Here is a 57671-nt window from a genome sequence, read left to right on the forward strand (position 1 = left end):
GATAGCTGGTTCTCCTCGAAAGCTATTTAGGTAGCGCCTCGTGTCTCACCATTGGGGGTAGAGCACTGTTTCGGCTAGGGGGTCATCCCGACTTACCAACCCGATGCAAACTCCGAATACCAATGAGTGCAATCACGGGAGACACACGGCGGGTGCTAACGTCCGTCGTGAAAAGGGAAACAACCCAGACCGTCAGCTAAGGTCCCAAAGTTATGGTTAAGTGGGAAACGATGTGGGAAGGCTTAGACAGCTAGGAGGTTGGCTTAGAAGCAGCCACCCTTTAAAGAAAGCGTAATAGCTCACTAGTCGAGTCGGCCTGCGCGGAAGATATAACGGGGCTCAAACCATACACCGAAGCTACGGATGCCACTTGTGGCATGGTAGAGGAGCGTTCTGTAAGCCGTTGAAGGGAAAGCTGTAAGGCATCCTGGAGGTATCAGAAGTGCGAATGCTGACATGAGTAACGATAAGGGGAGTGAAAAACTCCCCCGCCGGAAGACCAAGGGTTCCTATCCAATGCTAATCAGGGTAGGGTGAGTCGACCCCTAAGGCGAGGCTGAAGAGCGTAGTCGATGGGAAACAGGTTAATATTCCTGTACTTTTTGTTATTGCGACGGAGTGACGGAGAAGGCTAGGCCAGCACGGCGTTGGTTGTCCGTGTTTAAGGTTGTAGGTTTAGGACTTAGGAAAATCCGGGTCCTTTTAAGACTGAGAATTGATGACGAACCCTCTTTTGGGTGAAGTGGTTGATGCCATGCTTCCAGGAAAAACTTCTAAGCTTCAGATAACAAGAAATCGTACCCCAAACCGACACAGGTGGTCAGGTAGAGAATACCAAGGCGCTTGAGAGAACTCGGGTGAAGGAACTAGGCAAAATGGTACCGTAACTTCGGGAGAAGGTACGCCGATGTGGGTGATAGGACTTGCTCCTTAAGCTTACGTCGGTCGAAGATACTAGGTGGCTGCGACTGTTTATTAAAAACACAGCACTCTGCAAACACGAAAGTGGACGTATAGGGTGTGACGCCTGCCCGGTGCTTGAAGGTTAATTGATGGGGTTAGCTTCGGCGAAGCTCTTGATCGAAGCCCAAGTAAACGGCGGCCGTAACTATAACGGTCCTAAGGTAGCGAAATTCCTTGTCGGGTAAGTTCCGACCTGCACGAATGGCGTAACGATGGCCACACTGTCTCCACCCGAGACTCAGTGAAATTGAAATTGCGGTTAAGATGCCGTATATCCGCGGCTAGACGGAAAGACCCCGTGAACCTTTACTATAGCTTCGCAGTGGACTTTGATATTACTTGTGTAGGATAGCTGGGAGGCTTTGAAATCTGGACGCCAGTTCAGATGGAGCCAATCTTGAAATACCAGCCTGGTACTATTGAGGTTCTAACTCAGGTCCCTTATCGGGATCGAGGACATTGTGTGGTGGGTAGTTTGACTGGGGCGGTCTCCTCCTAAAGAGTAACGGAGGAGTACGAAGGTGCGCTCAGCATGGTCGGAAATCATGCATCGAGTATAAAGGCATAAGCGCGCTTGACTGCGAGACAGACACGTCGAGCAGGTACGAAAGTAGGTCTTAGTGATCCGGTGGTTCTGTATGGAAGGGCCATCGCTCAACGGATAAAAGGTACTCCGGGGATAACAGGCTGATACCGCCCAAGAGTTCACATCGACGGCGGTGTTTGGCACCTCGATGTCGGCTCATCACATCCTGGGGCTGAAGCCGGTCCCAAGGGTATGGCTGTTCGCCATTTAAAGTGGTACGCGAGCTGGGTTTAGAACGTCGTGAGACAGTTCGGTCCCTATCTGCCGTGGACGTTTGAGATTTGAGAAGAGTTGCTCCTAGTACGAGAGGACCGGAGTGAACGAACCTCTGGTGTTCGGGTTGTCATGCCAATGGCATTGCCCGGTAGCTATGTTCGGACAGGATAACCGCTGAAAGCATCTAAGCGGGAAGCCCCCTTCAAGATGAGATCTCACTGGGGCCTTGAGCCCCCTGAAGAGCCGTTCAAGACCAGGACGTTGATAGGCTGGGTGTGTAAGCGTTGTGAGGCGTTGAGCTAACCAGTACTAATTGCTCGTGAGGCTTGACCATATAACGCCAAAAGCGTTTGGGAAGCTGATAAAGAAAGATACCGACTGAAAAGTCACACGGATTGGAGCTTGTACAGCTCATCTCAAAGCAACACCGTTACAGGATTCTAATGACGCTTGAACTAACAAACCGTTAAGTTCAATCGTTAGAGCAACCAGTTTTGCTTGGCGACCATAGCGAGATGGAACCACCCGATCCCTTACCGAACTCGGAAGTGAAACGTCTTAGCGCCAATGGTAGTGTGGGGATTCCCCATGCGAGAGTAGGTCATCGCCAAGCTTCAAATAAGAGACAGCCCCGATCATTAGTTTGATCGGGGCTTTTTCGTTTTTGAGTGTTTTGGAGATTTTGGAGATGTTGTTTGCCAGCACAAGAGTTAACTGTTGGCGCCCTTTTAAGCAACTGATGCCTTCTTGCACTATTAGCGAGTACGCTATCCTTTGATGGCTTCTGCCAAGCGCTGCTGCGTGAAAGGATTGTATTTAGATGGGTTGTTTGCTTCAGGCATAAAAAAACGCACCGAAGTGCGTTTGGTTGTGCGTTGTTCTGTTTATACGCGAGTGACTTTGTAAACTGCTTTGAGAGCTTTGAGCTTACGCATGACCTTGGCAAGGTGTATCCGGTCCTTAACGGTTAGGTCGATGTGTACGGTGTTCAGAGCGTCATCCGTTTCGGTAATATCTATCTTCAATACGTTGGCGCTAGCCCCGGAGGCCGTTGTTGCTAGGGTGGCGATGAGTCCGCGTTCAGGCTCAACCTTGAGGTCGAGGTTAACGATAAACTCATCATCGATGCTATTTGACCATTCGAGATAGACACATTTCTCTGCATCATCCTTCATAAAAGCAATATTGCGGCAGTCGGTACGATGTATGACTAAACCGCGGCCCGTACTGATATGCCCCGTGATGCTGTCGCCTGGGATAGGGCCGCAGCAGCGTGCATAGTGTAAGACCATGCCTTCGGTGCCGCGTATGGCAAGCGTTGCTTTGCCGGCTTCTGGTGCCTCCTGAGGATCACTTTCCTGGAGTTCGACAGGTCGTAGGCGGCGGGCAACCACATAAGCCATCCGGTTGCCCATACCAATATCTTCAAGTAGTTCATCCAGAGAGCTTAGCTCGGCTTCATTTAAGAGGCTGGCAAGCGCTAGCGGATCAATATCATCTAGTGTGGACCCGTAATTGGATAGGAACTGAGTTAATAGACGTCGGCCAAGCTCGATTGATTCGCCACGGTGCTGCACTTTAATAAAGTGTCTAATGGCAGAGCGGGCTTTGCCGGTAATAACAAAGTTTAACCACGCCATATTGGGCTGGGCACTTGGAGTGGTAATAATCTCAACGGTCTGGCCGCTATGTAACGGTTGGGAGAGCGGCGCTAAATGTCGGTTGATGCGACAAGAGACACAGGAGTTGCCGATATCGGTATGTACGGCATAGGCGAAATCAACGGCGGTCGCGCCCTGTGGTAACTCAAAGATGCGCCCTTTAGGTGAGAATACATAGACTTCATCAGGGAATAGATCCGTTTTGACGGTTTCGATAAACTCCATGGAGTTACCGGCCCGTTTTTGCATCTCTAGTAGTCCTTGCACCCATTTTCGTGCCCGGTTATAGCCATCTATTGCTGAACTTGAGTCGCCATAAATTTTGTAATGACTATGCTCGGCAATACCCTGGCTAGCAACGGCATCCATCTCTTTGGTGCGGATCTGGACTTCAATGGTGATGTCTCGAGTACCAAATAGGTCGCTGTGCAGTGATTGATAGCCATTGGCTTTAGGAATGGCGACATAATCTTTAAAACGTCCGGGGACGGGTTTGTATAGGTTATGCACGATACCCAGAGCGCGATAACAGTCATCTACGGATTCGGTCACAATACGAAAGGCAAATACGTCCATGATTTCGGAAAAGGATTTACCTTTGGTTTTCATCTTGGTGTAGATGCTATAAAGGTGCTTTTCTCGGCCGGATACCGCGCCTGGTAGACCTTCTTGTTTCAGTCGGTTGCGTATGGCTTCTTCGATAGAGCTAATGACATATTTGCGCTGTCCACGTGCTTGTACCACGGCGCGGCGAATATATTTAGCTCGCATCGGGTAGTAGGACTGAAAGGCAAGGTCTTCGAGTTCGAGTTGTAGGTCGCGCATGCCTAAGCGGGCGGCAACTGGGGCATAGATATCGAGGGTTTCTTTGGCGATGCGCCGCTGTTTTTCTGGTGGCATAGCACCTAAGGTGCGCATGTTATGTAGTCGGTCGGCGAGTTTTACCAGAATCACTCTGATATCAACTGCCATTGCTAAGACCATTTTCTGGAAGTTTTCAGCCTGTGCTTCTGCGCGGGTTTCAAACTCTAGATGGGTTAGTTTACTAACGCCGTCAACAATATCGGTTACGACTTGGCCAAATTGACCTTCGAGACCATCGCGGGATACGGCTGTGTCTTCAATTACATCATGGAGCATGGCAGCCATCAGACTTTGATGGTCCATATGCATGCCGGCTAGAATGGAAGCGACAGCTAGGGGGTGGGTAACGTAGGGTTCGCCACTTTTACGACGCTGCCCGTCATGGGCTTGTTCGGCATAATAGTATGCACGCCTAACCAGCTTGATCTGTTGCAGATCAAGATATCCGGTCAGGCGGTCAGAAAGCGCATCAACAGTTGGCATCAATTACTCCTATGCCTCTAACGTAATCTGGATTTCCAGACTACAAAACAACAGAAACTATAGTGATGATGCCTTATTTGGAAGGATTGAAAAAGGGTTAATCTTCTTCGCGTTCATCCAAGATGCTAACGTCGATATGTTGTTCGGCGATTTCGCGCAGGGCAACAACGGTTGGTTTGTCGTTTTCCCACTCTACTTTAGGGTCTTTGCCGCCCGTTGCAATCTGGCGAGCACGCTTAGACGCGATCATTACCAGTTCAAAACGGTTGTCTACATGTTCCAGGCAATCTTCAACAGTTACGCGTGCCATTTACGACCTCGGTTATATGATTCAGTCACTCAGGTCAATTATAAGACCTGATTTGGATAGCCGGTCAGTCTACCTTAGCTAGGCTATTCTGACAATAGCTCAGCCAGTATTTCAGTATGCTTTTGTTGCTGAGGGGCTCGTTTTAGGCGCTGAGCGGCAAAAATGCTTTGCAGCTGTTCGAGGGTGGCATCAAAGTCATCGTTGATCAGTAGGTACTCATACTCAGCGTAATGACTCATTTCACTCAGCGCTTCGGACATTCGGTGGTTGATAACCTCTTCAGAATCAGTGCCCCGCCCTGTTAAGCGTTTGCGAAGTTCGGTAGTCGAAGGTGGCAGAATAAAGACAGAGGTACAGCTTGGCATCTGTTTACGTATCTGTTGAGCGCCTTGCCAGTCAATTTCGAGGATTACGTCGACACCTTGCTGCAGCTGTTCTTCAACCCAGAGGCGTGAGGTGCCATATTTGTTGGTAAAGACATCGGCGTATTCGAGAAACTGACCTTTTCCAATCATGCTGTCGAAAGTCGTCATCGAGACGAAATTATAGTCTTGGCCGTCAATTTCTCCGGCACGCATGGCACGAGTGGTATGGGATACCGATACACGAACCTGTTTGTCCTGTGCCAGCAGGGCTTTTACCAGACTGGTTTTACCAGCACCAGAGGGTGCTGAGATAACATACAGGGTTCCTAGCTGTGTCATAAGTTGCTTCGCTTCTTCGGGCTGTCAGATTACCGTTACTCACGGCATAAATTTGAGGGGGGATTATAGCGCTTTCAATGGCATTAGAGTATTACCCGAAATGAGTGCCTTAATTACGTGAAGCTAGCGATAGCCGGGGTGGGTTTTAGCCGGGTAGCTTTAACGGGGTCTGTTTGTGAGGTTTAGCCGGTCTAGACGTTGGTTGTCTGTACCGGCTGTTGAGCGGGTTGGAGGCTAATGGATTATTCTAGCGCAAACCAGCACTGACCAAATTCCTGATGGAGATTAGCAAAGCTGAGCTGTAGCTCATTTAGATAGTCGCTTAATGATTCATCCAGATCGTGATTATCTTCGGCTAAGAGGGCGGTTAGTTTTTCTAGTTCGGCGATATCACAGACCGGCAGCAGACTGACCGCAGCCTGAATCTGTTCGGCACAGAAGCTAATGGAGCGCGGAAAGTGTTTATCATGGAGCAAGAAATCACAGACTTTGGTGCCTTCAACGGTGACTCGCATCGTCCGCCGATAATTCATCGCGCCATCGCAGGAGCGCAGTACGTTACCCCAAATAATCTGAGAGGGGTCGATATCTTGCTCGATATCGGTGGTGCTCAGTTGTGCGGTAATGCCGGCATCCAGTATTCGGCTGGCCATATCTGCACGCTCGAGGTTGCGTCCAAGGCGGATAAACTGCCAAGCGGCATCCTTACTCATATTGTCCGCTAACAGACCGTTGATCTGCTGACAGCCTTTAATAACGGTATCGAGAAATCCATGCCGGTTGGTACGGTTGATGCCATCACGAATATGCTCGGCAACATACATGCACAGTTCGTTAATCAGCTCCCATAGAGGCAGCGGCAATACATCCCGACTGGTGCGAACGTTTTCCCGTGCCATCTGTAAGCTAGAAGCCATGGAATTGGGATTTGTGCTGTCAGCAAGCAGTAACTTGACGACATTCTTCTCATCTTGGACGGTGTAGCGTGCGTTAAATACATCTTCAGATGAGTTGATGACTACCAAGTTGAACCAGCTGATATTGATGGTGCGGGGTAGATCAAAAAGTAGATTATCGTAAACACCAACCATTCGGGCTGTATTTTCAGCCCGTTCGATATAGCGGGAGAACCAGTACATCCGTTCAGCAACTTTTGAGAGCATTAGTCTTTCTCCTCAACTATCCAGGTGTCCTTGCTGCCGCCGCCCTGAGACGAGTTAACCACGAGTGAACCTTTCTTCATGGCTACCCGGGTCAGGCCGCCGGTGGTGACATAGAGTTTTTTGCCCTGCAGAATAAAGGGGCGTAGATCGAGGTGGCGAGGTTCGGGGGTAGAACCCACCAAGGTTGGTGCGGTTGATAGGCTAAGCGTCGGTTGACCGATATAGTTACGCGGTGATTTGGTGATGAGCTCAGCAAAGTGTTCCTGTTCTTTCTTGGTCGAGTGAGGCCCTACCAGCATGCCGTAGCCGCCGGATTCGTTGGCGGGTTTAACGACTAACTTATCGAGGTTATCCAGTACATACTGGCGTTGTTCAGGGTCAGAGCAGAGGTAGGTTTCGACATTTGGCAGTAATGGTTCTTCCTTCAGGTAGTAACGAATGATATCCGGTACATAAGCATATACGACCTTATCATCCGCTACGCCGGCGCCTGGTGCATTGGCGAGGGCGACATTACCCGCTTTCCACGCGCGCATTAAGCCGGGCACCCCGAGCATTGAATCTTCTCTAAAGGCTTCGGGGTCAAGAAACTCATCATCAATGCGGCGATAAATAACATCGACCCGCTCGAGTCCACTGATGGTTTTCATATAGACACAATCATCATCTTCGACGATCAAATCGCTGCCTTCAACCAGTTCGGCACCCATCTGTTGTGCTAGAAAGGCGTGCTCAAAATAGGCGGAGTTAAAGATCCCTGGGGTGAGGACGACAATCTCCGGTTGGGCTATATCTCGCGGGGAGAGTGATGCCAGCATATCGAATAGATGAGCGGGATAATTATTGACCGGCAGAATGGAGTCTTCGGAGAATAGCTCGGGCAATACTCGCTTCGTGATCTCCCGGTTTTCAATCATATAAGAGACACCAGAGGGCACGCGAAGGTTATCTTCTAGTACGTAGAACTGGCCATCTAGGTCGCGGACGAGATCGGTACCGCAGATATTTGCCCAAACACCATGGGGAGGCGTTGCTCCGACACATTCTGGACGAAAGTTTTTCGATTTCAGAACAATCTCGGCGGGGATGATGCCGTCTTTGATAATATGTTGATCGTGATATAGATCGTTAATAAACATATTCAGCGCTTTTAGACGCTGCTTTAGGCCTTTGGCTGTTTGTGCCCAGTGGGAGGCCGAAATGGTGCGTGGAATGATGTCAAAAGGCCAAGCGCGGTCGATATTGCCCTCTTCTGTATAGACGGTAAAACTCACCCCCATCTCTTGGATGGTGGATTCCGCCATCTTCTTGCGTTTATTGATCTCAGCTGTACTCATAGAGCCAAGGTAGTTTACCAGCCGGGTCGCAGGTTCTCTTGGAACTCGGTCATCTGCGATTAGTTCATCATAAAAGTTGCCGGTGGAATACTCAGTCCAGTCGATACTCATGTAGATACCCTCGGTTCCATGAACCCTGTTGCACTGTTCTTGTGCGGCCTTGTAAGGCTAAGTTAACCATGCCATATAACTGTGCAATATAGCATTAAAAATTATACGAAATGATTGAAAACACATTGTTTAATAGATTTAGCAATATATAGGCCATATGGCTTGCAGGCTTTAGTTAAGATACTTAAAACCGATCGATTCGACGGGCCTGCATGTCTAATCATAAGGTTCCGCCCGGCGCTTTTGGTTGCTATCGATGTCAATTGTCATCCAGCCAGTCTAGGTCACAACAGAAAACTTTCCATTGATCATCGACTTTAAATGCTTGTGATAGGGTGATGCACATCTGTGAATCGGCAACTGAAAGGTAGGGATCGCTGATAATGGTGATGCCGGGTTGCTCGATGGCGAGGTGATAATAGGGGCGGTGGGACCAGTTACCTTTGTCGCCACATAAAAGCGGGGCAAAGCGGAGTTCAATGCGTTGCCTAGGATGGAATATATTGAGCACCCCTTGAGTCTGATAGCCTGATTCATCTAATAAGTAGCAGCGAACCGCTTGAGGAGTGCAGAATATCTGGTTACTGCTTTGTTGTAGGTCTTGGTGGGCACGAAAGTTATCGAGGGCCGATTGAAACAGGGGATGTACCGGGTGGAGGTTGTTCGCTTTCGTGAGTGATTGCTGAGTACGTAGGCTTTGCTGTCGTTGCAATAATTGGTCAAAAATAGCTGACGCCTGATTGTTGGCCGGTAATTGAGGCGCTGGATGGGCAAAGTAAAAGCCCTGCAGCATATCCGCATTGGCGGCAATTGCGATGCATGCCTCTTGCTCTGTTTCGACCCCTTCAACGATGACTAAGCTGCCGGCTTGATGGAGTAGTGTGATGATACCGGACAGAATACGTTCCGCTCGTTTACTCTGAGCGGCTGCATGTATGAGGTTGCGATCCAGCTTGACGATATCAGGTTCTAGTTGCCAGATACGATCAAAGTTTGAATGTCCTGCGCCAAAGTCATCGATCGCAACGAGGCAGTTAAGTTGATGTAAGTGATCAATATAGTGTTTTAGAGCCCCGTGGTCTTGAACTTCTGTTTCAAGAATTTCAACGACTAGGCGATGAGGGGGCAAGCCGCACTGGGTTAAAAGTTGATGGGTAAAGCCGGTTTTTGGGTTTTCGTTTAGCAGTGACTGAGCATCAAGGTTGACGAATAACCACTCATTGTTGTGGCTCTGAGTGGTGAAGTTTTCAATGTGTAAGGTACGGCATAGGCGATCCAGCCCAAGCATTTCTAAGTTGCTTTGCGGTAGTGATAGAAGCTCTAGTGGAGGGGTTGCTAAACCTTGCTGTGATGTGGCGCGAATAAGTCCCTCGTAGCCTATTGCACGGCGATGAGCGATGCTATAGATCGGTTGAAAGTGGCTCGAAAGTGCGTGGCCTCGATATTGATTAAGGAGCATGGGCCGGGCTGACTGTTGGGCGCTATTGTGCATTCTGTTTAGGGCGATATTAGGCACGTCAGATCCTCTTGGTTACAGTCTGCAAATCCTTGAGTGCAGTATCAATCATCCCTAACAGTTCATTAATAGCCTGGGTCGCTTGTTCGAAGTAGTGCTTGGCTTCAATATGTGGATAGTCGCAGTTCAGCAGCTCTTGCTCAAGACATAACAAAAAAGAGTTCACGGTTTGTTGTGATTGCCGCACATTAAGGTGGTTAGCATTGCGTGTTTCTAGTGCCGAAAATGCCGTTGATGAGAGCTGCTTGATTTTTGAATGTAAGAACCTTAACCGGACTCTTTGAGCCGCGCTGCTCGATTGACTCGCTGCCATACTGGTGCCGAGTGCACGGGCTTGTCCGGTCCATTCCGCCGTTTGTACAACCTCGTGCCAGATATAGTTTAGATAATCGAGTTTGTGGCTGCTGTTAGCGGCATTCAGCTCGTGAGCAATATCCTCTATCAGGTAGATAGTATGGCGGATTAGGCGGTGGTGGCTGAGGAGATTACTAGAGGCTTTTGCGGTGTTATTTTGATGAATATGTTGCCATTGTTGAATGAGATTAAACCACTGTTTGTGGTGTGCGGTGTCGAGCGCGCTAGCCTGCTGAATACACTTTTCTAATCGTTGGCGGGTGTTATGTAAGTCGCTCGTTAGACTGGTATCACCGGATAATAATGCCGTGCTTAATCCCCGGTGGAGTTGAAAGTCGGCCAGTAACAAGCGTAGTAACTTAAGCTGTTCTATTCCCGTGTGCAACTGAGTTTGCTGTTGCCGGCGTAGTCTATGGTAGAGGATAAAAAAGAACAGTAAGACACTGATAAACAAACAGATCATCTCTATTTGCGGAGCTACAGCAGTGGTTATTGGTATCATATCGATGCTCCTGTCAGATGCGCTAAATGATGAGCCACCGCTCGGGCTTGCGCAGCGGCTCGGAGGTTTGCTTCGTTGCCTTGGGAGACCTGCTCTGCCAGTGCTGCGATCTCGGCAGCCGCTTGGCTTTGCTGTTCTGTACTGACCGCGACCTGTATTACCTGTCCTGTTAATGCTTGGGTGCTGCCATACACAAGGTCGAGTTGTGAACATACCTCTTCTGAGCGCTGTAGGCTGTCATTCGCACTGCTGGTTAAATGCGACATTTTTTCGCTGGTGGAGGTGATATGTTGTTGCACTGATTCAATTTTTTGGGTGATCTGTACGGCTGATACTTGGCTATGATGGGCGAGGTTACGTACTTCACTGGCGACAACAGCAAAGCCTTTGCCGCTTTCACCCGCGCGGGCGGCTTCAATCGCCGCATTTAGGGAGAGTAGATTGGTCTGGTCAGCGATCCCCTGAATAACACTCGACATTTTACTTATTTCGGTCGAGTTGGCGCTGAGTTCTCGCATTAGGGTATTGGTCGCATCGGCTTGGGTGGCGATCTCTGCCACGGTGGAGACCAGCCTGCGTAATTGCTGAATGCTTCCTTCAAGCTGACTGCTAGCATCAAGGCTGGTGTGCCGGGAGGCATCCGCTAGCTGGCTGACCTCATCGATACTGGCATTGAGCTGTTCCACCGCAGAGGCTGCCGTGCTTGCGGCATCGGTTTGCTGTTCAGCGCTACGGGTGACACTGACTGCACTTTGTTCCAGTTCTTGTGAGGCGTGAGAAATCTCATCTAAGCGTTGTTGCAGGCATTGTTGCTGCCGCGCTGAAGCTTTAAGCAATGTCTGTAGATGCTGAACCAGTGGACGCATGACTAACCAGTGCGAACTATTGGGCAGCTCGCTGGTTTGTGGCTGACAGCTATCGCTGAGGCGATTTATTTCTCGCTGTATTAACCAAAGTGTAGCGAGGCCGATATAACCACTGATTGGTAGTGGCCAGACAATCGGCTCTGCCAGTAACAGGTTGCAACCTAGGCTGATTAGGGTGGCAGCTAAGAGTAACGTGATAACGCCCTTAAGACCGAATTGATGCAGTAGTAGAAATACCGGGTAAGTTGCTAACAGCATCGATTATTGCTCCCAAACAGGCAAAAGCCTCCATAGCCCGAGTAACGGGGCTAGTGGAGGCTTCATTGCCTAGCAAAAAAATAAGTGTGGGAATGCGAAAGCAAGAATTAAGCCGTAGCTATGTAACCCTATGAATACAAACGTTTTTATTTATTGCATACCTAAGAGCTTAGCATTTTAACCATCATCCAAGGATAGCTGATCGGTATTGTGCGCTATTTTGGGGCGTTGAGGTGTTTGCTTTCTATCTGCTGTTAGGGGGCTCGCTGGTCGGTATCAGCAGGCCGTTGAGTGGTTTTTTTAATATGTTTCGCCACCAATCGTTCTGCAAATTGATTAATAGAGTCGATATTCGGCAGTGGGAAAGGAATGAACGGGTTTAATCGTAAAGAAAAATAGATTGAGCTGCGACTAGAGTTGCTGGCGGCTTCACTGCGGCGATGAAATCCTGAGGTGTCGGCAATGATGAGGGTGTTTGCTGGCACTTCAAATTTCTTTATTTTATTGAGCGCCAATGACGCCAGTTCATCCTCTTCAATGCGAAGCGATCCTCGTGCGGCGTAACGCTCGCTTAGATCTCGTCCGGTAATGCTCTGTTGGTACTCCCAGCGCAGACGTTTCAGCGTCATCCGGTGAGATCCTTCAATATATTGAAATGGCCCTTTATCGGCCGTGACATCTTCAAGAAAAAGCCAAGCCTTCATCGTTGGGTGAAAGGTATCGGCGTGAAAATGTTTTTGCGGATCGTTATCGATTTTGCCGCCCATATTGCAGACCCGGAGGAAGTGAGGCCAAGGGCGAATTGCCGTTGAAGCGACATAATTCATGAGATGTTTTAGCTGGGATGATTCACACAGCGCTTTAGCGGCAGGAAGTGTATTCAGGGTGGCTTGATCAAGAAAGAGTAGTTGGGTGGTGGTGTCGCCCTGTATAAACTCGCGAACGTCTGGCCAACTGTTGGTCGCTTCGTCTTGTAAGCGTTTAAATTGATCAGGCGGTAGAACATTGGAGATACGTAGATAGCCTGTTTTACGAAAGGCGCGTCGATGTTCTGAACTGATATTCCAGCTTAAAATCCAGCGGCGAAAGCCGGTGATGGTGCGCGCGACAATAACTCGTATCACATGTAAACCAAGGCGGTTAAGTGTTCGGTTGCCTAAGATAGGATTTGCTTCAAAGGACTTAGCTTCGGTAAATATTTCCAGGAACCAAGTTATGTATTGAACAAGCCGATTTTTTTCAACGGTCACTCCAAAGCAGAGGCATTATCAACAGGGCTAAAAATAGCAGCTTGGCAGCGGTTAATCGAGTTGGATTTATGACCTAGATCGCTTTATCGGCGAGTAGGTTGAGATTTCAAGGGGCATTGTGTGAGGCTGCCCCGCGCGTTATGGCGTATCAAGAGTGAAAGCCGCTACATCGCGGTTATTGATCGGTGAATAACGCTAATGGGTCGATGATTCCTTTGAACCGTGCGAAAGTCGCCATGCTTTCATCCGCTATTAGGTCTGGGTAGTCGGGGTTGTTGGCTCGGAGTGTATAGCTACCATCGGTATTTTTAAGTACCCGTCGTAGTAAATATTGATTATCGCCCGCACTATCTTGACGCTCGATGGCCACGATGTGATCGGTGATGCTACCGGCGCTTTGCGGTGTTATCTGTTCCAGCAGCAGGTAGTCACCATCGTGGATGGGGTTTTTACCACCGTTCATCGAGTTCCCTGAGGCTTGGGCGATGAAATGGCGGTCGGGGGATAAATGGCCAAAGCCGCTCGGCGCAGGAAGATGCTCTTCGATATCGGCATGGCCTGTTTTGAAGTGACCACAGGCAATTTTAATATTGGGAAAGAAGGCTAACTGAGTTATGGAGTCGGCGGGTGATGGGGCGGATATTGTAGGAATATCAGCTTGCCTCAATATCTGTTTACTTTGTGCATACAGGCTTAAGCGCCAAGCAAGAATTTCTTCGGTCATGGCGTTAAATATCGTTAGTTCTGCTGCTTCCACGGGTTGCTGGTAATGAAACAGCATCCCCTGTTGCGAAAACCATTCGATCTTGGAGCTTTGTTCAGGGGTACACCAATGATGAATGGGCATCTTACGCCAGTGGCTTAGCCATGCGCTGTCACTGGTACTCTGTAAGGGTTGCAGGCTTGATGGCAAGTCTGCTTGCCACACTGGGTGTTGCAAATACCACTGTTTGCTCCAGTGAGCGAGCTGTTGCAGAGGTATCGACTGAGTCAATGCTTGCTGCTCTAGCAGGGTTTGCAGCAAAACCAGTTTGTACGACTTAGAGGTTTTGGTCGTGGTCAAATCACGATACCACTGGGCATGTTTTTCGAGCACCAGAAGTTCATCGTCAGCGGCGTCGCCCTGTTCATCAATGAATTCCCACCAACAACCATAGTTGCGACGTAACAGGCTTAAGTTCGCGCCACTGCGCCAAAACTCTTTCAAGGTTGGTCGACGCTTGAGGTTCTGCTTTAGGCCGGCATACTGCTGATCGAGCTTACCCATCACCAAGCTATCTAGATACTCGATAAAGGCGAGGTCGTAATTAACGTAACAACCGTCGGGTAGCAGATCGCTGGGGTGTTTGGCTGCTTCGGCCAGTTGCTTACGGGTGGGTTTGTGAGGAAAGGCGGAACCGAACAACATTTCGGGGCGGTTGAGGAAGCTATGATGATTCCCGACAAAGTCCAGCACCACCAGTTTTTCTTTGCTCATGCTTAGGCGCAAACCGCGACCTAATTGTTGCAGAAAAAGTATTTTCGACTCGGTGGGACGTAACATCATCACCGTATCGATTTGCGGTAAGTCAACGCCCTCATTGAAGAGATCGACGGAGAATAATACCTGTAGTTGTCCGCTCTCGAGTGACGCCAGTGCTGCCGAGCGTGTTAGGTCTGATTCCGTATGCACACTGGCCGCACGTATACCCTGCTGGTTAAAATAATCAGCCATATAATCCGCATGGCGACGGGAGGCGCAAAAGGCGAGGGTGCGAGCCTGTGATTGATTACGCCATTCTTTTAAAACATGACGACTGCGGCCTCGTGTGGCGAGCTGGGTGGATAGTTTGGTTGGGTCGAAGCGGCCGTTACGCCATGGAATGTGTTCATAATCCACTTCGCTATCAAAGATGCCGTAGTAATAAAATGGGCAGAGTTGTTGGTCGTTGATACCATCAAATAGATCGCGACGATAGACCAGATTATGATCACACAGGCGCAGTATATCGGAGCCATCGGTGCGGTCGGGTGTCGCGGTAAGACCCAACATAAAACGAGGCTGGAAGTAGGTTAGCAACGATTGATAACTGCCTGCCGCCGCATGGTGGAATTCATCCACGACCATGTAATCAAAGTAATCCCGACTGAAGCGTTCAAGGTTGGCCATGCGCCCTAAAGTTTGCACCGAGGCAAACAGTAAGTCATATTCACTGTCTTTCTGTTTACCCGTATAACGACCCACCCGCTTATGGGGTAGAACGGCTAAAAAAGTGGCTTCCGCTTGCAGCAGAATCTCTTCTCGATGAGCGATAAACAGCACTCGCTTAGCCTCTATCTGAACCGCATCAAAGGCGGCAAGGTAGGTTTTCCCCATCCCCGTGGCGAGAACTACGAGTCCCTTTTGCCAGCCTCGTTGTCGTGTGGTTGTTAATGCCTGTAATGCTGTCGCTTGGTGGGGCTTCGGCAATGGAGAGTCAGGAACGGGCTCTTGTTCATCCACCTTGGCGGTATGCATGGGCACCACCTTTCGAGCCTGTTCATAGCGGCGCTGGTAATCTTCTATCCAGTCAAAATTCAATGCGTGAATTTGAGGCCGAAGTAAGAGTTGCTGAAATTGTTGTCGTACTTCAATGAGCCGTTGTGCTGCGAGTGAATCCGCTTCATTGGGATAGTCGAGATGATAGTTCCATTCCAGCCCATCGGTTAACGCTTTGGCACTGATATTACTCGAACCGACAAATGCATCCGCACTCATCAGACTGCCCTGTTTTGAACGGGCAAAAATGTAAGCTTTGAGGTGAAAACTGTCTGCCGAGCCGGTTTCAAAAATACGAACATCCGCACCACGCTCGGCCAGTAGCATGAGTTTCCTTAACGCACTAGGGTCTGTAATACAGAGGTAATCGCTGGTTAATAGGGTGAGGCGCACATCACGGGTAGTGGACTGTAAAGCGGCTTCGAGATCCCCAAAAATCAAATTCAAACCCGTGGAACGAATAAAAGAAACGGCTATCTCTATTTCGGTGGCCTGGGTTAAGGCGCGTCGTAGCGCTGGCAGCAGCTGGTGGCCATCACCGCCAGTGAGTAAGTATGATGGTGAACTCATATATGAGGCTCGTTTATCGGCCTGAGGCAGAGGGTTTTCCAACTGATGTCATGACGCTGTAGGCAGTCATTAGTAGAGATTTCACTGAGTGTTTGTGTTTCTAAACGCATTTGCTGAGCTAATGTTTCTAATTCAGCAACGCTCACAGGATACATGGGGCGGGTGGGATCTGATGGGCCAAAGCGCAGGGTAATAATAATGACGCCTTGAGGGGATAAATACTGATATAAACGTTGCATCGCCATAGACCGTTGTTCCGGCTTGAGGTGCATCCAAACGGCGGATAATAAAATCAGATCATAGCCTTGTGGCGGACATTGCAGATCATTTAAGTCGGGCAGTTGGGCACTAACCCATGTAACGCGATGGCCGGTTTTATGCTGGCCTAACTGACGTAGATTAGTGGCGGGTTCAACTGCAGTTACCTGCCAGCCTTGCTGTTCGAGCCAGAGCGCATCACGGCCACTACCGGCGCCAATATCTAAAGCCAAGCGGGGCGTTAATGTTTTTAATAGGGGAGCCCAAGCGGCATGTACGTCTTGGGCGGCCACCGAATCGTACTGTGTTTGATAACGGCTGGCATGCAGGTGGTAGTGTAAAATTATTGGATCTGTCATGCCTATTCCCTGTTAAAAATCATCCTTTAAAGCATCCTCAGAGTATACACAAAAAGATGTTTTTTCTATGGGGGAGATCAGCCTATCTATCACTAGTCTTTGGCTTTTTTGCAGATGTTAGCGATCAACACAGCCATAGTTTGGTCGTGTTTGTTGCGTAGGTATAATGATACAACAGCAAAAAATAAAATAGCGTAGAGTGATTCAACATGAAGCTTGGTCGAAACGATCTTTGTTCTTGTGGTAGCGGTAAAAAATACAAACGTTGTTGTATGGATAACGTATCAAAACAGCATGCAGAGATGTCTGAGGATTTTGAGCAAGTTGCCGCGATGAATCCTCACTTGACGTTAGATGAACTCAATGTGGTTGCACAGCATAGAGTGCATGAGCGCAATAATCAGCCCAATGTGGATTTTTGTGGTCTTTCACCAAGCCAAATATCAAACTGGTTATATGCGCCGTTCAATGAATTGGAGTGGGTTAATATCAGTACGCCAGAAGACCTCTCTAGTAGCCCTGTGATGCGATATTTAGCGCTTATTCTGGATGAAGCCATGCAGAATGAAGGGGCATTTAAGGCAACGAGCAAAGGTAACTTACCCACAAAGTTAGTGACGCAGGCCAGTGAGCTTATGCCTGAGTTTGTCATTTCTCAATATCAAATTCATGCCAGCGTCAGTGAATGCTCTGGCAGCAATGAAGATAAGTTTAACGCGCTACATTACACCCGTGTTTTGGCTGAAATTAGCGGCGTTATTTATCGTAGAAGTGGCCGTTATCATATGAAAAAAGCGGTTCAAAAACAGTATCAAACTCAAGGTCTTAAAGCCTTTTTTCTGCCCATGCTCGAAGCTGCAACCACTCAGTACAATTGGGGCTATTTTGATCATTGGGAAAATGATGTCGATCTACGCACCTTCTGGTTGTTCATGCTATGGAGACTGCAAAGTCATGGTATTGTTGATCAATTGATAGAAGAGGTTGTCTCGGCATTCCCTGATTTACTTCTTCAGTATTCATCCGAAGAGTATTTCCCGCCAGGCCAATTATTCAGCATACAGGTTGAATCTCGTTTTATTGAACGATTCTTACAGTTTTGGGGATTTGTAACGCTTGATCCGAAGCTGCGCTTCTCTGAAGATCCATCGTTTAGAAAGGTTGATATTCAACCGCTGCTGACGCAAACCTTTCAGTTCACAATTTAACATGTGAATGAATTGGATTTAGCTGTCCCGCAGTGAGTCATTGCTTAAACTCTGTTACCGCTATTCGATATGGGGATACTTATTTGCTGCTGTAAAATGCCCATTTAAATCGATGGTGTAATAATCTTTTGCTCAGAATTTCCGGAATTTTCCGCATTGGTTGGACTTTTGCAATTTTACGCGCATAAAAGTCTAGCTTACTACCCAAATCTAAGTGTTATGGGTTTTGTAGACTCTCCCTCAGATTCTTAAATATAGGATAATAATTCCATTTTTTTGATTTATGTGGAGCCATAACCCTGAGGTATAGTAGAGGGCCATCAAAAGCGAGTTTTCAGCGCGAGGCAGGTGAATGTAGTACTTTTTACGATAAGTAAATGAAGTATCGCGAGTGTCGAAAATTCAGATTACTTAAAAGAGCCGGCTTTTCGATGAATGGCTAAGTAGTCTTTATGTGGAGGCATAGTTTTGGGTACATCAATAGGCTTCCCTTCTATCGATAAGAAGTGCTGCTTGAAGCTGTCTTGGGTATTAAATTCTTTCAAATCAGTGGATAGAATTATTCGGTAATCATCATCGAGTGATATTAAATGCTTATCGAATGCTGCATCGTAAGTAGCGGATAAGTATAACCCATTTCGCGGATCTAACCGTTTGGTTGGGTCTTTAGCCCAACCGATAATGTGGCTAGCTCGATTAATGGCTGAAATGTTGAGCCCTGTTATGCAGCAACGGTTTCTGTAGTTTTTCCTTAAGATGTTTCTAAAGACAGATTGATTGGTGCGTTGCTTTACTAACTGAAGTGTATCGGTACCTATTGGTACTTGATCAGCATCAATGAGATAACGCGGCACGGTATAGTCGTTTTCCAGTAGTTCCAATTCAGATGAATCAAGCTCTCTTTTCTCTGTATAGACGCTAACAAGTTTATCCTCAAAACGTTGCTCAATTAAAAATAGATGGTACTGCTTAATGGCGGCGGAACAGAATCCATCCCTTAGGTAGCTTGTCGGTAGATCTTCAAATACCCAAATAGAGTTCTCATTATGAGACTCTTGAATCAAAAATTTATAAAGAGGCTCTAATTGTTCTGTTGACGTTATCGACCAAAGATTTTGAATCTGGTTAAACCTATCAGGCCTACGTTTTATCATTTCGCAAATTAGATCAAGTGCTCTTATGTAGGAGTTAACTTTGTTACTTCGAGGTTTGTCATCGTCAAGAAGAAAAAACTTAAAATCATCCTTTCGACTCAATTCAATATTTTCCTGAATCAAATGTTCTGGCATGTAAAACCTCCGATATAAAGGCGATTCGTCGTCAATGAAAGAATCGTAGTCTGCTGGTACATCGTGCCGAATATTTAAAAATGTAAGGCACTATTCGATATTCTGAATCTGTTCTCTCATCTGCTCAATTAAAACCTTAAGCTCTACCGCACTCTGAGTGGTGTCGGTCACGATGGATTTGGATGATAAGGTGTTGGCTTCGCGGTTGAGCTCCTGCATTAGGAAGTCTAAGCGACGGCCTATCGGGCCTTTGGATTTGAGGACGCGTTTGACTTCCTGTACATGGGTATTGAGGCGATCCATCTCTTCGTCGACATCGGCTTTTTGCGCGAGGATGACCATCTCTTGTTCTACGCGGCTTTGATCGAGGTCTGCTTTAAACTCTTCTAATCGAGCCTTTAGATTGTCTCGCTGGGCCTGCAGGATGCCCGGTAGTTTACTGCGCACATCGACGACGATCTCGGTGATAGTGTCGAGGCGTTGATCAATAAGGGCTGCCAGTTCTACGCCTTCGCGGCCGCGGCTTTCGATCAGTTCATCGAGGGCGGTGTGGAAAAGGCTGAGGGCGGCTTTTTTAACGGCATCCATATCGAGGCTGGTGTCTTGCAGTACGCCGGGCCAGCGGAGTAGGTCCATGGTGTCGATCGGTTTTGAAACCTGCAGTAGGTTTTCCATTTGTTGCGCGGCGTCTAGCAGTTCTCGGGCAAAAGCTTCATTGACGGTTAAGGTCTGGGATTGGGCCTCTGCGACAAAGCGCAGGGTGCATTCAACTTTCCCGCGACTCAACTTTTTACGCAGCGCTTCCCTTAGAGGGCCTTCAATTTCACGCAGACTTTCCGGCAGTCGCAGGTGCGGCTCGAGATAGCGGTGGTTGACTGAGCGGACTTCCCAAATCAAGCTGCCCCATTCATGTTGCGCTTCCTGGCGGGCAAAAGCGGTCATGCTACGTGTCATATTGTCTGTTCTCGTTTAGAATGCAGGTTTCGTTGTCGACACTGAACCGGTGCCGGCGAGTTTACGCTTTATTCTAACAGCCCTCGATCGCTTCCTCTATGCGTCGGTCTGGGGTTCCGAACAGGATCCTTAAGTTCATGAGTTCAACAATTTCAGATCAGTTGCAAAACCTTGGCGTCACGACTTTTCGTCCGAGTAATCGCGAGGCGGATCAGATGCGTGAGGTACGTATCACCCGGAATTTTACTAAGCATGCGGAGGGTTCAGTGCTGGTGGAGTTTGGCGATACTAAAGTGATCTGTACCGCATCCGTTGAGCGGGGCGTGCCGCGCTTTCTGCGAGGCTCAGGTTCTGGTTGGGTCACAGCGGAATACGGTATGTTGCCACGAGCCACCGGTAGCCGTAATGGCCGGGAAGCGGCGCGAGGCCAGCAAGGTGGTCGTACGGTTGAAATTCAGCGCTTGATTGGTCGTTCTCTGCGGGCCTGTATGGATCTTAAAAAACTGGGTGAGAATACCATCACTATCGATTGTGATGTGATTCAGGCCGATGGCGGTACGCGTACGGCGTCTATTACCGGTGCCTATGTGGCGCTGCGTGACGCGATCAGCTTTCTTAAGAAAGATAAGCATGGCGCGATGAAAGGCGATCCGATTAAGTGTGGTTTGGCGGCGATCTCTGTGGGTGTTTATAAAGGTAAGCCGGTGCTGGATCTGGACTATGCTGAGGACTCTTCTGCCGAAACCGATATGAATGTGATCATGACCAGCAAAGGTGGTTTTGTCGAGGTGCAGGGCACCGCTGAAGGCGAGCCTTATTCACAGGATGAGCTGAATGCTATGTTAGAACTGGCGAAGAAAGGTATCTCTGAGTTGTGCGAGATGCAGGAGAAAGCACTAGCCTAATAGGTTAGGGCGTAAAAAAGGGAGCCTCGGCTCCCTTTTTTCATGCTTGTTTATCGAGCTACGGTTTAAACGACCTTAGAGATCGTAATCAATAATCAGCGGTGCGTGTGCAGAAAACACTTGCCCGCGATAGATCGAGGCGGACTTGATGGTTTTACGCAGGTTAGCGGTGGTAATCTGATAATCTAGGCGGGCGCCTTCATTGAGTTCGCGGGCCTTGTTGTAGTCCGGCCACCAGGTGTGCTGCTGATCAACGCGGTTGACCTGTCGGAATGCATCGACATAACCCATATCGCCAAACAGCTCTTCTACCCATTCGCGCTCTTGTGGCAAAAATCCGGATACTTTCTGGTTTACATACCAGTTGCTTAGATCTTGCGGTTTATGGGCAATCAGTAACGGGCCGCAGAAAATGAATTCACGACGTTTACGCAGGGTCTTTGTAAAGTGGCCCTTGAGTAGCTGCAGATATTCCTCTTTAGCCTGTTGTGCTTCAGCACTTTTAAGGCCAGAGGGCACGCTGAAGGAGGCGACACTGACATTGTCGAAGTCTGCCTGTATAAAGCGGCCATGGAAGTCGCATTGCTCAAAGCCAAGGCCGGTCATGATGGCTTTTGGCATCACCCGGGTATAGATGGCGACACCGCTATAGCCATCTTCAAATGCATCGAAGAAGTAAGCTTCATAGCCATCCGGATGATAGCGCTTATCATCCAGTTGATAGTCTTTGGCACGCAGGTCCTGAAGGCATACTACATCAGCATCCTGTTCAACCATCCATTGGAAGAATCCGTTATCTGTAGCCTGCTCAATACCCTGAGTATTGAATGTAATGACGCGCATAGCTTATAAACCTGTGAAAAACGCAATTTGTAGCGAAAGGCGCATTGTACTGGGTGTTTAAGGAAATTTAAATCTAAAGCGCGGACTATTAATCTCAGGATGGGTAAATCAGAGTTTAATATTGTTCACAATGGAGGGGCAGGAAGAAACCCTGTATTATACGGCCAATTTTTAAACAGCGTTGCGGAGAGCCCATATGCAGGACTATCAGAGAGAGTTTATCGAGTTCGCGATTGATAAAGAGGTGTTGCGATTCGGCGAGTTCACCCTGAAATCGGGCCGTACTAGCCCTTATTTCTTTAATGCTGGGTTATTTAACAGTGGCGCTGCTCTTGCCCGTCTAGGTAAATGCTATGCAGCGGCGATTCAGCAGTCGGGTATTGAGTATGATGTGATGCTTGGGCCAGCTTACAAGGGCATTCCTTTGGCGGCGGCGACCTGTGTTGCGCTGGCCACCGAATTTGGTCAGGATGTGCCCTATGTGTTTAACCGTAAAGAAGCCAAGACCCACGGCGAAGGCGGTAATCTGGTGGGCGCTCCTTTGGAGGGCCGTGTACTGATTATTGATGATGTGATTACGGCGGGTACGGCGATTCGTGAAGTGATGGATTTGATTGCTAAGGCCGGCGCTACTCCCGCGGGAACGGTGATCGCACTGAATCGTCAGGAAAAGGGTAAAGGTGAATTGTCTGCCATTCAGGAAGTCGAGCGTGATTATAATATGCCGGTTGCCAGTATTGTGTCGCTCAATGACCTGCTGACCTATCTGAATGAGAAGGGCGGTATGGACGAGCAGATAGCCGCTATTTCGGCGTATCGCTCACAATATGGCATCTGATCGATTACTGATTGATCAATAACGAAATATTTTTAAGGTGTGTGAGTAATTCGGTTGATTTTTTTAGCTGGCCGTGTTTAATACGCCTCTCTTGTGTGCCCGGATAGCTCAGTCGGTAGAGCAGAGGATTGAAAATCCTCGTGTCCTTGGTTCGATTCCGAGTCCGGGCACCATTTATACTTTTAAGCCTTGCAGTCAAATGCAGGGCTTTTTTGTGTCTGGAATATCGCAGTTCGGAACACGAACCTGTTCGATTATTCGTCGCTGCGCTCCTCACCCTTTGGGCCATCGTCAAAGAGCGACGATGTTGTTATGGCCTGCGGCCATTGCTCCGAGTTGGGCACCATTTTTTCTCAGCCTTGTGTCAAATTAAGTACCTTGGTGATTTAAGGCTCTCAAATAGTCAATAAAGTTGTATACAATAATGATTGATTATTGTGTTGGTTTTCGCACTAAAAGTAATCATTTTTGAAGATAGGTTGAAGGCGCTGCCTTGTAATGAGGCACGAAATTTTCCTGTAAACGATCGTTTGAATAAAATTTATCCTATTTAACTCGCTGTTTTAAAACACTATCTATTTCGTTTCTTGATTTTTCTGACCACTTGGCCAGCTTTTTGCTGAAGTAGGGTAAAGGGTTCTGTCACGCAGTCCGATAATTAAATAATGAAAGAATGGGATGATGATCACTATGAAACGTAAACTCGCATTGGCCGCTCTAACCGCAAGTGCTTTTATCGCTACTCCCGCATCCGCCGAGATGCTGTGGACCAATACCAGCCTGAGTTACTTGAAAGGCGATGATTACAAGTTTACCCCTACCGGTAATATGGATGTGGTAACACTGGAAAATGCTACCGGCCATAACTGGGGTGATACCTTCCTCTTTGTTGACCGCACCATGCCTGAAGACGGCGACAGCAGTTTTTATGGTGAGTTTTCACCACGTTTGAGCTTGAGTTATGCCACCGGGAGTGATCTTTCTTTTGGTTTTATTAAAGATGTTTATCTGGCGGGTACTTGGGAAGCGGGTGATGGTTTTGATAATAACCTTTATGGTCTGAGTGTTAACTTGGATGTGCCTGGGTTCAGATATTTCACCGCCAGTGTGTATAAAGCCCATAACGATTTGTCGGATAACGATGAGCAGCTAACGTTGACCTGGGCATACCCGATTGAAGCGGGCAATCAAGAGTTTCTGGTTGATGGTTTCCTTGATTGGAGCACGAGCAGTGACACTAACGAATCTGAGATGAACTTTACGCCGCAGCTTAAATGGAATGCTGGAAAAAATATGGGGCTGAAATCGCCTCTTTATATTGGGGTTGAGTATGCCTATTGGAACAATAAATACGGTAGCACTATCGATGAGCGTAATGCTTCATTACTGCTGAAATGGCATTTCTGATCGTTCATCGTATTGTTGCGGGCGGCATGTCCCGCAACGCATAAGGAGGTCTTATGTCTACACAGAACTCGAATGATTTGATCTACGCACTGGACGCTAAACCCGGTGTTTTAGAATCAGGTTTCGCTGCGTTGCAGCATGTGCTGGCCAGCTTTATTGGTATTATCACACCGACACTGATTATCGGTGGTGTGCTTGGGTTAGGCGAGCATGTGCCTTACCTGATTAGTATGGCGTTGATGGTATCCGGTGTGGGGACGATTATTCAGGCTCGTCGTCCATTAGGCATGGGCGCTGGGATGATCTGCGTGCAGGGAACTAGCTTTGCTTTTCTAAGTTCGGTGCTCGCGGCCGGGTTTATTGCCAAAGGACAGGGCGGTGGCCCAGAAGAGATTCTAGCGCTAATTTTTGGTGTGTGTTTGCTCGGCGCGTTTATTGAGATTTTTCTCAGCCAGTTTATCCATAAGCTTAAACGTATTATTACCCCGTTAGTTACCGGTATTGTGATTACTATTATTGGTGCCAGTCTAATTAAAGTGGGTATGACCGATCTGGCCGGTGGTTTTAAAGCGAAAGATTTCGGTGATCCGGCCAACTTGATGCTTGGCGGAATTGTGTTGGTGAGTATTATCGCACTAAACCGTTCCAGTAATAGCTGGATCCGTTTGTCATCGATCGTGATTGGCTTGGCGATCGGTATGGTCATTGCCGGATTTATGGGCAAAATTAGTTTCGCTTCGTTGAGTAGCTTGCCCGTGATCAGCATTCCGGTACCGTTTAAGTATGGTTTTGCTTTTGATTGGAGTGCTTTCTTACCGATTGCGTTGATCTATATGATTACCGCCATTGAATCGACCGGGGATATCACCGCCAACTGCATGGTCTCCAAACAGCCGATCGCGGGGGACGACTACATTGCGCGGGTTCGCGGTGGCGTGTTTGCCGATGGCTTTAACTCTCTGTTGGCGGCGGTGTTTAATACCTTTCCAAACACCACCTTTAGTCAGAATAACGGTGTGATTCAATTAACCGGCGTTGCCAGTCGGCATATTGCGCTGTATATCGGCGCTATTTTGTTGTTGCTCGGATTGTTTCCAATGATTGGCGGTATCTTGCAGCAGATTCCTAAGCCCGTCTTAGGCGGTGCGACCTTGGTGATGTTTGGTACGGTGGCAGCGGCGGGGATCAAGATTATTGCATCGGAACACCTCGATCGCCGTAAGCTGCTGATTATGGCCGTAGCGTTTGGTATGGGGTTAGGTGTTAGCATGACGCCGGGTCTGCTGGATCAACTGCCGAAGATGGTGCAAAGCGTGTTTGGTTCGCCGATTACGACCGGCGGTATGGCAGCGATTATTCTAAGTTTGCTTTTGCCAGAGGAGCTGGGCGAAAAGGAAGCGGTTGCTGAAGCGTCGACTGTTAGTGATTTGAGCGCTGCACAGATCGACTAAATACTGGCGTTGAGTGATATTGGCCAATAAAACACCGCGTTGATCGCGGTGTTTTTGTGTGTTAGGTCGAGTGATTAGTTGAAAAGAATCTGACGTAACCGTGTGCGGTATTAATCACCCATTGCTGTGCCTTCTCGGCGGGGATCGACGGCACTTCGCCACGAGCCATCAGGCTGTCGGAAAAAACCATGCAGGCCGCTGTTTTGGTCTTTCACTTTGATTTGGTGTCCTAGGGCTTGTAAGGGGGCAGCGAGTGTTTCTGCGAGAGTGCCCGCTTCCAGCTCGGTCACGCCGTTGCGGTTAACCACATGGGGGCTATTGAAGGCCTCTTGTAGGCTGAGGTCTGTGCTGAGTTTAAGGTACAGATTTTTCGCAACATAGCTGATGATACGGCTGCCACCGGGAGAGCCAAGGGCGGCAACTAACTGGTTATCCTGATCAAACACCATCATGGGCGACATCGAACTACGGGGGCGTTTATTGGCTTGCACCCGGTTGGCGACCAGTTTGCCATCTTTCTCGGCGATAAAGGAAAAGTCGGTCAGTTGATTGTTGAGTAAGAAGCCACCGGCCATCAGGGTTGAGCCGAAGGCCATTTCGATACTGCTGGTGATCGATACGGCATTGCCCCACTTGTCGACAATGACAAAGTGGCTGGTGGAGGGAAGTTCAGGGGAGTGGTCGTCGGCCTGACTGATCGTTTTTGGCAGCTCGCCGGGGCTGGCTTGACCCATATCTTTAAGTGGGCTGATCAGTTGGCTACGCTGTTGCAAATAGGTTTCGTCTAGCAGGGCGTCAACGGGCACATCGACAAAGTCGCTGTCGGCTAGATAACGGGCGCGATCGGCATAGGCGAGCCGACTCGCTTGGGTTAGCAGATGATAAAAAGCTACGCTGTCCGGTTGTTGTGGCTGTGATTCCGCCAGTTCCATGAGTTTAATAATTTGTAGGGTTGTCACACCGCCGGAGGTTGGCGGAGGAAAACCGCAAACGCGATATTGCCGAAAGGGCCGGCAGATGGCTTGCCGTGCGACCGGTCGATAGTTTTGTAGATCACTTAGTTGTAGCTTGCCGGGGTTATCGGTGGCTTGCTTAACGGCGGCAATCACCTGTTCCCCAATAGGGCCTTGATATAACGCTGAGGCGCCCTGCTGAGCAATTTGACGCAGCGAGTTTGCTAGTGCCGGATTGGTGAGACGATGACCCACCGGCAGGGGTTCTCCCTTAGAGGTAAAGAAATAATCATGGGCTGCAGGGTAGCGCCCTAATCCTGGGTTGATATTAGATGCGAGTAATTTGTGTAGCCTGGGGCTGACGTTGAAACCTGATTCTGATGTTTTAATTGCCTCATCGAACAGTGAGGCCCAAGGCTGTTTACCGTATTGCTGCTGACTAAGTTCTAACATGGCGAGCACGCCGGGTGTGCCAACGGAACGGCCACCGACCATCGCATCCCACCAACTCATCGGTGTCCCCTCTGCGGTTAAAAATAGGTTTTCGTCGGCAGCAGCAGGAGCTGTTTCACGACCGTCAAAGGCGGTGAGTTGTTGCTGACTGTTATCCCAATAGAGCATAAAAGCGCCACCACCGATGCCTGAAGACTGAGGCTCTACCAGTGTCAGCATCGCCTGAACCGCCACGGCGGCATCGGCTGCACTGCCGCCGCGCTGCAACACTTTATAGCCCGCCTGTGTGGCCAGAGGGTGCGCGGACACTACCAATTGATGTTTCGCTAAGATGGGTTTCTGGTTTAGCGTACCGGTAGCGGATTCCGGTGCTAGATCCTCATTGATGGCGTAGGTTAAGGATGAAAAGAGGGCAAGGGTTGCGAAGATGACCGAGAGAGATGATGTACGCATAACTATAGTCCTGCAGCGCCTGTCGCTGATAGTCGGGTAGGGTGTGAAATGATATTAAAGCAGATTTTTAACGTGAGATTTGAATAATACAGCTTGATTGAGCTAAATTGATGTAGACGGTGAGTTCGTTAGTGGCCATAAAATCCGCTGATAATCGATCGGCCACTGTCGTCGCAGTATCCGTGTTTAGAACGCTATTCACGGCTAGCACAACCGACATTAACAGGGTATTTCAGGGATGACTCGGCATGAGTAACGGTGCCATGTTGGCTAAGAACCAACAGCCTTATAGTAACATCTGTTAAAGATGAGGCTGTTGAGGCCGATAGCATCCCGGTAAAGACTCACTAGGAACCTGGAGATTCACCTTGTCCATAGCGGTAAAATCTATTTCTAGCGCGGATGATGATGCTAAAACCATCAGAATGGTGTTGCTGAATGACCATGAAGGCAAAGCGCTGGTCTTGTTGCCGGCGAATATGCTGTTAAATCTGGTTAGCATCTGGAAACATTCGGGCCGGCATCTGCAACCGGTGAGGGGCTCGGATGCCACTAAATTTTTTAGTCAGGCGGCTTTGAAGGTTGAGGTCGGCCAAGAGAAACTGTTTCGCTTGCCGGTATTTATCGACCGATCACTGGTTGATTACGAACGTTTTAACGTGGTTGAAGCGTATACGGGATTGGCTTTTGAAGCGCACAAAGACTGGTTTAAGGATCATCTGTCCCATTGTGCGTTGGGGCTAAGCCCTCATACGATCGAAACGCATCAGCCTAGTGGTAATGATGAGCAGGTGATCACCCGTGCGGTTGAGCGCTTTACCACCTTGCGTATTCAGCAGCGGCTCGAGGATACCCTCGGGTTACCGCCATTGCCTGCGTCGATGAAGCGTTTAGTTGAACTACGCTCAGACCCTTCCGCGGGTATCGATGATCTTGTGCCACTCATTCGTAACGATGCCAGTCTCGCCGCTCAGGTGATGAGTTGGGCTGCGTCTCCCTATTATGCAGCGCCGGGTGATATTCATTCGGTGGATGATGCAGTAATCCGGGTGCTGGGTTTTGATCTTGTGGTGAATTTGGCGTTAGGGGTGGCGATGGGGAAAACGCTGTCGGTGCCTGATGATACACCTCGAGATGGTATCCCTTATTGGCGGCAATCGGTGTATGTTGCCGCTGCAGCCGAGTTGGTGTGCAAAAAAATTCCCGCCCAGCATCGGCCTAGGATCGGCTTGGTCTATCTCGCCGGTTTGTTACAAAACTTTGGTTATTTGGTCTTGGCGCATCTATTTCCACCGCATTTTTCATTGCTGTCTCGTTATATCGAGGCGAATCCCCATATGGCGTTGGAATATGTCGAGAAGCAGGTTATGAATGTGACTCGAGAGCAGATAGGTGCTTGGTTGCTGGATAACTGGGGCTTACCTGAGGTTGTGGTTGACGCCGTGCGTCATCACAATGATTTAGGTTATGACGGGGTTGCCAGTGATGAAGCAAAGCTGATCTATATCGTCAATCGGAGTCTGCGTCGTCACGGTTTGGCTGACGGCCCTATCGAAGAGATTGCGGATAGCTTGTTGCAGCAGCTTGAGTTGAGTCAGGCTCAGGTGGATGAGGCTATTACGCGGATAATCGAGAATAGAGATGAGCTGGACGCGTTAGTGCATACGATTGCGCATGGCCACTAGCGCGAAGGTTTGATTTAGGTGGTCTAGGCTATCTTTATAGATAAGTCCGCAGATAAATCCACTTAATACGTCGCCATAATCGTGCGTATTAAGTGGGTCACTTGTCACTATTGTTGGCTGTTAGAGAGTGGTTTCGCTTTCTAACTGTTCCAGTTCCTCGAGTTTTTCCATCCACTCCGACTCAATGGCATCAGCCTTCTGTTGCAGCTCGGCCTGTAATTGCAACTGGCGTTTGAGCTGCTCTTTATTGCCTTCTTCATACAAGCTGACATCTGCTAGTGAAGTTTCTATCAGCTGTAGTTCCTGAGTCACCTTATCGAGCGTCGCTTCAAGCTTATCAATGGCTTTGCGCAGTGGCCGAAGTGCATTGCGTCTTTCCGCCTCAAGTCGTTTTTGCTCTTTCTTTTCCGCAGCGCTAAGTGAACGGTTCTCTTTTGGCTCTTCGACCGCTTGGTTTTGGGTCCGACGTTGCGCCGCTAGCCATTGTTGATAATCATCCATATCCCCATCGAAAGGTGATACTCGACCATTAGCAACCAGCCAGAACTGATCCACGGTATTACGCAGCAAGTGACGATCGTGGGAGACGAGAATCAAGGCACCATCGAAGTTTTGCAGCGCCAACGTGAGGGCATGACGGACTTCTAAGTCTAGGTGGTTGGTTGGCTCATCGAGCAGTAGCAGGTTGGGCCGCTGCCAAGCGATGAGGGCCAGGGCTACCCGCGCTTTTTCGCCGCCGGAGAAGCGTTTTACTGGTTCTAGGGCGCGGTCACCGTTAAAGTCAAAGCTACCTAAATAATTACGAATCTCTTGGTCACTGGCTTTCGGCGAAATACGCTGAATATGCAGTGCCGGCGAGGCTTCCAGATCTAAGGCTTCGAGCTGGTGCTGGGCGAAATAGCCGATTTTTAGATGCTCACCCGCATGATAGATGCCATCAATTAGGGGGAGGTCTTGGGTCAGGGTTTTGATCAGTGTCGATTTACCTGCGCCATTCGGCCCGAGTAGGCCAATACGGTCGCCGGGCGACAGGGTCAGCTTTACATCCTTCAAAATCGCTTGGCTGTAACCGAGCTGAGCATTGTTAAGGCTCATCAACGGGAAGGATATTTTATCCGATGATTGAAAGGTAAAACTGAATGGGCTGTCGACATGGGCTGGGGCAATCAGCTCCATGCGTTCTAATTCTTTAACTCGGCTTTGGGCCTGTTTGGCTTTAGTGGCTTTGGCTTTAAAGCGATTAACAAAGCTCTCAATCTCAGCGATGCGCACCTGTTGCTTTTCAAACTGAGATTGTTGCTGGGCAAGCCGTTCGGCGCGACGTTTTTCAAAGTCGCTGTAACCACCTTTATACAGTTCTGTTTTCTGCTGAGCCATGTGCACGATATGGGTGCTGACCGCATCGAGGAAATCTCGGTCATGGGAGATCAGCAGTAACGTACCCTGATAATTACGTAACCATTGTTCCAACCAGATCGTCGCATCAAGGTCGAGGTGGTTGGTGGGCTCATCAAGTAGGAGAATATCGGAGTGGCTCATCAGCGCTTGCGCGAGGTTGAGTCGAATCCGCCAGCCGCCGGAAAAGGTATTCACGGGCCGCTGGGCATCGGCGGTGGAGAAACTCAGACCGTTTAATAGCTGGTGGGCGCGGGCTTCGGCACTATAGCCGTCGATGGCATCCAACTGCGCATGTAATTCGCCTATACGGTGGTGGTTGCCGGATTCCTCTGCGTCGGCCAGCCCTTGCTGTACCGCCCGCAAGCGATGATCACCATCGAGCACATAGTCGATCGCGCGATGTTCGCTATCGGCAACTTCCTGCGCCATATGGGCGATGGTGAGATTCCCCGGTAGCTGTAGATCCCCTTCGTCGGGTTGTAGCTGGCCAAGAATAAGTTTAAATAGTGAGGATTTACCGACGCCATTGGCGCCGACAATGCCCACTTTCTGGTTGGCGTGGATCGTTAATTGCGCTCTGTCTAGCAGGCGCAAGGGTCCACGTTGTAAGCTAAGCTGGTTTAACTGAATCATGGCGGCGGATTTTATCACAGATGTCAGATAATAATGTGTTTTGGAACTATGCAGTGCAGATCTATTCTGTGCCTGATGTGGCGGCGCTTTGTTTGACGCTACAAAACCGCTATCAACTGAGCGTTAATTATCTACTTTTTGGGTTATGGTTGGCTCACGAGGGTCGGTATTTACCTGCCGATCTTTCCGATCAAAAGGTTTGTCAGTGGCGTAAAACGATGCTTGAGCCTCTGCGGCAGCTGCGTTTTACGTTACGTGAGACAAAACAGTCCGGGGAGGAGTATTGCTGTTATGAGGCACTGAAACAAGCAGAATTAGCGGCAGAAAAGGTAGAAATTGGACTGCTCTATGAACTCAGAGAGCGGTGCCCCGAAGCGGATCTGGCTTCTGGCGAAGATGCTTGGAAAAAATTGAGTTATTGTAATCTATGTGTTGCGGCAACTAGCGTTACTAAAAGTGCCGCGGCTGAGTCTGATAACGACGAGGATTTGCAGGCTCTTTTAGCACATTTAGGCGATAAAGCCACAAGTGCGGTAGTAATTAGCTGAACTTTTCAGTTTAATGGCTTACTAACAGCACATAACTGACCCCTGAATTTAAGGAATGACAATGAAGAAGACGCTGGTGGCCGTGGCCGTAGCAAGTATCGTATTGGTAGGTTGTGGCCCTGATGAAGAGAAGGCCGTAGCACAGACAGAAAAGCCTTACACGCTGGAAACAGATCAGCAGAAGTTGGGTTATAGCTTAGGTCTGATGCTGGGTGAGCGCCTTAAAGCAGATGTCGAAGAACTGGATGTTGATGCCTTGCGTCGGGCTGTTGAAACTGTCTATTCCGGTGATGAGCCACTGTTGAAACCAGAAGAAGTTGAAGCGACAATGATGGCCTTCCAACAGGCTAAAATGGCTGAACAGCAAGCTGAGTTTGCTAAAATTTCCGAGGATAACCTGAAAAAAGGTCAAGAGTACCTCGCTGAAAACGGTAAAAAAGAGGGTGTTGTAACAACCGAATCTGGACTTCAATATGAAGAGCTGACTGCCGGTGAAGGTGAGAGTCCTAAAGCAGAAGATACGGTCAAAGTTCATTATCGTGGATCGTTAATCAGCGGTACTGATTTTGATAGTTCATATAGCCGTGGCGAGCCGGTTTCGTTTCCTCTGAATGGCGTTATTCCTGGTTGGACAGAAGGTCTGCAGTTGATGAAAACTGGCGGTAAAGCCCGCTTAGTTCTTCCTGCTGAGCTGGCTTATGGTCCCGGTGGTATGGGTGATGCAATTGGCCCCAATGAAACATTGGTATTTGAGGTTGAGCTGCTAGAAATTAACCCAGCAGAATAAAGCCCTAAAGTTGGTCAAAAATCTTCAAACCACCCACCTGGGTGGTTTTTTTGGTGCGTAAAATACCCCGCTGATTGAATTTGTTATTAACTGCGAGCGTTTTTGACAGTTATTTTGTAGTTTTATTTCAACATTATTAAGGGGCGACTTAACGAGGAGTAACGGTTTCTGTACAGATTAGAAATTGTGGCTACACTTATCGTTAAACAATTGGATCACAAGAATAAAAAAGTGGAACACTCTTTGCTATGTAAAGCGTATGGCACTGTTGCTAATGCGTTGCTACTTTTATTATTCACTTATTTGTTACAAAAAAGAGGAAGCACCCAATGAAGAAAACCCTGATCTCTGCTGCCGTCCTGATGGTTACTATGACAGGTACGGCTATGGCCGGTACTTTAGAAACTGTAAAAGAGCGCGGTGCTGTTCAGTGTGGCGTAACGAGTGGTGTACCAGGCTTCTCAGTGCCAGATGATAAAGGTAATTGGAAAGGCCTAGACGTTGATTTATGTCGCGCCGTCGCTGCTGCAGTGTTGGGCGATGCAACCAAAGTGAAATTTATTCCATTAAACGCAAAAGAGCGCTTTACCGCGCTGGTGTCTGGTGAGATTGATGTTTTGTCTCGTGTGACTACCTGGACTCAAACGCGTGATACGCAACTGGGTATCAACTTTGCGGGCGTTAACTACTACGATGGTCAGGGCTTTCTTGTGAAGAAAGAGCTTGGACTGTCGAGTGTTAAAGATCTTGATGGTGCAACGGTCTGTGTTCAGTCCGGTACAACAACCGAGCTGAATATGGCGGATTACTTCCGTGCACAGGGTATCTCTTATACGCCAGTCGTATTCGATACTAATGATCAGGCGGCTCAGGCATTTGATAGTGGCCGTTGTGATTCATTCACCACTGACTTGTCACAAGCGGCAGGCCTGCGTACCCGTATGCAAGATCCGTCAAGCGTTGGTGCGCTGCCAGAGGTTATCTCTAAAGAGCCACTTGGCCCGGTTGTACGCCAGGGTGATGACACGTGGTTTAACATCGTTAAGTGGACTCACAATGCGATGCTGAACGCTGAAGAGCTTGGTTTGACCTCGGCTAATATTGATAAGATGAAGGCTGAAAGCACTGATCCAAACGTGAAGCGTTTGATTGGTATCGACGGACCTAAAGGTAAAGGTCTAGACCTCGCGGATGACTGGGCATACCAGATCGTTAAGCAGGTTGGTAACTACGGTGAAGCTTACGAGCGTAACGTAGGTAAAGATTCTCCACTGGGTCTGGATCGCGGCTTAAACGCGTTGTGGAACCAAGGGGGACTGCAGTACGCTCCACCAATGCGTTAAACATACTGATCAACGGCTGGCCTAAGGGTTGGCCGTTTTTGTTTCTGTCCTTAGGCGTATTGCCTGGGACAGAAAGATCTGTACTGATTTCTGGAGTTAACAATGTCCTCAGACATTTCGAATTCGGGTCACAACCCTGAAGGCGGTTCAGCCAAGCCAAAAGCTCCTCCGCTGGACAAACCAAAATTCTGGAACGACCCCAAAAAACGGTCGTTACTATTCCAGGTGATATTGTTATCGGCACTGGGATTTGTTTTCTATTCCATCATTGATAATACCCTGACCAACCTTGAACAGCGCGGTATCACCACTGGCTTTGATTTTCTTACACGTGAGGCTGGCTTTGGTATTGCCATGAGCCTCGTCGATTACACCGAAGCATCCAGTTATGGCATGACCTTTCTGGTCGGTTTGTTGAATACCATTTTGATTGCCGCGATGGGTATTATTGCTGCGACGATTCTTGGTTTTCTATTAGGTGTGGCAAGACTATCCGATAACTGGTTGATCTCTAAAGCATCTGCTATCTATATCGAAACTTTCCGTAACATACCGTTGCTGCTACAAATATTCTTCTGGTATTACGCGGTGCTACGAACTCTGCCTCATCCTCGTCAGAGTATGGAGTTCTTTGGCTCTTTCCTTAATAACCGTGGTCTGATCGTGCCCGCACCGATTGCCGAAGATGGCTTTGGTTTGGTGATGATTGGTTTCTTAGCTGCCATCGTGGGTAGCTGGTTTATCTCCCGTTGGTCGAAGAAGCGTCAAGAGTTAACCGGACAACAGTTTCCTGTGCTGTGGACCTGCCTAGGCTTAATCGTTGGTGTACCGCTGGTGTTGTTCCTGTTGAGTGGCATGCCGTTAGGGCTCGACCATCCAGAACTGAAAGGCTTTAACTTCAAAGGCGGCATCACTGTTATTCCTGAGTTGATAGCGCTTTGGTTTGCACTGAGTATTTATACTGCGGCGTTCATTGCTGAAACTGTGCGAGCAGGTATTCTGGCGGTGTCTCACGGGCAGACTGAAGCGGCGACAGCGTTGGGTATGTCTAAAGCGAAAACCCTGCGGTTAATCGTTATTCCACAGGCGTTGCGAGTGGTTATACCACCGTTGACCAGTCAGTATTTGAATCTAACTAAAAACTCCTCTTTGGCTACCGCGATTGGTTATCCCGACCTGGTTAACGTGTTTGCGGGCACCACATTGAATCAAACGGGGCAGGCGATTGAGGTGATTGCGATGACCATGGCGGTTTATCTGACCCTGAGCTTGCTGACCTCATTCTTTATGAACTGGTATAACGCCAGAATTCAGTTGACCGAACGTTAGGAGGGGACACTATGAAATATGAAATACAACCCACGCTACCCCCGCCAGCGAATATGGTCGGGCTGATCGGCTGGATGCGTAAGCGTCTGTTTAATGGGCCTATCAACTCAATAGCGACCTTGGTGGTCGGCTATTTCCTGATTAGCTTCTTGGTACCGGTACTGCAATGGGTGTTTATCGATGCCGATTGGGTCGGCGATAGTCGTGATGCCTGTACCAGCGGCGGTGCCTGCTGGGTGTTTATTAGTAATCGACTTGACCAGTTCTTGTACGGTTTCTATCCAGAAGAGGAGCATTGGCGGGTACAGGCAGCCTTTATTTTGCTGATTGGCTCCATTATCTGGTTAGTCATGCCGCAAACACCGAAAAAAGGGCTGGTGGCCACGTTGCTATTAGTTGTTTATCCGGTGATTGCTTACTTCCTGTTGTACGGTAATGTATTTGGCTTAGAAACGGTCGAAACGCATCTTTGGGGCGGCCTGAGCCTGACGCTGGTATTAGCCGTGGTGGGTATTGTGGCGTCACTACCGCTGGGTATCTTGCTAGCGCTAGGACGGCAGTCGGATATGCCAATCGTGAAATCGGTATGTGTCATCTTTATCGAAATTTGGCGTGGCGTTCCATTGATTACCGTGCTGTTTATGGCATCGGTGATGTTGCCATTGTTCTTCCCTGAAGGGATGAGCTTTGACAAGCTGCTGAGGGCGTTGATCGGTATTACCCTGTTCCAGTCTGCCTATATGGCGGAAGTCATCAGGGGTGGCCTGCAGGCGATTCCTAAAGGGCAGTATGAGGCGGCGGATGCGTTAGGCTTAGGCTACTGGCAGAAGATGATTCTGATCATTATGCCGCAGGCATTGAAATTGATGATACCGGGTATCGTTAATACGTTTATTGCTCTGTTTAAGGATACCAGCTTAGTACTGATTATCGGTTTGTTTGATGTGTTGGCGATTGGTCAGGCGGCAAACCAGGATCCTAAATGGATTGGTTATTCCACCGAGAGTTATTTATTTGTTGCCCTGTTGTTCTGGGTGTTCTGTTTCAGTATGTCGCGTTATTCGCAGCATCTGGAAAAAGCATTAAATACCGGCCATGGCAACCGTGCCTGATTACAGAGAGATTTTGATATGAGCCATTCACAAGCGACTGATAAATTGATGGTGGAACTACGCGACCTAAACAAGTGGTACGGCGAGTTTCATGTGTTGAAAAATATTAATCTGGAAGTTAAACAGGGCGAAAAGATTGTTATCTGTGGCCCATCTGGGTCCGGTAAATCAACGATGATTCGCTGTATTAACCATCTGGAAGAGCATCAAAAGGGCGATATTATTGTTAATGATATTCCCTTGAATGAAGATATTAAAAATATCGAAGCGATCCGTAAGGAAGTGGGGATGGTGTTTCAGCACTTTAATCTGTTCCCTCACCTGACGGTGTTAGAAAACTGTGTACTAGCGCCTATCTGGGTGAAAAAAATGCCGCGTAAAGAGGCTGAAGCTCAGGCGATGGAGTTACTTGAACGGGTGAAAATTCCTGATCAAGCTCTCAAGTACCCAGGGCAGTTGTCCGGTGGCCAGCAGCAGCGTGTTGCTATTGCTCGTTCACTTTGCATGAACCCTGATGTGATGCTATTTGATGAGCCAACCTCTGCCCTTGATCCCGAGATGATCAAGGAAGTGCTCGACGTTATGATTGAGCTGGCCACCGAAGGTATGACAATGCTTTGTGTGACCCACGAAATGGGTTTTGCTAAGACCGTGGCCGATCGCGTTATCTTTATGGATGGCGGGCAGATTGTTGAAGAGAACGAGCCTCATGAGTTCTTTAATAATCCCCAGCATGAACGGACGCAGTTGTTCCTCAGCCAGATCTTGCAGCATTAATTTGCGTCGCTAGACAATGCATCCAAAAAAACCGCCGATTGGCGGTTTTTTATTGGCTCGTAAAGCGTATTGGGAACCACCGGTGTGGTGAGTTCCCAGAATGAGAATTACTTGATAGACGCTTCTGTGTATTCAAGTTCGTCCAGCTGACCATCTTTATTAACATCAGCGGCCATGAAAACGGCTTCCAGTCCTTCAACGCCTTTAGCTTCTTCTTGGCTGATAACGCCGTCAGCGTTGCTGTCGACTGCTTTAAACTCAGGCATCTCTACGGCAAAAGCGGTTGCTGAAACGGCAGTCAGGGCGATGGCACACAAGGTTTTGATGTTCATATTAAAGCTCCTAGATTATTTCATTAAGGGTAATCGATCCGTCGGCCGCAAAGTCGATCGGAATAGTCTCTATAGAGCAGGCATTGTGCCAATGTTTATTTTATCTTATAAATCAATCGCTTATGTTTTGTTTTCTATTTAATGTAGAGGCTAACTGTCTCTAGAATCAGTCGACAGAACTCGTGTTTTTTATAACTAATTGATTTTAAAGTATTTTTGTTGTCTTCGGTCGGAGACCGTATAAATTAGTCGCAGCTCGCTTGTTTGCTGGAGCGCGCGAATCAGCTGTTTATGGGGGGTATTGCATGGCAGGCGAATACATTCGCTGAATACCCAGCAATGCTATTGCTTATACGAGCAAAGGTCGATTCAGCGAGATGTTATTTATAGAGTGGTTTGGTCTGACCCGCGAAGGTTATTTCAGCTCGTTGATAATGCCGTTAGAGCCGATCGCATAATAGGCGCCGTTGCCAAAGCCGACGGAGTATATACCGGTGCTGGTGGGGCCGTATGGATCACGTTTGTGAACCGTCCAGCTGCGTAACATTTCACCACTGCTGGTGCTCCATAGTTGCACTGAGCCGGAGGCGGTGCCGGTGAGTAGTTGGCTGTTATCCGGTGAAAAGCGGGCGGAGAGGAAACTGAGTCGCTTGCCAAACAGATCTTGGTTGTCCGAGAGGGTGTGTTGAACACTACCATCCTGAGTGCTCCAGATAACGGCTCTGTCTAAGGTGCCTGAGCTGAAGGCCAACTGTTTGTTGGGAGAGAGCGCGACAGTATCGACAATATTGCCGAATTTCAGACTGTGGATAACTTTATTGGTTTGCATATCCCAGAGCTGGGCATTGTAGGCGTCATCACCAGTTAGGGCGATTAAAGCATCGTCACTCAGGTCGACAGACTTAACACGGGCATCGTGACGGAACGTTTGGATAACGCCGCCCTGCTTAATATCAAAATAGACAGCGGTATGATCTGCCAGCCCAAGTAGTGCGAAATCGCCATTAGGGGACAGGTCCATCGCAAGAATTTCGGCCGGTGAGCTCCAGAATCCTTCAGGCTTGCCTGTGCTTAGATTCCATAGCACAAGGTCCTGTTGTTCTGCGGTGGCGGCATAACGTTCGTCAGGTGAGAATGCACTGGCGGCGATGAGGCTGTATTCCCCTGCGCGATGGTTCCAATTATAGAGTCGCTCATGTTGGGTCACATTCCACAGGCTGCCACCATGATTAAATGAGCCAATGGTGGCATAGGTTGATTGCGGCGACAGCGTGGCTGAATAGGCGCCTTGAAGTGCATATTCAACATAGTTAGCGGGTTCATCGCTGTTACTGCAACCGGCCAGTAGAGCTGTAACCAAAAGGGCACAACTCGCAGCACGAAACCTGTTCTCCATAAAGCGTTCCTACCTTAACTGCGTAATACGGTTGTTATACCTGAGGTTCAGAAAATACTCGCTCACGGTGAGCGATATGGAGAATTTCAATCATTCTATCTTCGAGAGCGAAGCGCTCTTCGAGGGCTTCACCAAGAGATGATAGCTGACACATCAGTTCATACATCTCTTGCAGGGTCTGTCCTTCAAAGTTGGAATAAATATCATTGAAGTCGAGCGAGGCGTCGGTGCTGTCCTGAATTTTAGGGAACAGGGCTTGAGCCTTTTCCAGGCTACCGTCATTGAACTCACTTCCCTGCTTGAGCAGTTGTTCGTAAACTTCAAAATGGCCTGAAGAGATATAATCCATCATCAATTGACAGAATTCCTGAATTTTATCATTCAGTGTTTCCTGAACATTCTGTTGCGGCAGAGACACAAAAAAACTAATCAGTTTTTGACGTCCGTCGAGCCAGTTATCAATAATGTCGCTCACACCTCCCCAGCGTTCCTGGGCGTTACGGCATTTTTCTAGCATAGCAGGCCTCCTTTTATGTTCAGCACTTGCTGACTGAGTGTCTCAATACTAATCCTATCGTTGTTAAAGAGGCAATAGCGGAGGGCTTTTCACCCTGAGATAGCTAATCTTAGTCGTGTGGCGCTGATATTTTTTGCGAAAGATGATACAACAGAAGGGCGTATCAAGGGTTTGGTTATTGTCTGGCGCTGTTATTATGATCGAGCCGATAACAGGCCGACTGAAAAAAGGCTTATGTCGACAGGCTTTGTTTGTTAACGCTATGATTTTGTCTAATTCATTGTTTTCAGGTCAGGGGTGTATCTCTGATATCAGATTGGGAAACTTAAGCATGCTGAAACGTTTTTTACTGGTACTGTTTTTAGGCGCGATGCTGCAGCCTGTTTGGGCCGCTGATGAGCCTGCCGTAGAGGATTATGTAAACTACATCGAGCTGAAGCCTTTCGTTGCTAACTTTGTCAGCCCGGGTACTCTGCGTTTTTTGAAGTGTGAAATTACCATTCAAGTCACTAGTCCGGCGGCTCACCACGCGGTGAATTATCATAAGGCGGAGATTCGTCACGAAATTCTAATGCTATTGAGTTCTAAAACGGATGAACAGCTGAAAACGGTTGATAAACAGCATATTCTTGCGCAAGAGGCGTTACAAAAAGTGCAGGGCGTGTTATTAGCCGAAGAAGGGGAAGCCTATGTTGCCGACCTGTTCTTTACCAGCTTTGTGTTGCAGTAACTGGCGGGCAATTGAGGCTTAGGTTTTGTTTGCTTCCTTCGCTTGACGCGAAAATATAAAAAAGCCCTGTCTGCTGACAGGGCTTTTTTTATGGCTTGAGTCTTTACCTGATCTACTGTGCGAGATAGTTCGCGAGATAGGTATCGAAATCTAAGGTGTCGCTCATCTCGATCTGCTGCTGCTCATCTCTTGAGCTGATGCCGAGTTCGTCAAGATATTGCTGCTGTCCTGCATCCAGTCCCTCGCCGGTGATGGTTTGCCGGTGCTTGCGGCTTTGTTGCAGCGCAAAGGCTTCATAGCCCAACCCGGCTGTTTTCATGCTATCTAGGATTTGCGCCGATGGCGTCAGGTGTGGGTTATCCAACTTGGCTTGCTGAGAGGAGACGGCGTCGGAATAACGGTTATCACCGGATACTTGATCCAGTACTGCGGCGGTTTTGTGGATATCACTCAGAATGAGTGCGCCCCATTCGGGCACTGAGATCGGCTGATTATTTTTTGTCAGCATTAAGCCCGGTTCACGGCCTCGGTTGACCACCAAATTGTTGTTGCTATTGATGACATCGCACTCATGACTATCAATATCACTTGGATCTGACAGCAGGCAGGTGACCAGAAATGCATCAAGGAAGTCGGCCTGTTGTTGATCAATACCGACGGGCAGTAGAGGGTTGATATCGGTGTTGCGCACTTCGATATATTCTACGCCGCGTTCACGTAGGGCATGCACCGGCTTTTCACCGGACAGTGCGACTCGTTTAGGGCGGATGTCGCTGTAATATTCGTTTTCGATTTGCAGCACATTACTGTTGAGCTGTTTGTAGCCCTGGTCCGTTTTTACACCGATTTTTTCATACTGCGGATAGGTGGTGTTGATCGCCTGAGTGAGACTCTCAATGTAAGTTTCAAGATGGTTAAAACAGATATTGAGGGCCGACTGGGCTTTGTTTGAGTAGCCGAGGTCGCTCATCCGCAAAGAGGTCGCATAAGGGCGATACAGGGTGTTCTCATCCCACTGTTCTAGATCGTGTTCACGGCCGCGCATGAAGCTAGAGGATAACGCTGGCGAGGCACCAAACAGATAGAGCAGTAGCCAAGATGAACGACGGAAATTACGAATTAGCTTGAAATAGCCGGCCGAACGAAAAGCCTGCAGGCTCTTTTGGCTGCCTTGCAGATCTCGTAGTACGGGCCAGAGGCTTTCCGGTAGAGAGAAGTTGTAATGGATACCGGCGATGGTCTGCATCATCTTGCCGTAACGATGCTCTAGGCCAACTCGATAAATATATTTTAACTGACCAACATTCGAGCTGCCAAAGCGGGCGATTTGGATCGCATCTTCGTTGTCGATCTGGCAAGGCATGCTGGCGTTCCAAAGCTCTTCATCACCTAGATGCTGATAGGTGTAGCAATGTAACTGCTGAAGAAAGTGCAGTGCATCAGCGGATTTTGCGAATGCTGGCGTGATGAATTCAAGCAGGGCTTCCGAGTAATCGGTGGTGATATGGCTGTGAGTCAGCGCAGAGCCGAGCGAAACCGGGTGTCCTGTTTGGCTGATGGCTCCCTGAGAGTCAGCCCGCAGGCCTTCCTTCTCTATACCGTGAAGGATGCCGTCAAGCGCCAGAATCTGACCCTTTTCTATAATTAATTGCAGATTCTGTTCCAGTGCTTTTGACACAACCGGGTACCTTTTAGCGGAAAAAAGAGCGCTATTATAGCGCAGCAAGCGTTAAACATAACCCCGTAAAAAAACAGGGATTAATTATAGTAAAAAAGGCTCGCTAACCTGCGTTAGCGAGCCTTTTTTGTGTCGCCTATTTGAGGCGTTACTGGCTAGGGTACTTGCAGTACTTGCATTGAGTTGGTGCCGCTACCGCTGCCAATAATTGCGCCTCGGGTTAGCAGGATCAGATCACCCGTTTCAAGCAGCTGTTTTGCCTTCAGGGTTTCGAGGATCTGCTCGTTTAGCACGTCATTGTTAATACCGGTGGCATCGAACAACATCGGGTGTACGCCACGGAACAGCGTCATACGACGCATTGAGCGTTCATTGCGGGTTAGTGCATAGATCGGCACGCCGGAACGGATACGAGACATCCAACGCGGGGTCGAGCCTGATTCTGTTAGACAGACAATAGCTTTTACGCCGACTAAGTGGTTAGCGGTATACATGGCTGAACGGGCAATAGTTTCATCGAAGTGTTCGCAGCGTTGGGAGATGCCAGTGGGGGCCGGACGGGATAACTGGTGCTTTTCGGCGCCCTGACAAATTTTGGTCATCGCTTCGACAACTTCAACCGGGTAGTCACCTGCAGCCGTTTCGGCGGAGAGCATGACTGCATCGGTGCCGTCCAGAATGGCGTTGGCCACATCAAATACCTCCGCCCGTGTTGGCATTGGATTTTGAATCATGGTTTCCATCATTTGGGTGGCGGTAATAACCACGCGATTCAGTTCTCTGGCGCGGTTGATCAGGTGTTTTTGCACGCCGATCAGCTCAGCATCGCCGATTTCGACACCGAGGTCGCCTCGGGCCACCATGACGCCATCACAGGCGAGGATGATATCGTCGAGCGCTTCGGTGGAGCTGACCGTTTCGGCACGTTCTACTTTAGCGATAATTTCAGCATTGCTGCCGGCAGCATCGAGTAGTTGTCGCGCTTCATGCAGATCAGACGAGCTGCGAGGGAAAGATACTGCGACATAGTCCATATCGATCTCAGCGGCGACGAGAATGTCACGCTTGTCTTTCTCGGTGAGTGCGGCGGCGGAAAGGCCGCCGCCTTGACGGTTGATGCCCTTGTTATTGGACAGCGGCCCGCCGATGATCACTTCGCAGTTGATTCGAGTACCTTGAACATCGATAACCTTGAACTGTACTCGGCCATCATCTAGCAGCAGTACATCGCCGGGGCGACTGTCTTTTGGTAGTGCTTTATAATCGATACCCACCTGGGTCTGATCGCCTGCGTAGGTGTCTAAAGCGGAGTCGAGTGCAAAGTGGTCACCCACGGCCAGTTTGATTTTCATATCGTCTTTAAAGCGGGCGATACGGATTTTCGGACCTTGCAGGTCGCCTAGGATTGCCACCGGAATGGACAACCTGTTAGATATTTCACGAACTTCGTTAGCCCGGCGGCGATGATCATCAGCGCTACCGTGAGAGAAGTTGAGTCGCACAACATTGACGCCGGCGCGGATCATTTGGTCGAGTACGCCGGGTTTATCCGTTGATGGACCTAAAGTGGCAACAATTTTGGTACGTTTTAGCATGATGTGTTTATCCGGTAGACGGTATGGGTTTACCTGTTAGACTTTAAACTGTGTTATCTATTGCAAGATAAGCGGGTGGCAATAGTATTTCAAGCAATCAGCCAGCGGTTGATCAGCTTGTTCAGCTGTCTCTGGGTAATATTATCTTGTAAATATATTACAAGAATTGTTTTGATGGATCGCATTCTACTGCTTTTTAGCTTTATTTGTTAGTGTAAATGAATTTTTTGTAATTTAGTTACAGGAGGCGCGGTGACTAAAACACGGTTACGTCCGCTACTATTATTGTCATTGGTCGCCTTATTCATTGTGGTGATCTTTCAAACGATCTTAATTAGCCACAGTCGTGCAACCCATGATCTGCAACAAAGTGTTTCGGCGGATTTAAATCGTTATATCTTGAACCTACAGCAGGAGCTTGATCGGTATAAAGACTTGCCCAAATTATTGTCGTCGCATTCTGAGTTGGTGAATCTGTTATTACTCGATGGGAGTGAAGGTGTTTATCGCGCGAACCTTTATCTGCAAAAGGTAAACGATACAGTGGGCGCGTCAGACACGTATTTGATGGATACCAAGGGGACAACGCTTGCGGCCAGTAACTGGCAGAAAGAGCACACTTTTGTGGGCCGCAATTTTTCTTTCCGGCCCTATTTTCGAGACGCGATTAAGGGCCACCCAGGGCGTTATTTTGCACTGGGGACAACATCTAATAAACGCGGTTACTTTTTCTCATATCCGGTCGAGTATCGGGGCAATATTCTGGGTGTGATTGTGGTTAAGATCGATCTTAATGATATTGAGACCGATTGGAGCGACCCGATGACCGATATTGTTGTGACCGATGAAGATGGTGTCATCTTTATCAGTACCCGTTCCGAGTGGAAATTTCGCACCTTAAAGCCGTTGCCTCAGTTGGATCTACAGCGGATTGTTTCGAGTCTCCGCTATGGTGATCATGAGTTAACCTCGTTGCCGATTATCGAACGTAAAGTTCAGGGGGGCAGCGAGGTAGTGACGCTTCTCGAGGGGGACCGGATCAATAATCAGGCGCTTGATGGCGTCGAGACACGACAATATTTGCAGCAGACTCGCGCAGTGCCTGATGCGGGGTTTAATGTGTCTATTCTGGCGGACCTCAAACCCGTCGATCGACGGGTGCTGAGCAATGTTCTGCTCACCGGGTTTGTTTACAGTGCCTTAGTCTTTTTGGTGCTGCTGGTATTGGCGCGGCGGCGGATCTTGCAGGAACGGGCCCGCTTTAAGCGACAGCAAACACTGGCGTTAGAAAGTAGCGAGGCGAGAGTTCGTGCGATTATCGACAATACCCATGCGGGCCTGATCACGCTTGATGATCATGGGATTATTGAGTCGTTTAATCCGACCGCGGAAAAACTGTTCGGCTATCGTACCGATCTGATTGCGGGGGAGTATTTTAGCAAATTGATTAGCCAGCCTGATCGGGCGGTGTGTTGGCAGCATATTTCACATCAGGAGAGTGATGCTTCTGTCGGATGAGTTGATGGTCGAGGTGGCTTGTGTCAGAGCCGATGGTTCACAGTTTCCAGTAGAATTGATTATTGGCCGCATGAGCGACAGTAATGCCAGTCGCTTTGTTGTCACGATTCATGATATTACCGAACGAAAAGAGAATGAAGAGAAGTTGCGTCAGGCGCGAGATCAGTTAGAGCAGCGCGTGGGTGAACGTACTCAAGATCTGACCCGAGCGAATGCCCGTTTGCTGCAGGAGGTTGAAGAGCACAAACACACCCAGAATGAGTTGATTCAAACGGCTAAGTTGGCGGTGCTTGGGCAGATGTCTGCGGGTATTAATCACGAACTGAACCAGCCGCTAACCGCAATTCGAAGCTATGCCGATAATGCCTTATCGTTTTTGAAGTTGGGCAAAACTGATCCGGTTAACAGTAATCTTCAGGAGATCAGCGGTTTGACCGAGCGGATGTCAAAGATCATTGCGCCGCTGAAAGAGTTTTCGCGTAAGACCTCCGGTCAGCAGACGATGGTGAGTTTAAAGGCGGTGCGTGATGGCGCAATGTCTATTATGTATGGCCGACTGGATAAAGCGAATGTCAAAATTGAGTGGCCGGAGCGACTCGATCAGCAGTTTGTTTTAGGGGATATGCTGCGGCTTGAACAGGTGGTGGTTAACCTGATTAGTAATGCGCTGCAGGCGATGGAAGGCGGGGCTGAGAAATGGATCGAGATCAGCATTGCGCGTCAGGGGGAGCGTTTACTCATCGCTTTTCGGGATCATGGGCCGGGTATTCCAGCGTCTGAGCTAGGTAAAGTGTTTGAACCTTTCTATACCACCAAGAAAGCCGGTCAGGGATTGGGGCTGGGGCTGTCAATCTCCCATCGAATTATTGAATCGATGGGAGGGCAGTTAAATGTCAGTAATCACCCGCTCGGTGGTGCTGTGTTTACCATTAATTTGCCGGCAGCGGATGCGTCCGCTTCGGTCGTCGGGTTAGAATAATTAAAACTAGACAGGAAAACGAACCGCCGATGAATGCGAATACTCCGGTTGAGGTGCTACAGCCTCATCAGATTCTCCTGGTGGATGATGAAAAACATATCCGTTTGGCGGCAGGGCAAACCCTCGAGCTGGCCGGTTATGATGTCGTCACCGCCGACTGTGCCGAGAAAGCTCTGAGTCTGTTGGATCGGGATTGGCCCGGGGTGGTGGTGAGTGATATTAATATGCCGGGGATCGATGGCTTAGAGTTGATGCAGCGGATTATGAGCATCGACGCAGATCTGCCGGTTATTCTCATTACCGGGCATGGGGATATCTCGATGGCGGTGAGTGCCATGCGTGATGGCGCTTATGACTTTATAGAAAAGCCATTTTCATCTGAGCTATTAAATGATGTGGTGCGCCGAGCCGCGGAGAAACGTCGATTAACCCTAGAAAACCGCGTGCTGCGTAAGGCGCTGGAGCAGCAGGGTGGTATCGGCCCGCGGATTATCGGTAACTCGCCCGGCATCCAGCAGTTGCGCTCGATGATTCAACATATTGCCGATACCCCGGCAGATATTCTGATTCAGGCGGAAACCGGCTCCGGTAAAGATTTGGTGGCGCGTTATATCCATGAGCACAGCAACCGACGGGACAAAAATTTTGTTGCGATTAACTGCGGTGCGGTGCCAGAGCATCTAATCGAGAGTGAGTTGTTCGGCCATGAGAAAGGCGCCTTTACCGATGCCAAGAGCCGTCGTATCGGTAAGTTTGAGCACGCCAATGGCGGTACGCTGTTTCTCGATGAAATTGAGAGCATGCCGTTATCATTGCAGGTTAAGCTGCTGCGGGTGCTGGAAGAGCGGCAGATCGAGCGCTTGGGTTCTAATGAGTTGATTCCACTGGATATTCGTATTGTCGCCGCCACCAAGGTTGATCTGAAGGATTTGAGTGAACAGGGTGACTACCGGGCCGATCTTTATTATCGCCTTAATGTTGTCAGTCTTGAGATTCCGCCGCTACGAGAGCGGCGTGAGGATATTCCTATGTTGTTTCAACATTTTGCCTTGATTGCATCGGTTCAATATCAGAAAGAGGTGCCTCAATTAAGTGTTGATAAGCTCAGTGCGTTAGTGGCGCATCACTGGCCGGGTAATGTGCGGGAATTGCGCAATATTGCTGAGCGTTATGTGCTGCTTGGGCCCGCGTACAATTTTGCCGTGGGAGATGCGGGTGAGCGGATGTCGACCAAGCAGATGACCTTGCCGGAGCAGGTGGAGCGATTTGAAAAGCTGGTGTTGGAGGAGGAGTTGTCGCGCAATAATGGCTCGCTCAAACTGACTCAGGAAAAGTTAGGGTTACCGCGTAAGACGCTGTACGACAAAATGAAGAAATACGAGTTGAGTAAAGACGACTTCAAATAAGCGCTTTGCTCGGAGCCTAATAGTAAACGGCGGCCAATTGGCCGCCGTTTGCGTTCTGTGGTTACCCGAGAGGCAAGTCGTTTAGAGTTTAAACTGTCGAGCGCGCTTTTCGAGTTCATCGGCCAGAGTGTTGATCTGTGTTGAGATGGAAGATAGGCGCAGCACTCGTTCTTTCGCTTGCTCGCTACCAGCGTTGATTTCACTCACCGCGCCTTCGATCTCGAGTGTGGCGACACCGCTCTGTTTGACGGATTCGGAGATGCTGTGGTTAGTTTCGGCAATCGACTCCATCTCTTTTTGAATATTGAAGAGAACTTTTGAGGTTTCCTGTATCTCTTTAACATTCGATTCGGTTTCGATGCTCGCTTGCCCCATCACCTGAGCAGCCCCTTTCGCATTCTGCTGTAGCGAAGCAATAATATTATTGATCTCGATAGTGGCGTTCTGGCTGCGTAAGGAAAGGGTGCGAACCTCATCCGCAACGACGGCGAATCCTCGGCCCTGTTCGCCCGCTCGGGCGGCTTCAATGGCGGCATTGAGTGCCAATAGGTTGGTTTGTTCAGCGATATCTTGAATAACGCTTAATACCGCATCAATATTATAGCTTTGCTGTTCTAGCTGAACGATAACATCGGTGGCATGTTGGATCTCTTTTTGTAACGCTTCAATCTTCTTCACCGTCCCGGTGGTGATGTCGACCCCAGCACGGGTTTCCTGCAAGGCTTGGTCTGAGGCTTTAGTGGTGACGTCGGCGATGGCGGAAATATTTTGTGTCGCACCATCCATCGCTACCATGGCATTAGTGACGGCTTCGGCACGGCTGATCTGTTTTGCGGTGCCCGCGTTGGCCAGTTGAGAAACGTCGCAGACTTGCTGACTGCATTGGCCTAGCATATCAATCGAATGCACCACATGGCTGATACTGTCATGGAAGGTTCTAAGCATGCTGTTGAACGAGGCGGACATCTGGCCGATCTCGTCATTTGAGTTAATCTGTAGTTGCTGAGTGAGGTCGGAATTTTGTTCGATATCCCGGATAGTCTGGTTCATGTTGTTGATCGGTTTAAGCACGATCCGGTGAATCATCCAGCCAACCAGAAGGAGTGCGGCAATAAATAGTGCCAATTCGACTAGGGCAATATTACGAATATTGGTGAATATATGCTGATCAATCTTGTCGAAGCTATAGGTGACTCGCACTGCGCCGAGAATGGTGCCCTCTTCAACCGGGTGGCAGGTCAGGCAGTTGGTGCCTTTATAGTTTGAACTGGCGCGCATTGGGCGCACGACAGTCATTCGATGGCCTTGATCGTCATCCAATTCAATGGCGATCGCCTCGCCAGCCATGGCGCGTTTATCTAAGTCATCCTGAATATGTGAGTCTGGGGTGCCTTCACCGTACATAGATGCCACCGGCTCACCGCGAATAATACGCGCTTCGGTGAGTTCAGGATTGCTGAGAATTTTTGTTTGCAGTGTTTGTCGGTTGGCCATCGCGCCGCTGAGCATCATGATGTTGATGCTGTCAAAATAGGCGTCGGCGGTGTTTTGGGTGTTTTGCAGAGCAATATCGGAGGATAGATTCGTTTCGCTTTGATAGATAACAGATACTGATGTGATGAGCACGATTAAAAAAACAAATGCTAGGCTGAGGTTTACTTTTGTTTGAATCGCCATGTTTTATTATCCGGATGGTTATCGTCTCTGATTTGTTCCTAATATACCTTGCTGTGATGAGTGGAGCGACTGCCTATGTCAGCATTTTGAGTATTAAATTGAATCGTTATTGACGGTACCTTTTGTTAAATGAGTGGAAATCCACCCGTTAGTGTTCATTGTAACGGGTGAGAATCCATCCATTATGGCGGGTTCACCTGTATTGGTTAATGATGGTGTATTTTTTAAGCTACTGTTTTTTTAGGGATTTAAAAAATAATTATTTGATTTTTTACCCATTGGCCTGAAGTTTGCTTTTATCTAGTTGAGTTAATAACTGAGCGTGGGTTCTGCTGTTAGACCCGAAAAAGCGCCTGAATAATTACAAAACTGGAGAAGCAATATGCGTCTTTTATCTGCTGCCGTTACGGCAATGGCTCTTACCTTTGGTGCAACGTCTGCTATGGCTGCACCGATTGAAATTAAATTCTCACACGTCGTCGCTGAAAATACCCCAAAAGGCCAGATGGCCAACAAATTTGCAGAGCTGGTTGCCGAGCGTTTAGGCGGTAAGGTTGAAGTTAATGTCTTCCCAAGCTCACAGCTGTTTGGCGATAACAAAGTGCTCGAAGCGATGCTGCTAGGTGATGTGCAGATGGCAGCACCGGCGCTGTCTAAGTTCCAGAAATATACTAAAAGTTTGCAGCTGTTTGACCTGCCGTTCCTGTTTAAGGATATGGAAGCGGTAGAGCGTTTCCAGAAAGGGCCTGAAGGTCAAAAAATGCTGACCTCTCTGGAATCTAAAGGACTTGTTGGTCTGGGCTATTTGCACAATGGTATGAAGCAGTTGTCTGCCAGCAACCCAATTAAAGTCCCTGCTGATGTCGATGGTAAAAAATTCCGCATCATGACCTCTGATGTACTGCAGGCGCAGTTTGAAGCCGTTAATGCCGTACCGCTGAAAAAGCCTTTCTCAGAAGTGTTTACCCTGCTGCAAACGAAAGCCATTGATGGTCAGGAAAATACTTGGTCTAACATCTTTTCGAAGAAATTCTACGAAGTTCAGCCTTACATCACTGCATCTAATCACGGTTTGCTCGATTACATGGTGGTTACCTCTGCTGAGTTCTGGAATGGCTTAGATGCTGATGTCCGTTCTGAGCTGAAAACTGCATTGGATGAAGCGATTGCCTTTGGTAACAACATCGCGGCTGAAAAAGCTAATAGCGATCGTCAGGCGATCATTGATTCTAAACGCTCTGAAGTGCTGGAAATTACAGCCGCAGAACGCGCCTTGTGGGTAAGTGCTATGAAGCCAGTATGGGCTCAGTTTGCCGATGATATCGGTGCTGACCTGATTGAAGCGGCTGAAGCATCTAATCAGTAATCTGCATCACTGACCCTTAATGAGGGTCAGGTTCTTATGCTACGGCGGACACTATTCGCGCCGCCGTATCTCTCGATTGATTAAATACTGTCTGTGGGGTTACACAGGAGAGTCACGATGGCTCGGCGAGTCTTGCTGAATAGCTGCAAGGTTGTCCTGTGAAGCACACATACTGAAAAATTGCAGAGCGATATTCATTGTCTCTGCTGTTTTAAGGGGGCCGTTATGGTTCGTAATCTAGTCACACAACTGGAAGAAGCGTTTCTTTCCTTGCTGCTGGTAGCGATGACGCTGCTGGTGTTCGCCGAGGTTGTTATGCGCTTTGGCTTTAATTCCGGAATCCACTGGGCGCAAGAGCTGACGCTTTTGATGGCAGCCTGGTTTGTTCTCTATGGCGCATCTTACGGTGTCAAAGTCGGTTCACATATCGGCGTTGATGTGTTCGTTAAGCTATTGCCGACCAAAGCACAGCGGTTTTTTACGCTTTTGGCGATTGTGCTTTGCCTGATTTATTGCGGTCTGTTTCTGTACGGTTCATGGATCTATCTCAGCAAAATGAAGATGATCGGTATCGAACTGGAAGATATGCCGGTGCCGAAATGGCTGGCGATGAGTATTTTGGTGATCGGTTTTGTCATGCTGATCGTGCGCTTTTTACAGCTAGGCTGGAAGGTGGTCACGAAAGAGATCGATGGTTTTCACTTCAGTGATGAAGCTGAGGACAGCATGGAGATCGCTAAGGAGATTCAAGAACTCGAATCGAAAGCGGCGAGTGCCGATGCCGATACACGTAACAAGGAGACGCGGCCATGACTATTGCTGCATTATTTATCATCCTGTTTGCCTGTATGTTTATGGGCATGCCGATTGCGATAGCGCTGGGTCTGTCGAGTGTGGCAACGATCCTGATGTTTTCTAACGATTCATTAGCCTCTATTTCTTTGAAGTTGTTTGAAGCCACCTCGGAACATTACACCCTGTTGGCGATTCCGTTCTTCATTCTATCGTCTGCATTCCTCTCAACCGGGGGCGTGGCCAAGCGTCTAATCAACTTTGCGGTTGATAGTGTCGGGCATATTCGTGGCGGTCTGGCGATGGCGTCAGTACTGGCGTGTATGTTGTTCGCCGCGGTATCGGGCTCTTCACCGGCAACGGTGGCAGCGATTGGTACGATCGTTATTGCCGGCATGGTGCGTTCTGGTTATCCCGAATCGTTTGCTGCCGGTGTTATCGCCAATGCCGGTACGCTGGGTATTTTGATTCCGCCTTCCATCGTTATGTTGGTGTATGCGGCGGCTACTGAAGTGTCTGCATCACGGATGTTCATGGCCGGTTTTATTCCCGGGTTGATGATGGGTGGTATTCTGATGATCGCGATTTATATCGCGGCGCGGATTATGAAACTGCCAGCAGAACCGTTCCCCGGTGTTGCTAAACTGGGTAAATCCTTTCTGATTGCGCTGGGTGGGTTGATGTTGATCATCATCGTACTGGGTTCGATCTATGGTGGTATTGCCAGCCCTACTGAAGCTGCTGCGGTCGCCGCGGTGTATGCCTATATGGTGTCGGTGTTAGGTTATCGCGATATCGGTCCGATGAAAGGGGTTGCTTGGCGTAATGATGATGAATCCTTTGGTGCGGCTGCTATTCGGAATACTTTGCAGATGCTGTGGGCGATTCCAAAATCGGTTCGTCACCCAGAAGTGCGCAAAGTGTTGCTGGATGCCTCAAAAGTATCGCTGATGCTGCTGTTCATTATCGCTAATGCTATGTTGTTTGCGCATGTGTTGACCACTGAGCGGATTCCACACCATATCGCTGAAACGATTGTACAGTGGGGCTTACCTGCGTGGGGCTTCTTGATCGTGGTGAATATTCTGCTGTTGATCGCCGGTAACTTTATGGAGCCGTCTGCGATCTTGTTGATCATGGCACCTATTTTGTTCCCTATCGCCATGAAGCTGGGTATCGATCCCATCCACCTAGGTATCATCATGGTGGTGAATATGGAGATCGGGATGCTGACACCGCCGGTGGGGCTCAACCTGTTTGTCACGGCGGGTATCACCGGGAAGAATATGATCTGGGTGATCAAGGCTTGTCTGCCATGGTTATGCTTGCTACTGATGTTCTTGATGCTGATTACCTATGTGCCGCAGATATCACTGTTCCTACCGGAATATATTGATCATCTGAAAGGCTACTAAGTATGGCGTGTTAATATCGCTGATTAACCGTAACGGTTAATGGACTATCGGCTGTTGTTCCAGCGATTGGAGGAACAGCCAGTGAGGCCGCCGCTTCGTTATGAAGCGGCGGCCTTTTTTTATCGTCAGAAAACCTCGAATCAATTATAATCGCCAGCCTATTTATAAATTGCTAATGGTATCGCTGTGTTGGGTTATCTTGCTGTTGTATGGGGTCTTATCGGTATTACCTTTATTTTTGGTAACGCCATTGTTCGAATTGGAACCATAGGGATCGACACGTTCGCCTTTTCATTAAGCTGGTATCACTGGGCGGCATTGGTGATTAGTGTGTTGTTTATGGGGTTTGCCGAAGGCTATAAAGGTTTTCAGCGGGCTTATTCGCCTCGGGTGGCGGCACGGCTACTTTATCTGCGGGATAATGTAACACCGCTACGGTTGATTCTAGCACCGTTGTTTTGCATGGGTTTTTTTGACATTAGGCGTCAGCGGATGATTGTGACTTATTGCTTGTTGCTCGGCATTTTGGTGTTGATTCAACTGGTGCATATGTTGGATCAACCTTGGCGGGGTATTATTGACCTCGGTGTGGTGGTTGGTTTGAGCTGGGGGAGTGTTTCAATCGTGTTATTTGTGTTGAAAGCCTTTATGTCGAAGAGCTTTGATTATTCACCGGAAATGCCGGAATTAAAAAACGCACCTTGAGGTGCGTTTTTTGATTTTAGCTCTGTAGGGATTGTCCCAGAAACAGTTTATAGGCGGGGTTGTCAGTCTCTTCCCAATAGCTGTAGCCGATATCATCAAGAAAATCAGTCACCTGTGAGCGCTCATCGTCAGGCACCTGCATGCCGACTAATACCCGGCCATAGGCAGCACCGTGATTGCGATAATGAAACATCGAGATATTCCAGCGACCACCGAGTTTCTTCAGAAACTTCATTAAGGCACCGGGGCGTTCGGGAAACTCAAATCGATAGAGGATCTCGTTGGTCACCGAGGCGGGTGCGCGCCCACCGACCATATAACGGACATGTAGTTTTGCCATTTCGTTATCGGATAGATCAATAACTTTGTAGGCTTCCGACTTGAGTTCTCCAAGAAGCTCAGTGCGGGCGTCATGACCGGCTTGCAGCTGTACACCAACGAAGATTTGCGCATCGTTATCGTCGGCATAGCGGTAGTTAAATTCGGTGATATTGCGCTTACCCAGTGCGGCGCAGAACTCTTTAAAGCTGCCGGGCCGTTCAGGGATTTTAACCGCAATAATCGCTTCCCGGTTTTCACCGAGCTCAGAGCGTTCGGCGATATGGCGCAGACGGTCGAAGTTGACGTTGGCGCCACTGTCGATCGCGATTAGGGTTTCGCCTTTAGCTGATTCCCGCGCCACATATTTTTTGAGACCCGCAACCGCTAGTGCTCCAGCGGGTTCGGTGATAGAACGTGTGTCTTCAAAGATATCCTTGATGGCCGCGCAGATCTCATCGGTATTGACGGTGATCACTTCATCGACAAACTGTTTGCACAGGTCGAAGGTATTTTCGCCTATTTGAGCCACGGCAACGCCGTCAGCAAAGATGCCCACTTGGGGCAGGATAACCCGTTCACCGGCCTCAAGCGCGGCTTTCAGGCAGGCTGAATCTTCAGATTCTACGCCGATGACTTTGGTCTCAGGGCGCAGGTATTTGATATACACCGCAATGCCGGCAATCAGGCCGCCGCCGCCAACGGGGACAAAGACCGCATCAATAGGGCCGCTTTCTTGGCGTAACAGCTCCATGGCGATAGTGCCCTGACCCGCGATTACATCTACATCATCATAGGGATGAACATAGGTTAGACCCTGTTCTTCAACCAGTTTGAATGAGTGCTTTGACGCTTCGTCAAAGGTTTCGCCGTGCAGAATAACTTTACCGCCCCGCGCCTTAACACTGTTGACCTTAATGTCTGGAGTGGTTTTTGGCATGACGATGGTGGCTTTAACGCCCAGGATTTTAGCGGACATCGCTAAACCCTGAGCGTGGTTACCCGCAGAGGCGGCAATGACGCCGCGCCGACGTTCTTCTTCTGTCAGCTGAGACATCTTGTTATAAGCGCCTCGCAATTTGAAGGAGAATACCGGTTGCAGGTCTTCTCGTTTTAGCAGGACTCGATTGCCGAGTCGATTACTGAGGCTCATCGCCTCGTCCAGTGGAGTTTCAATGGCTGCATCATAGACGCGGGCATCAAGAATTTTCTTTATATATCGGTGTGCCATGGGATGCTTTCAGTGTGTTGTTGCGGTCCGACAAGGGCGGCAGTGTGAATAAAGCATTAAATGGTAATCCTTGAGGCTGTTTTCGTCTATAAGATATCGCCTAATCTGCGTATAATATCTGCCAGTTATCGACATTTATACGGGGTTTCACACAATATGACACAGGATGAGATGAAGCTGGCGGTTGCCCAAGCAGCGGTTGCCTATATCCAGCCAAAACTGAGTCGTGACTCTATCGTTGGAGTTGGCACCGGTTCTACGGCTAACTTCTTTATCGATGAGCTGGCGAAGATTAAGCATCTGTTTGAGGCCGCTGTTGCCAGTTCTGAGGCCACCGCTGAACGCCTTCGAGGCCATGGTATCGACGTTTATGATATGAACTCCGTCGATCAGATGGAGGTGTATGTTGATGGTGCGGATGAGTTTGATGGTCGCTTGAATCTGATTAAAGGCGGCGGTGGAGCACTGACCCGGGAAAAGATCGTCGCCGATGTGGCCAAAGAATTTGTCTGTATTGTCGATGAGACCAAGAAGGTTGATCTGTTGGGTGCATTCCCTCTGCCAGTGGAAGTGATTCCGATGGCGCGTTCTCAGGTGGCTCGTCGGTTAGTGCAGCTCGATTGCATGCCGGTTTACCGAGATGGTTTTGTGACCGATAATGGCAATATTATTCTCGATCTGCATGGGCTTGAGATTGAACAGCCGCCAGCGCTGGAAGCGGAGATCAATAATATTGTTGGGGTTGTCACTAACGGCTTATTTGCGCGTCGTGGCGCCGATGTGGTGTTGATGGGTACGCCGGATGGGGTTGTGACCATTACCCATTAAATGACGGATAATAAAAAAGGCCTTCATCTCTGAAGGCCTTTTTTATATCTAACCGAAACGGCTCACAACGCTGTTACAACACATGGCTCCAGCCAATAATCGCTGGCATGCAGATCCATGCCAAAGCGCCAAGGTTGATCAAAATCCAGATTGAACCTGAGCTGTCACGGAAGTTTTCGTCATGGTTTGCCATGATTATTCACCCACCGTTATTGATAGAACTGTTATGAATCGTACTGCTGTGTGCCTAAAGACATCTTTTTTAAACGATTCGGGAGGCGATTCTACCAGCAAGGGGTAGGTCTGGGTAGTCATATCTTGGGCTTACATATTAAGTCGTATGTTGATGGACAGGTGGTGAGGTTGTTCTTCAATAGGTTACAAGCTGCTAATATCATACAGAACAGCATCGATAAACAGATGGGCCGGTTATGAGTATAAAAGGTTTTTTGCGTGGCAGTGTGATCGCTGTCCTAGTGGTTTTTTTGTTATTACATACCGCGCTTCAGGTGGGCAGAGATGTGGCTGTCCAGTGGCTGTTGGATCAAGGGGCGAGTGAAGCTAAGATCTATGGCTTATCAATCAACTGGTTTACTGGCAAGGTTAAGGTCTCTGGTGTAGAGGTGAAGACGCCTGGGCAGCCGGATTTACGACTAGATCAACTATGGGTGGATCTCGATTATGCGGCATTGCTGGAGCAGCGCATTTTAATCGATGACCTAACCCTTCAGGGGGTGGCGCTCTATCTTCATGAACAGGCGGATGCTGAGCCTCGGCAGTTTTCTTTGGGTCCGGTAGCGCTTCCCGGCACCTCCGCTGAATCTACAGGTGAAACATCAACTGAACCGTCCGCTTGGCAGTTTGGTTTGGCGCGGGTGAGAATCTCGGATTTCAATTGGCAATCAAAACTCAAGGAAGGCGAGCATCGACTACGTATCGATAGTGCGGCGTTAGATACCTTTTATACTTGGCAAGAGGAGGCCATCACCCACCTCTCTATTCAGGGAGCCATCAATGATGCGGTGTTTAATCTAGATACCGAAGGGCAGCCATTGCCGCAGACCAAGCGGTCTGAGCTACACCTGAAGCTTGAGCGTTTACCCGTCCACTCTTTTACGGCCCCTTTTGTGCCACAACTACAGGCAACCCTCTCGACCGATCTGACATTAACGATCGTTGCGGGTGAACAAATTAGTATTATTCAGCGGGGTGATATTCAGCTTGATAATTTTGCTTGGGAACAAGAGAATTTGGCTGTAAGTCAGCGTTCACTTACGTGGAAGGGCAGTACTGATTTTACGATGAGCGGAGGCAATCCTGAGGCGGTAAAACTTGAGGGTGATTTGAATCTGGCTGATTTGGGATTAACGGCCGACGGGATGCAGGTGAATTTGGCCGGCGGGCGTTGGCAGGGCAGCACGGATCTGAACTTTGTCGCCAATGGCCTCGACAAGGTAGCGGTAGCCGGTGAGTTAACGATGTCAGCGTTGGGTTTGACCCGTGATGGGCTACAGGTTGATTTGACGGCGGCTGATTGGCAAGGCAATACAGATGTGAACTTTACCGCCAGTAGCATCGACAAGATTGGGGTTAATGGCAAGCTGGCTATGTCGGCACTGGGTGTGTTGGGTGATGGCATGAATGTACAGCTGAGCAATGGCGGTTGGCAGGGAAACAGTACGGTGGCTTTTAATGGCTCAGGGGCTGACCGGGTGGATTTGGATGGGCAGCTGAGCGCCACTCAATTACTTTATCAGCAGCCACAACGGCTTGAAGCACAGGTGAAGTTGATCGGTTGGCAGGGGGCACTGTCACTGTTGTTACAACAGCAGCCTTTAGCCATTCAGGGTAAAAAAGGGCAACTGGCGCTGCAGGGTGTCGGGGTGAAAGCGCTGCAAGGAGATCAGGTGCTGGTGAATCTGGGGCAGGCTCAATTCAGTGATATAGGCCTGTCGTTGCCGCAAAAGATCACT

The 57671-nt window shown here is 48.8% G+C and carries 45 protein-coding genes, 1 tRNA gene, 2 rRNA genes and 1 pseudogene (2 of these 49 cut by a window edge); 26 read left to right on the plus strand and 23 right to left on the minus strand.

The window, feature by feature from the left end; all coding sequences use genetic code 11:
• Positions 1-2099: ribosomal RNA gene (locus tag AC0L4K_RS20070) — 23S ribosomal RNA — on the plus strand (it extends 794 nt beyond the left edge of the window).
• Positions 2100-2262: 163 nt separating this feature from the next.
• Positions 2263-2378, plus strand: a 5S ribosomal RNA gene (rrf, locus tag AC0L4K_RS20075).
• A 271-nt stretch (positions 2379-2649) separates the two neighbouring features.
• Here the strand turns inward: rrf and AC0L4K_RS20080 are convergent.
• From AC0L4K_RS20080 to AC0L4K_RS20130, 11 genes are all read right to left on the minus strand, one after another.
• Positions 2650-4773, minus strand: a complete 2124-nt coding sequence (locus tag AC0L4K_RS20080; RefSeq protein ID WP_417228421.1) for a RelA/SpoT family protein — start codon at positions 4771-4773, stop codon at positions 2650-2652.
• Positions 4774-4870: 97 nt separating this feature from the next.
• Entirely contained in the window at positions 4871-5083 is a 213-nt protein-coding gene (rpoZ, locus tag AC0L4K_RS20085; RefSeq protein ID WP_296062941.1) for a DNA-directed RNA polymerase subunit omega, read from the minus strand.
• Positions 5084-5166: 83 nt separating this feature from the next.
• Complete coding sequence (gene gmk / locus AC0L4K_RS20090; RefSeq protein WP_417228422.1) at positions 5167-5787, minus strand: guanylate kinase; 621 nt, start codon at positions 5785-5787, stop codon at positions 5167-5169.
• 242 nt (positions 5788-6029) lie between these two features.
• A complete protein-coding gene (locus tag AC0L4K_RS20095; RefSeq protein WP_417228423.1) occupies positions 6030-6950 on the minus strand; it encodes an alpha-E domain-containing protein in 921 nt (306 codons plus the stop codon).
• A complete protein-coding gene (locus tag AC0L4K_RS20100) occupies positions 6950-8398 on the minus strand; it encodes a circularly permuted type 2 ATP-grasp protein (protein ID WP_417228424.1) in 1449 nt (482 codons plus the stop codon). Before AC0L4K_RS20100 ends, AC0L4K_RS20095 begins: the two co-directional genes overlap by 1 nt.
• Positions 8399-8657: 259 nt before the next feature.
• Positions 8658-9914, minus strand: coding sequence for a sensor domain-containing phosphodiesterase (locus AC0L4K_RS20105; RefSeq protein WP_417228425.1), 1257 nt, complete (start codon positions 9912-9914; stop codon positions 8658-8660).
• 1 nt (position 9915) lies between these two features.
• Positions 9916-10770 carry a nitrate- and nitrite sensing domain-containing protein gene (locus tag AC0L4K_RS20110; RefSeq protein ID WP_473267667.1) on the minus strand — a complete coding sequence of 285 codons (855 nt, stop codon included), beginning with the start codon at positions 10768-10770 and terminating at the stop codon, positions 9916-9918.
• Entirely contained in the window at positions 10767-11894 is a 1128-nt protein-coding gene (locus tag AC0L4K_RS20115) for a methyl-accepting chemotaxis protein (protein ID WP_473267669.1), read from the minus strand. The genes AC0L4K_RS20110 and AC0L4K_RS20115 overlap by 4 nt, the downstream gene beginning before the upstream one ends.
• 254 nt (positions 11895-12148) lie before the next feature.
• A complete protein-coding gene (locus AC0L4K_RS20120; protein ID WP_473267671.1) occupies positions 12149-13018 on the minus strand; it encodes a phytanoyl-CoA dioxygenase family protein in 870 nt (289 codons plus the stop codon).
• Positions 13019-13319: 301 nt separating this feature from the next.
• Positions 13320-16232, minus strand: coding sequence for a DEAD/DEAH box helicase family protein (locus tag AC0L4K_RS20125; protein ID WP_473267673.1), 2913 nt, complete (start codon positions 16230-16232; stop codon positions 13320-13322).
• Positions 16229-16849 (minus strand): methyltransferase domain-containing protein, encoded by a 621-nt coding sequence (locus tag AC0L4K_RS20130; RefSeq protein ID WP_417228430.1) that lies wholly within the window; start codon positions 16847-16849, stop codon positions 16229-16231. Before AC0L4K_RS20130 ends, AC0L4K_RS20125 begins: the two co-directional genes overlap by 4 nt.
• A gap of 209 nt (positions 16850-17058) precedes the next feature.
• Here AC0L4K_RS20130 and AC0L4K_RS20135 point away from each other — a divergent pair.
• Both AC0L4K_RS20135 and AC0L4K_RS20140 read left to right on the plus strand, forming a co-directional pair.
• Positions 17059-17124, plus strand: a pseudogene (locus tag AC0L4K_RS20135) (SEC-C metal-binding domain-containing protein); the annotation flags it as partial.
• A 27-nt stretch (positions 17125-17151) separates the two neighbouring features.
• Positions 17152-18057, plus strand: a complete 906-nt coding sequence (locus AC0L4K_RS20140; RefSeq protein WP_473269260.1) for a hypothetical protein — start codon at positions 17152-17154, stop codon at positions 18055-18057.
• A gap of 407 nt (positions 18058-18464) precedes the next feature.
• On the opposite strand, the gene AC0L4K_RS20145 is transcribed toward AC0L4K_RS20140, so the two are convergent.
• Positions 18465-19346, minus strand: coding sequence for an HNH endonuclease (locus AC0L4K_RS20145; protein ID WP_473267674.1), 882 nt, complete (start codon positions 19344-19346; stop codon positions 18465-18467).
• A 90-nt stretch (positions 19347-19436) separates the two neighbouring features.
• Positions 19437-20300, minus strand: coding sequence for a YicC/YloC family endoribonuclease (locus AC0L4K_RS20150; RefSeq protein ID WP_473267675.1), 864 nt, complete (start codon positions 20298-20300; stop codon positions 19437-19439).
• 137 nt (positions 20301-20437) lie between these two features.
• On the opposite strand from AC0L4K_RS20150, the gene rph reads away from it, so the two are divergent.
• Entirely contained in the window at positions 20438-21205 is a 768-nt protein-coding gene (rph, locus tag AC0L4K_RS20155; protein ID WP_473267676.1) for a ribonuclease PH, read from the plus strand.
• 75 nt (positions 21206-21280) lie between these two features.
• Here the strand turns inward: rph and AC0L4K_RS20160 are convergent, their stop codons facing one another.
• Entirely contained in the window at positions 21281-22048 is a 768-nt protein-coding gene (locus tag AC0L4K_RS20160) for an exodeoxyribonuclease III (RefSeq protein ID WP_215953443.1), read from the minus strand.
• Positions 22049-22244: 196 nt separating this feature from the next.
• Between AC0L4K_RS20160 and pyrE the strand changes: the two genes are divergently transcribed.
• The 4 genes from pyrE to AC0L4K_RS20180 all read left to right on the plus strand — a co-directional run bounded on the left by pyrE (position 22245) and on the right by AC0L4K_RS20180 (position 25744).
• On the plus strand, positions 22245-22886 hold the full coding sequence (gene pyrE, locus AC0L4K_RS20165; RefSeq protein WP_473267677.1) for an orotate phosphoribosyltransferase: 642 nt from the start codon (positions 22245-22247) through the stop codon (positions 22884-22886).
• Positions 22887-22983: 97 nt separating this feature from the next.
• A tRNA-Phe gene (locus tag AC0L4K_RS20170) sits at positions 22984-23059 on the plus strand.
• A gap of 517 nt (positions 23060-23576) precedes the next feature.
• Complete coding sequence (locus AC0L4K_RS20175) at positions 23577-24293, plus strand: DUF5020 family protein (RefSeq protein ID WP_473267678.1); 717 nt, start codon at positions 23577-23579, stop codon at positions 24291-24293.
• 53 nt (positions 24294-24346) lie between these two features.
• The gene (locus AC0L4K_RS20180) at positions 24347-25744 is read left to right on the plus strand and encodes a uracil-xanthine permease family protein (protein WP_473267679.1); all 1398 of its coding nucleotides are present in this window, start codon (positions 24347-24349) and stop codon (positions 25742-25744) included.
• Between the two features lie 110 nt (positions 25745-25854).
• Here the strand turns inward: AC0L4K_RS20180 and ggt are convergent, their stop codons facing one another.
• Positions 25855-27603 (minus strand): gamma-glutamyltransferase, encoded by a 1749-nt coding sequence (gene ggt, locus AC0L4K_RS20185; RefSeq protein WP_473267680.1) that lies wholly within the window; start codon positions 27601-27603, stop codon positions 25855-25857.
• Positions 27604-27971: 368 nt separating this feature from the next.
• Here ggt and AC0L4K_RS20190 point away from each other — a divergent pair, with 368 nt between their 5' ends.
• The gene (locus AC0L4K_RS20190; RefSeq protein WP_473267681.1) at positions 27972-29288 is read left to right on the plus strand and encodes an HDOD domain-containing protein; all 1317 of its coding nucleotides are present in this window, start codon (positions 27972-27974) and stop codon (positions 29286-29288) included.
• 120 nt (positions 29289-29408) lie between these two features.
• Here the strand turns inward: AC0L4K_RS20190 and AC0L4K_RS20195 are convergent, their stop codons facing one another.
• Positions 29409-31319 carry an ATP-binding cassette domain-containing protein gene (locus tag AC0L4K_RS20195; protein ID WP_473267682.1) on the minus strand — a complete coding sequence of 637 codons (1911 nt, stop codon included), beginning with the start codon at positions 31317-31319 and terminating at the stop codon, positions 29409-29411.
• 20 nt (positions 31320-31339) lie between these two features.
• Here AC0L4K_RS20195 and AC0L4K_RS20200 point away from each other — a divergent pair, with 20 nt between their 5' ends.
• From AC0L4K_RS20200 to AC0L4K_RS20225, 6 genes are all read left to right on the plus strand, one after another.
• Positions 31340-31867 carry a TIGR02444 family protein gene (locus AC0L4K_RS20200; RefSeq protein WP_473267683.1) on the plus strand — a complete coding sequence of 176 codons (528 nt, stop codon included), beginning with the start codon at positions 31340-31342 and terminating at the stop codon, positions 31865-31867.
• A gap of 61 nt (positions 31868-31928) precedes the next feature.
• Positions 31929-32654 (plus strand): FKBP-type peptidyl-prolyl cis-trans isomerase, encoded by a 726-nt coding sequence (locus AC0L4K_RS20205; protein WP_473267684.1) that lies wholly within the window; start codon positions 31929-31931, stop codon positions 32652-32654.
• 329 nt (positions 32655-32983) lie between these two features.
• Entirely contained in the window at positions 32984-33997 is a 1014-nt protein-coding gene (locus tag AC0L4K_RS20210; protein ID WP_417227091.1) for an amino acid ABC transporter substrate-binding protein, read from the plus strand.
• Positions 33998-34099: 102 nt separating this feature from the next.
• A complete protein-coding gene (locus AC0L4K_RS20215) occupies positions 34100-35326 on the plus strand; it encodes an amino acid ABC transporter permease (RefSeq protein WP_473267685.1) in 1227 nt (408 codons plus the stop codon).
• An 11-nt stretch (positions 35327-35337) separates the two neighbouring features.
• Entirely contained in the window at positions 35338-36438 is a 1101-nt protein-coding gene (locus tag AC0L4K_RS20220) for an amino acid ABC transporter permease (protein ID WP_417227087.1), read from the plus strand.
• Positions 36439-36486: 48 nt separating this feature from the next.
• Positions 36487-37215 carry an amino acid ABC transporter ATP-binding protein gene (locus AC0L4K_RS20225; protein WP_417227132.1) on the plus strand — a complete coding sequence of 243 codons (729 nt, stop codon included), beginning with the start codon at positions 36487-36489 and terminating at the stop codon, positions 37213-37215.
• Between the two features lie 107 nt (positions 37216-37322).
• Here AC0L4K_RS20225 and AC0L4K_RS20230 read toward each other — a convergent pair whose 3' ends face one another.
• From AC0L4K_RS20230 to rsd, 3 genes are all read right to left on the minus strand, one after another.
• Positions 37323-37547: an EF-hand domain-containing protein gene (locus tag AC0L4K_RS20230; RefSeq protein ID WP_417227085.1), complete on the minus strand. Its 225-nt coding sequence runs from the start codon at positions 37545-37547 to the stop codon at positions 37323-37325.
• Positions 37548-37962: 415 nt separating this feature from the next.
• A complete protein-coding gene (locus AC0L4K_RS20235) occupies positions 37963-38943 on the minus strand; it encodes a WD40 repeat domain-containing protein (protein ID WP_417227083.1) in 981 nt (326 codons plus the stop codon).
• 34 nt (positions 38944-38977) lie between these two features.
• Positions 38978-39460 carry a sigma D regulator gene (gene rsd / locus AC0L4K_RS20240; protein ID WP_417227081.1) on the minus strand — a complete coding sequence of 161 codons (483 nt, stop codon included), beginning with the start codon at positions 39458-39460 and terminating at the stop codon, positions 38978-38980.
• Positions 39461-39791: 331 nt separating this feature from the next.
• On the opposite strand from rsd, the gene AC0L4K_RS20245 reads away from it, so the two are divergent.
• Positions 39792-40190 (plus strand): flagellar basal body-associated FliL family protein, encoded by a 399-nt coding sequence (locus AC0L4K_RS20245; protein ID WP_417227079.1) that lies wholly within the window; start codon positions 39792-39794, stop codon positions 40188-40190.
• A gap of 112 nt (positions 40191-40302) precedes the next feature.
• Here AC0L4K_RS20245 and gshA read toward each other — a convergent pair whose 3' ends face one another.
• Both gshA and pyk read right to left on the minus strand, forming a co-directional pair.
• Entirely contained in the window at positions 40303-41868 is a 1566-nt protein-coding gene (gene gshA, locus AC0L4K_RS20250) for a glutamate--cysteine ligase (RefSeq protein ID WP_473267686.1), read from the minus strand.
• Between the two features lie 155 nt (positions 41869-42023).
• The gene (gene pyk / locus AC0L4K_RS20255) at positions 42024-43463 is read right to left on the minus strand and encodes a pyruvate kinase (protein WP_417227075.1); all 1440 of its coding nucleotides are present in this window, start codon (positions 43461-43463) and stop codon (positions 42024-42026) included.
• A gap of 252 nt (positions 43464-43715) precedes the next feature.
• On the opposite strand from pyk, the gene AC0L4K_RS20260 reads away from it, so the two are divergent.
• Genes AC0L4K_RS20260 through AC0L4K_RS20270 form a run of 3 tightly spaced genes read left to right on the plus strand, consistent with a single transcriptional unit; the run spans position 43716 to position 47366 of the window.
• Positions 43716-44981, plus strand: coding sequence for a PAS domain S-box protein (locus AC0L4K_RS20260; RefSeq protein ID WP_473267687.1), 1266 nt, complete (start codon positions 43716-43718; stop codon positions 44979-44981).
• Positions 44965-45960, plus strand: a complete 996-nt coding sequence (locus AC0L4K_RS20265) for a sensor histidine kinase (protein ID WP_473267688.1) — start codon at positions 44965-44967, stop codon at positions 45958-45960. The genes AC0L4K_RS20260 and AC0L4K_RS20265 overlap by 17 nt, the downstream gene beginning before the upstream one ends.
• Positions 45961-45989: 29 nt before the next feature.
• The gene (locus AC0L4K_RS20270) at positions 45990-47366 is read left to right on the plus strand and encodes a sigma-54-dependent transcriptional regulator (protein ID WP_417227071.1); all 1377 of its coding nucleotides are present in this window, start codon (positions 45990-45992) and stop codon (positions 47364-47366) included.
• An 81-nt stretch (positions 47367-47447) separates the two neighbouring features.
• Here AC0L4K_RS20270 and AC0L4K_RS20275 read toward each other — a convergent pair whose 3' ends face one another.
• Positions 47448-49043, minus strand: coding sequence for a methyl-accepting chemotaxis protein (locus AC0L4K_RS20275; protein ID WP_417227069.1), 1596 nt, complete (start codon positions 49041-49043; stop codon positions 47448-47450).
• A gap of 382 nt (positions 49044-49425) precedes the next feature.
• Here AC0L4K_RS20275 and AC0L4K_RS20280 point away from each other — a divergent pair, with 382 nt between their 5' ends.
• From AC0L4K_RS20280 to AC0L4K_RS20295, 4 genes are all read left to right on the plus strand, one after another.
• Positions 49426-50409 (plus strand): TRAP transporter substrate-binding protein, encoded by a 984-nt coding sequence (locus AC0L4K_RS20280; RefSeq protein WP_417227067.1) that lies wholly within the window; start codon positions 49426-49428, stop codon positions 50407-50409.
• Between the two features lie 225 nt (positions 50410-50634).
• Positions 50635-51222 (plus strand): TRAP transporter small permease, encoded by a 588-nt coding sequence (locus AC0L4K_RS20285; protein ID WP_417227065.1) that lies wholly within the window; start codon positions 50635-50637, stop codon positions 51220-51222.
• Positions 51219-52616, plus strand: a complete 1398-nt coding sequence (locus AC0L4K_RS20290) for a TRAP transporter large permease (RefSeq protein ID WP_417227063.1) — start codon at positions 51219-51221, stop codon at positions 52614-52616. Before AC0L4K_RS20285 ends, AC0L4K_RS20290 begins: the two co-directional genes overlap by 4 nt.
• Positions 52617-52802: 186 nt before the next feature.
• Positions 52803-53321: a hypothetical protein gene (locus tag AC0L4K_RS20295; protein ID WP_417227061.1), complete on the plus strand. Its 519-nt coding sequence runs from the start codon at positions 52803-52805 to the stop codon at positions 53319-53321.
• A gap of 16 nt (positions 53322-53337) precedes the next feature.
• On the opposite strand, the gene ilvA is transcribed toward AC0L4K_RS20295, so the two are convergent.
• Positions 53338-54870 (minus strand): threonine ammonia-lyase, biosynthetic, encoded by a 1533-nt coding sequence (ilvA, locus tag AC0L4K_RS20300; RefSeq protein WP_417227059.1) that lies wholly within the window; start codon positions 54868-54870, stop codon positions 53338-53340.
• A 156-nt stretch (positions 54871-55026) separates the two neighbouring features.
• On the opposite strand from ilvA, the gene rpiA reads away from it, so the two are divergent.
• Together rpiA and AC0L4K_RS20310 are read left to right on the plus strand one after the other, a co-directional pair.
• Positions 55027-55698, plus strand: a complete 672-nt coding sequence (gene rpiA, locus AC0L4K_RS20305) for a ribose-5-phosphate isomerase RpiA (protein WP_417227057.1) — start codon at positions 55027-55029, stop codon at positions 55696-55698.
• A gap of 431 nt (positions 55699-56129) precedes the next feature.
• Positions 56130-57671, plus strand: the 5' portion of a protein-coding gene (locus AC0L4K_RS20310) for a DUF748 domain-containing protein (RefSeq protein WP_473267690.1). Its footprint extends 1338 nt past the window's final position; the window shows 1542 of its 2880 coding nt (coding positions 1-1542); the start codon lies at positions 56130-56132; its stop codon lies off the right edge, out of view.

Source organism: Amphritea sp. GJ51-11, assembly GCF_055808735.1.

Coding starts and splice junctions, on each gene's coding strand:
- AC0L4K_RS20080 (WP_417228421.1), bottom strand. CDS start 4,773: ATGCCAACTGTTGATGCGCTTTCTGACCGCCTGACCGGATATCTTGAT.
- rpoZ (WP_296062941.1), bottom strand. CDS start 5,083: ATGGCACGCGTAACTGTTGAAGATTGCCTGGAACATGTAGACAACCGT.
- gmk (WP_417228422.1), bottom strand. CDS start 5,787: ATGACACAGCTAGGAACCCTGTATGTTATCTCAGCACCCTCTGGTGCT.
- AC0L4K_RS20095 (WP_417228423.1), bottom strand. CDS start 6,950: ATGCTCTCAAAAGTTGCTGAACGGATGTACTGGTTCTCCCGCTATATC.
- AC0L4K_RS20100 (WP_417228424.1), bottom strand. CDS start 8,398: ATGAGTATCGACTGGACTGAGTATTCCACCGGCAACTTTTATGATGAA.
- AC0L4K_RS20110 (WP_473267667.1), bottom strand. CDS start 10,770: ATGATACCAATAACCACTGCTGTAGCTCCGCAAATAGAGATGATCTGT.
- AC0L4K_RS20115 (WP_473267669.1), bottom strand. CDS start 11,894: ATGCTGTTAGCAACTTACCCGGTATTTCTACTACTGCATCAATTCGGT.
- AC0L4K_RS20125 (WP_473267673.1), bottom strand. CDS start 16,232: ATGAGTTCACCATCATACTTACTCACTGGCGGTGATGGCCACCAGCTG.
- AC0L4K_RS20130 (WP_417228430.1), bottom strand. CDS start 16,849: ATGACAGATCCAATAATTTTACACTACCACCTGCATGCCAGCCGTTAT.
- AC0L4K_RS20140 (WP_473269260.1), top strand. CDS start 17,152: ATGTCTGAGGATTTTGAGCAAGTTGCCGCGATGAATCCTCACTTGACG.
- AC0L4K_RS20145 (WP_473267674.1), bottom strand. CDS start 19,346: ATGCCAGAACATTTGATTCAGGAAAATATTGAATTGAGTCGAAAGGAT.
- AC0L4K_RS20150 (WP_473267675.1), bottom strand. CDS start 20,300: ATGACACGTAGCATGACCGCTTTTGCCCGCCAGGAAGCGCAACATGAA.
- rph (WP_473267676.1), top strand. CDS start 20,438: ATGAGTTCAACAATTTCAGATCAGTTGCAAAACCTTGGCGTCACGACT.
- AC0L4K_RS20160 (WP_215953443.1), bottom strand. CDS start 22,048: ATGCGCGTCATTACATTCAATACTCAGGGTATTGAGCAGGCTACAGAT.
- pyrE (WP_473267677.1), top strand. CDS start 22,245: ATGCAGGACTATCAGAGAGAGTTTATCGAGTTCGCGATTGATAAAGAG.
- AC0L4K_RS20175 (WP_473267678.1), top strand. CDS start 23,577: ATGAAACGTAAACTCGCATTGGCCGCTCTAACCGCAAGTGCTTTTATC.
- AC0L4K_RS20180 (WP_473267679.1), top strand. CDS start 24,347: ATGTCTACACAGAACTCGAATGATTTGATCTACGCACTGGACGCTAAA.
- ggt (WP_473267680.1), bottom strand. CDS start 27,603: ATGCGTACATCATCTCTCTCGGTCATCTTCGCAACCCTTGCCCTCTTT.
- AC0L4K_RS20195 (WP_473267682.1), bottom strand. CDS start 31,319: ATGATTCAGTTAAACCAGCTTAGCTTACAACGTGGACCCTTGCGCCTG.
- AC0L4K_RS20200 (WP_473267683.1), top strand. CDS start 31,340: ATGTCAGATAATAATGTGTTTTGGAACTATGCAGTGCAGATCTATTCT.
- AC0L4K_RS20205 (WP_473267684.1), top strand. CDS start 31,929: ATGAAGAAGACGCTGGTGGCCGTGGCCGTAGCAAGTATCGTATTGGTA.
- AC0L4K_RS20210 (WP_417227091.1), top strand. CDS start 32,984: ATGAAGAAAACCCTGATCTCTGCTGCCGTCCTGATGGTTACTATGACA.
- AC0L4K_RS20215 (WP_473267685.1), top strand. CDS start 34,100: ATGTCCTCAGACATTTCGAATTCGGGTCACAACCCTGAAGGCGGTTCA.
- AC0L4K_RS20220 (WP_417227087.1), top strand. CDS start 35,338: ATGAAATATGAAATACAACCCACGCTACCCCCGCCAGCGAATATGGTC.
- AC0L4K_RS20225 (WP_417227132.1), top strand. CDS start 36,487: ATGGTGGAACTACGCGACCTAAACAAGTGGTACGGCGAGTTTCATGTG.
- AC0L4K_RS20230 (WP_417227085.1), bottom strand. CDS start 37,547: ATGAACATCAAAACCTTGTGTGCCATCGCCCTGACTGCCGTTTCAGCA.
- AC0L4K_RS20235 (WP_417227083.1), bottom strand. CDS start 38,943: ATGGAGAACAGGTTTCGTGCTGCGAGTTGTGCCCTTTTGGTTACAGCT.
- rsd (WP_417227081.1), bottom strand. CDS start 39,460: ATGCTAGAAAAATGCCGTAACGCCCAGGAACGCTGGGGAGGTGTGAGC.
- AC0L4K_RS20245 (WP_417227079.1), top strand. CDS start 39,792: ATGCTGAAACGTTTTTTACTGGTACTGTTTTTAGGCGCGATGCTGCAG.
- pyk (WP_417227075.1), bottom strand. CDS start 43,463: ATGCTAAAACGTACCAAAATTGTTGCCACTTTAGGTCCATCAACGGAT.
- AC0L4K_RS20265 (WP_473267688.1), top strand. CDS start 44,965: ATGCTTCTGTCGGATGAGTTGATGGTCGAGGTGGCTTGTGTCAGAGCC.
- AC0L4K_RS20270 (WP_417227071.1), top strand. CDS start 45,990: ATGAATGCGAATACTCCGGTTGAGGTGCTACAGCCTCATCAGATTCTC.
- AC0L4K_RS20275 (WP_417227069.1), bottom strand. CDS start 49,043: ATGGCGATTCAAACAAAAGTAAACCTCAGCCTAGCATTTGTTTTTTTA.
- AC0L4K_RS20280 (WP_417227067.1), top strand. CDS start 49,426: ATGCGTCTTTTATCTGCTGCCGTTACGGCAATGGCTCTTACCTTTGGT.
- AC0L4K_RS20285 (WP_417227065.1), top strand. CDS start 50,635: ATGGTTCGTAATCTAGTCACACAACTGGAAGAAGCGTTTCTTTCCTTG.
- AC0L4K_RS20290 (WP_417227063.1), top strand. CDS start 51,219: ATGACTATTGCTGCATTATTTATCATCCTGTTTGCCTGTATGTTTATG.
- ilvA (WP_417227059.1), bottom strand. CDS start 54,870: ATGGCACACCGATATATAAAGAAAATTCTTGATGCCCGCGTCTATGAT.
- rpiA (WP_417227057.1), top strand. CDS start 55,027: ATGACACAGGATGAGATGAAGCTGGCGGTTGCCCAAGCAGCGGTTGCC.